The following is a 57,671-nucleotide window of genomic DNA, read 5'->3' on the forward strand; positions in this document are numbered from 1 at the left end:
GGATACATTTTCGCATTGGAATTTTTTTCTTTTTCATAAAGTAATCACTCCAATTATTTATTAAGCATCAAGATTATTGTCTTCATTTTCTTCATCAAGTTCATTAGATTCTGTAACTACTTCGTCTAATGAATTACTAGGATATACGCCAGCTTCACGTGCATCACTTTCTGATTTGATATCAATTTTCCAACCCGTTAGTTTGGCAGCTAAACGAGCGTTTTGTCCACGTTTACCAATAGCTAATGATAATTGATAATCAGGTACTACTACTATAGTAGATTGATTTTCTTCGTCAACAATAACTTCAAGCACTTGAGATGGGCTCAATGCGTTACGTACAAATACTTTTGGATCTTCATCCCATTGCACGATATCAATTTTTTCGCCACCAAGTTCATCTACGACAGCTTCAACACGAGCACCTTTTGAACCAACGCATGCGCCGACTGCATCGATGTCTGGATTATCAGAGTGTACACTAATTTTAGAACGATCGCCCGCTTCACGTGCAACTGATTTAACAATTACTGTACCATCAAAGATTTCTGGAACTTCTTGTTCGAATAAACGTTTTAATAGGCCTGGATGACTTCTTGAAACGTAAATTTGAGGTCCTTTAGTAGTTTGCTCTACTTTGTTTACAAATACTTTAATACGTTCGTTTGGAATGTATTTTTCATTTGGACTTCTTTCTGCTTCAGATAATACTGCTTCAGTGCGTCCTAAGTTTACATAAACATAACGATGGTCAACTCTGTCAATTAATCCTGTTACTATATCTTCTTCTTTATCGATAAACTCATCGTATAAAATTTCTCTTTCAGCATCTCTTAGACGTTGCATAACCGCTTGTTTTGCAGCTTGTGCGCCTACACGTCCAAAGTCACTTGGTGTCACATCTTCTTCGTAAATGTCACCTATTTCATATGCTGGATTTTTAACTAATGCTGTACTTAAATCGATTTCATCTCTGTCATCGAACACTTCTTCTACAACATTTTTTCTTGCTATAACTTTGAAGATGCCTTCATCCATATTTAATTCTACACGTACGTTGCGCGCACTATCGTAGTTTTTCTTGTAAGCAGTAATCAACGCTGCTTCGATAGCATCAATTAATACTTCTCTTGGTATTTTCTTTTCTTTTTCTAAATATTCAGTAGCTAATAATAGTTCATTACTTGACACTATTAACCCTCCTAATCAACTTAAAGCATTACAGAATGACGTGCTTTAGCTATTTTATTTCTTGGTATTTCAATTGTTTTAGTTTTAGCTTTTTCTTTAACTTCCATGACAATAGTATCTTCATTAACCGATTGTAATGTGCCTAACCATTCCTTATCACCCTCGATTGGCGCATAGAGAGAGACAAAGATAGGTTTTGTAATTGCATTTTGGAAATCTTGTTCTTTTTTTATCGGTCTTTCAGCACCAGGTGAAGCAACATCTAAATAATACATTTGTTCTATAGGATCGTTTTTGTCCATTACTTCACTTATTTTCTCGGATGCTAATGTACAGTCATTTAAGTCAACGCCACCCTCTTTATCGATAGAAATACGTAAAAAATGATCTTTACCTTCTTTAGTAAATTCGACATCTACTAATTCAAAATTCAAGTCATCCAAAACGGGTTTAATTAGCGCTTCAACTTCTTGGTCTATTTTACTCATGCTGGCCTCCTTTTTTGACAAATAGAAAAGAGCGGGTAATATGCCCACTCTTCCTGCTTGAGTTTAATCTTTTAACAATAATATTATACCATATGTTCATGATGCGCACAAACGGCATCATTTATTAACGTTTTGCAACAATATAATATACGTATAAATACATTGTTTGTATGCTTGTAAGCTCACTGCTACATATCAAATATAGATAATTGTGCTTTATCTGGTAAGTCTGGTAATGAGCCTAATTCATCTAAATAATCAATAACTTTTTGTGATAAACCAGCTTTTTTGTTTAAATCTTCTTTAGATAAAAATGGTCCTTCTTCCCTAGCATCGACAATACGTTTTGCAACATTTTCACCAAGACCAGGTACTGCTATAAACGGAGGTATTAATGTGTCACCTTCAATAACAAATTCAAACGACTTACTCTTTTCTAAACTTACTGGTTGCATACGATAGCCTCTGTGTGCCATTTCATTCATAATTTCTAGCACAGTCAAAGTATCTTTTTCTTTTTTACCTAAATCCATATATTTAGAATACATGTCTTTGACAGTATTACGTATGCTCTCTTTATCTTTAATCATTGAAATTAAATCAAAGTCTGATGCTCTTACTGTAAAATAACTCGCATAGTAATATAAAGGATGATGCACTTTAAAGTAAGCAATTCTTACTGCCATTAATACATAGGCAGCAGCATGGGCTTTAGGGAACATGTATTTAATTTTTCTACATGAATCTAAATACCAATCGGGTACTTCGTTTTCGACCATAGCTTCTACCATATCATCAGTTAAACCTTTACCTTTACGCACAAATTCCATCGTTTTAAAGGCAAGTGATGGTTCTAAACCGTTATACATTAAATACACCATTATATCGTCACGACAACAGATTACACTTGATAAGTCACAAGTACCTGAACGAATTAAGTCTTGCGCATTTCCTAACCACACATCAGTACCATGTGATAGTCCTGAAATTCTAACTAATTCTGAAAATGTTGTCGGCTTCGTGTCTTCTAACATTTGTCTTACGAAACCAGTACCGAACTCTGGCACGCCGAAAGTTCCTGTTTTACATAAAATTTCATCTTCTGTAACGCCTAACGATTGTGGCGAACTAAAGATGCCCATTGTATCTTTATCATCAACTGGTATGGTTTTTGGATCAATACCTGATAAATCTTGCAACATACGAATCATGGTTGGATCATCGTGTCCTAGTATATCAAGTTTTAACACATTATCATGGATAGAATGGAAGTCAAAGTGTGTTGTCATCCAAGACGCCGATTGGTCATCTGCTGGGAATTGCACAGGCGTGAAATCATAAATATCCATGTAATCTGGCACAACGATAATACCGCCTGGGTGCTGACCAGTTGTACGTTTAACGCCCGTACAGCCTTTAACAAGTCTATCTACCTCAGCACCACGTTTATGAATTCCTTGATCATTTAAAAAGCCTTTAACGAAACCAAATGCAGTTTTCTCGGCTACGGTACCAATCGTACCTGCACGGAATACCTTATCGTCACCGAACAATTCTTTAGTGTAATTATGTGCTTCTGGTTGATATTCACCACTGAAGTTTAAGTCAATATCGGGTACTTTATCCCCTTTGAAACCTAAGAACGTTTCGAAAGGTATGTCTTGTCCTTCTTTGATAAGTTCACTGCCACACGTGTCGCAATTTTTATCTGGTAAATCAAACCCTGACCCTACAGAACCATCATCAAAGAATTCACTCGTTTTACATTTTGGACAAATATAATGTGGTGGCAATGGATTAACCTCTGTAATTTCTGTCATCGTTGCTACGAAACTAGAACCTACGGAACCACGTGACCCTACTAGATAACCATCATCTAATGATTTCTTAACAAGTCGTTGAGAAATTAAATAAATTACTGAGAAACCATTACCTATAATACTTTCGAGTTCTTTTTCTAATCTATCAATAACGATTTGAGGTAAATCTTCACCATATAATGCTTTAGCGTTAGAATAACTCAATTCGCGAATTTCATCGTTTGCGCCTTCCATTCGTGGTGTATATAACTCATCTTTAATAGGAACGACACGTTCAATTTGGTCTGCTAATTTATTTGTATTTGTTATGACAATTTCTTTTGCTAAATCTTCACCCAAGAAATGGAATTCATCTAGCATTTCATCCGTTGTTCTAAAATGAGCTTCCGGCAATGTTGAACGATTCAAAGGATTTCCGGGTTGAGATGCAATTAAAATCTTACGCGCAATAGCGTCATGTTCAAATAAATAATGTGCATTACCTGTTGCAATTACAGGAATATCTGCAGCTTCTCCAGCTTTCATTAAACGATCATATATTTCATGAAGCGTTTCATTATCTCTAATTAATTCTCTATCAATTAAATCTTGATACAGTGCTGGTGGTTGCATTTCAATAAAGTCATAGTATTTAGCAATTTTTTCTACTTGTGTTTGATCTTTTTGCATGACTGCAGTGAATAATTCACCTTCGTCACAAGCAGTACCTACTAATAAACCTTCACGATGTTCGTCTAATAATGATCGTGGGATTCTAGGTGTACGATAATAATATTTTACTAGTGACGCACTCACAATTTTGAATAAGTTTTTTAAACCTTCTTGGTTTTGAACAATAAGGGTCACATGATTCGGTCTAGCACGTTTATATGCATCTTCATTTGTTAAAGATTTATTGATGTCTTGATGATTACTTACATTTAATTCTTCAAGTTGTTTTAACATTTTAATAAACATATATGCCGTTGCTTCGGTATCATAAATAGCTCTGTGATGTTGTGTAAGTTCAACGCCATATTTTTTAGCTAAGAAGTTTAAACCGTGCTTACCATATTCAGTGTTAATTGTTCTAGAGAGTTCTAGTGTATCGATAACACCGTTAGTCGATGGTCCAAAGCCAGCACGCTCATAACCTGTATCAATAAAGCCCATATCGAATGAAGCATTATGTGCAACGAAAATTGCATCGCCTACCCATTCTTTAAACTCTGTTAACACATCGTTAATTTCAGGGGCATCTACTAACATATCATCAGAAATATGCGTTAAATTTTTAATCGTTTCAGATAGTCGTTCATGAGGGTTACTAAAACGTTCAAATTTATCTATAATTTCCCCTTCTTTAACTTTCACGGCGGCTAATTCAATGATTTTGTCATACTGGTTAGATAAACCGGTAGTCTCAACGTCAAAAACGACATACGTAGCATCTTTTAAGTTTCTGTCCGTAGGTTTATAAGCTATCGGTACACCATCGTCTACTAGCATACCTTCCATGCCATAAATCATTTTAATATCATTTTTCTCAGCCGCAGCATGCGCATCTGGGAATGCTTGTACGACATTATGGTCAGTTACAGCAATGGCTTTATGTCCCCATTTGGCTGCTTGTTCAACATAAGCACTAATATTAGGAATACCATCCATTTGACTCATAGAAGTGTGTAAATGAAATTCAACTCTTTTTTCGTCGGCTTTATCTTGTTTTGAAACTTTCTTTATTTCTTCGATGTCCGACATCATCATTACTAAATCTCTGACGAACGTATCTTCCTCTATACGACCTTGGGCACGTACCCATTTACCTACACTTAATGCTTTGAAATGCGCTAAATCATCTTTATTTTTACGAGTGAACATTTTTAACACAAGAGAATCAGTATAGTCAGTTACTTTTAATTCTACGATATGTCTACCACTTTTTAATTCTTTAAGGTTAATATCAAAAATGACACCTTCGACTGCTACTTTAAATTCTTCTTCAATAATATTTTCGATTGGTCGCACGCTTTCAACTTGGATTGGTTTACCAATCTGACATTTACTTACGGCACTTTCGTTATTATCTTGTTGTTTTACTTTTTCAGCTTTCATTTTTTCTAATTTTTCAGTAGCTTCACGCGCACTCTTTTCATCTTCTTCTTGAATATGTGCTTCTAATGATGCTAAATCTTCATCTGAATTATCATTATTTGTTTCAAAAATCACTTTATTAATATTAAAGCCACATTGTTTAAATGCTTTAACTAAGCTACCGTTACACACTTTATCAAAATGATTGCCTTCAACATCATTTTGACAGACAACCTTAATTACTTCACCAGACATAATAAGTTTCTTTTGTTTTAGCTGGCCTTTTACTTTTGGTGATAAGTTAGTTTGGTCAATACAATAATTGAAATATTTTAATGCATGTTCATCTTGATTTGATGTATCTTCAATTTCAAATTGCCATTCTACATGCGCAATAGATTTAAATTCTTCAGTCACGGCGTTAGTAAAAAGTAAGTAATCTTCATATGATAAAAAGCGCGGTAATTTAATTTGAAGCATCCATGATCTATTTTTAGAGGAGACATCTATACGTGTTAATTCTCCCTGTTCTAATATATCTTGGTCTAACTGATTCGCAATTTTAATTTGATCAGCTAGTATTTTAAATTTTTCTTGATTTGTCATTGCCATGACGGTAACCACCTTACTTTATAATACACTGATTATAGACAGCGCTTATCGATTCAATTATGTAACTTTGCATGCTAATAATCTTAATCTCTATAATAAATGCACCATTGCGTATATACAATGATGCATTTGTCAGAAGCAGATAAAATACTAATACATTATAACAAAATATTAATAGCTCTGCTTGTCATGTTATTTAACTTTTTCATATAACGCTTTTGCGTAATCTACTAAATCATCGACGTGAACGTCTTCACTTTCACCTGTATCTCTTCTTTTCACTTCTACGATGCCTTCTGCTGCATTTTTACCGATAACGACTCTAACTGGTAACCCAATTAAATCTGCGTCATTAAATTTAACGCCAGCACGTTCTTTACGGTCATCGTATAAAACATCAAATGAATTTTTCAAGGAAGCGTATAGTTGATCTCCTAATTCACGTTGTTCATCTTTTTTAGGATTTAACGTAATTAAATGTAAATCGAATGGTGCTACTGATTTTGGCCAAATGATACCATTGTCGTCATTATTTTGTTCTACAATAGCACTTAATGTTCTAGAAACACCAATACCATAACAACCCATTAATAATGGTTTAGCTTTACCTTGATTATCTAAAATTGTGGCATTCATAGCTTCAGAATATTTTGTACCAAGTTTAAACACTTGTCCTACTTCAATTCCTTCGGCAAAATGTGCTTTTCCAGAACCATCTGCAAGTGGCTCACCTTCTAAAATAAATCTAAAGTCTCCATATGCATCAACGTTAAAGTCTCTACCAACATTAGCATTCACTAAATGATAGCCGTCTTCATTCGCACCAACTACAATATTATTTAAATCTTGTAATGCATTGTCTGCATAAATTTTAATATCTTTTTCAAATATTGGGCCTAATGAACCTGGATTCGCACCTAATAAATTAACGATTTCTGATTGCGTTGCAAGTTCAATGTTGTCAGTTTCAAAGTAAGACTTTAACTTCACATCGTTAATTTCATGATGGCCACGTACTAAAATCATAATAAATTCGCCATCGACTTTAAAAATCATAGATTTTGTAATTTCATCTAATGGTCTATCTAAGAAATCAGCTAATTCTTGCGCCGTATGTACATTTGGTGTTTCAATTTTAGCTAATGCTTCTACAGGTTGATGTTTTTCATTTGGTTCGTAAAGAACTTCAGCCTTTTCTATGTTTGCCGCGTAATCGCTATTTTCACTATAAACGATAGTGTCTTCACCAATATCACTTAAGGCCATAAATTCATGTGTATGATTACCGCCGATAGCACCAGAATCGGCTAACACTGGACGTGCGTTAATACCTGAACGTGAAAAAATTCTTTTGTATGCTTCATACATATCTTGATATGTTGCATCTAAAGATTCTTCATCGACATGGAATGAATAAGCATCTTTCATTATAAATTCTCTACCACGTAATAAACCAAAACGTGGACGTTTTTCATCACGATATTTTGATTGAATTTGGAATAAAGTCAGTGGCAATTGTTTATATGATTTTAATTCATCTCGAACGATAGATGTCACGACTTCTTCATGTGTAGGTCCAAGTGCAAATTCACGACCGTGACGGTCTGTTAAACGCATCAGTTCAGCACCATAAGAACCCCAACGACCTGATTCTTCCCATAATTCAGCTTGTTGTAACGCAGGCATTAAAATTTCAACTGCATCGATACTTTCCATTTCTTCACGTATGATAGCTTCAAGATTATTTAATACGCGAGTGGCTAGTGGTAAATAACTGTAAATCCCACTAGTACTTTGTTTAATAAGCCCTGCTTTTAATAATAGTCTGTGACTAAGTGCTTCTGCACCGGCAGGAACCTCTTTCATAGTTGGTATAAAGACCTTAGATTGTTTCATACACTTTTACTCCTCTCTCGTTATAAGAAATAGCGTTGAATATCATTCCATGTAACTAAGACCATGATGATAAGGACAAAAATAGCACCTACTGCAATAATTGCTGATTCAACTTTTTTATTTACCGGTTTTCTAAATATTGCTTCATATATAACAAATAATATACGTCCACCATCTAATGCTGGAATTGGTAATAAGTTCATTAGACCTAAGTTAACACTTAATAATGCAGTCCAACTAATTAAATTGATAATACCAGTTTTAACGACAGCATCAACGTTGTGATAAATACCAACTGGACCATTTAACATATCGAATGAAAATCCACCCGTGAATATGCTAGCAATCATTCCAACAATAGCAGTGAAAATAAATTTCCCCGCATGTATTGTTTGTTCGAAACCACTCACTAATGGTTTAAACGCGGAATGCTCAGTTTTGGATTTAAACCCTATAATATATGATGTTTGAGTTTTGGTTTTGCTTAACTTTTGTTCATATTTTTTAGGCGTAACTTCGACTGTTTTATCTTTGCCATCACGTTCTACTGTAATTTTAGTTTTATTACTTTTTATTTTATTTAATTCATCATTAATTTGTTGTTTATCAGTAATTTTTTGATCACCGATTTTTACAATTTTATCACCTGACTGAAGCCCTGCTTTTTGTGCAGGATAATTATCTGCTAACTGACCAATTGTCGTAGTTGGCGTCCCTTGATAATAAGCCAAGCCGATAAATAATACTAATGTAAGTAAAAAATTAAACAAAGGTCCAGCAAATAAAGTTAAAAACTTTTGGTAAGGTTTTTTGTAAGTAAATTGTCTGTTTTTTGGAGCAATTTGAATTAAACTACCATTTTCAACAAAGTATGCTTTATGCGCAATTGAATAGTGATGTCGTTCATCATCTGAACCAACACCTTCAATAAACAAACCTTCTTTAAAATCACATTGTTTTACTTCGATTGCTTCGATTTGTTGGAATTTATGTTGATCATCTAAAATAATGTGTGTAATTTCATCTTGCTCATTTAATTTAATTTTGACATGCATGCCGGGTTTTACTGGCGGTTCTTCTAAACCATCACCAGCCATACGTACATACCCACCAACAGGTAATAAGCGAATCGTATAGAGTGTTTCATTTTTTCTGAAACTGAAAATTTTAGGGCCCATTCCTATTGCAAATTCTGGACACATGATTCCTGCACGTTTGGCGAAAAACATATGACCGTATTCATGTACGGATACTAATACGCCAAAGACGATAATAAAAGCAAATATTGTTACTAAGAAGCTCAATTATATACACCTCGTGTTTGATTAATTTAGTCGCATAAAGTGTAAAAGTCAGCAGTTATTATTTATCTACAATAATTTAAAACTAGTTAGACGTAACTTTTACATTTATCTATGGTTGTATCATTTCATTAGTGTTATTAGGGTTAAGTTTTTATAGCTTGTGAAAAGGAGTTAAGAAATAAATAACTACTCAAATGATGTAGTTATTTTACCTCATTAACTCCTGCTCGACAACTTTATTCCATTATACAATCGTGACATTAATTTGTATGTATATTCTCGCTAGTAGTAATAAATTAGTCACATCATTACGCTTGAATAAGTAAAATATTAACTAATGGTAAGACAAACATAAAGCTATCAAAGCGGTCTAATATACCACCATGACCAGGTAATATTCTACCAGAGTCTTTCACTCCAAAATGACGTTTAAACCCTGATTCTACTAAATCACCAAGCTGTCCGAATGCACTTAGTACAACAGTCCAGATTAGTAATAACCAAACAGCGATATTAAAGTCAACAAAAATCAACATAATAATCGGTACTAATAAACTACAAATTAAACCACCAATAAAACCTTCAATCGTTTTATTTGGACTAATTACTGGCCATAATTTGTGTTTACCCATTAGACGACCGAATATATATGCTCCAGTATCTGTTAACCACACTACTAGAAAGGCATATAAAATATAATGTAATCCTTCAGAACGTGTTGCGTATAAATACATAAATCCAATACCTACATATGCAACAGCCATTAGACAGAAGGCTGCATCCATAAAACTAAATCTATTTTTAGACAATACAGTATAACTTAATAAGATAAAACTAATTGCTATAAGAGATTTAAGTTGGAAATTATCAACCCACGTACCAGCATCTTGAGGCAACATTATAATCAATATTCCAAGCGCACATATAAGTCCTGGAATAGACATAAATTTAATCATGTTCATATTTAATAATTCTTTTAAACCGATAAAAGCAAGTAAATATGAAAATAGCATTAGTATAAATCCGCCCTTTAGTAATATAGGAAGGAAGATAATCAGAGCTATTATTGCAGTTAAAGTTCTAACTTTCATACTATTCTCCTAACTTTATAGTCCACCAAAACGTCGTTGGCGCGACTGATAAATTTTTATACATTTTGTTAGTTCTTCTTTATCAAAATCAGGCCATAGTTTTTCATTAAAGATAAATTCACTATACGAAACTTGCCATATTAAGAAATTACTAATGCGTTGTTCACCAGAAGTTCTAATTAATAAATCCGGATCAGGATAATTATGTGTGAATAAATGATCTGATATTAATTTTTCGTCAATATGATCAGAACTAGCACCTTCGGCTATTAATTGTTCATACAGCGATCTCACACTATGTACAATCTCAGCACGCCCACCATAATTAATCGCAAATATTAATTTCATGCCTGTATTATTCTGAGTATCAGTCTTCGCCTTTTCTATAGCCTTAAGTGTAGACTTAGGTAAATTTTCTAAGATACCTATCGTTTCAACTTTAACATTATTTTCAATAAGTTCGGGTAAAAAAGTTTTTAAGAAGTTTACTGGTAAGCTCATAATATAATTCACTTCATTTTCAGGTCTAGACCAATTTTCTGTAGAAAATGCATAAAGTGTTAAATATTTTAATCCCATATCGCTCGCGGCTTTTGTGATTGATTTTACGGTTTGCATACCTTGATAATGACCTTTAATTCTCGGCAGTTTACGTTGTTTTGCCCAGCGACCATTGCCATCCATTATGATTGCAACATGTTGAGGTATGTTATGTATGTCCAAATCATTATTTTCATGATTTGAAGGTGTTTTATTCTTCTTTTTAAGGTTTTTAAACATGGTATTTCCTCCGAGCATGATCATCTCTGTATATTATAATAGGTTCTTTATACAATTATCTACCATTTTATCATACTAAAACTGTACATTACATAAACAAAGAAAAAACTGTACCAAAGTCTTATTTGATACAGTCCATTATCATCATAAAAACTAATTACTGTAATACAAACTTAAATCGCCCATATTATAATATGTTAGTTTTTTAAACGTCATGAATTGTACAAATCACTTTTGGCACAGTCTTACCATGATTATACTGATAAAATATCTTGTTCTTTTTCTTCAAGTAAATTATCGATTTCCTTAATAGAATCGTCAGTAAGTTTTTGTATATCATCTGTTTGTGATCTTAAGTCATCTTCAGTAATGTCACCGTCTTTTTCTTGTTTCTTCAATGAATCATTACTGTCACGACGAACATTTCTTACTGCTACTTTAGCATTTTCACCGAGTTTTTTAACTTCTTTAACTAATTCTTTACGACGTTCTTCAGTAAGTGCTGGTACAGAGATTCTTATAACTTCACCATCACTTGAAGGGTTTACCCCTAAGTTAGCCGCATTGATAGCTTTTTCAATATTTCCAACAGAGCTTTTATCATATGGAGATATAACAAGTAAACGTGCTTCAGGCACATTGATGCTTGCTAATTGTTGAACTGGTGTTGGTGCGCCATAGTAATCAACAGTTACGCCATTTAATAAATTTGAATTAGCACGTCCGGCACTAATGTTTGCTAATTCTCTTGATAAATTATCGATAGATTTTTTCATCTTACTTTTCGTGTCATTAATTATGTCACTCATATTTTACACCTCTGATTATTTAGTAATTAACGTACCTATTTTTTCGCCCATCACTGCACGTTTAATATTGCCTTCTTCCATGATTGAGAACACATTTAAAGGAATATTATTATCCATACAGAATGATGAAGCAGTAGAATCCATTACTTGTAGGCCTTCTTGTAACATTTGTATGTGAGTTAAATGTTCATATTTAATAGCATTTGCATCAACTTTAGGGTCAGCAGAATAAACACCATCTACATTATTTTTACCCATTAAGATAACATCTGCTTCAACTTCTGCAGCACGTAAAGCAGCAGTAGTATCAGTTGAGAAGTAAGGGTTACCGATACCAGCAGCAAAGATAACAACTCTCTTCTTCTCTAAATGTCTAATAGCACGACGTCTAATGTATGGTTCTGCCACTTGTTTCATTTCAATTGAAGTTAAGACACGTGTATCACAGTCTAGTTGCTCTAGGCTGTCTTGCAATGCTAACGCATTCATAACAGTTGCTAACATACCCATGTAGTCCGCAGTACCACGGTCCATACCTAAATCAGCACCTGTTTTACCTCTCCAAATATTGCCGCCGCCAACAATTACAGCAATTTCACAATCCATTTTTGCAACTTCAGCTACTTGTCTAGCGACACTTTTAATAATCATAGGGTTAATACCGCTACCTTTATCTCCTGCAAGTGCCTCACCACTTAATTTTAAAACAACACGTTTGAATTTTGAAGTATCAGCCATCGTCTTATCCTCTCTATTGAAAATATATGTAAATGATACAAGTAAAGAAGACACGTGAGTTGGACCTATACAAAAGTTTATCTTTTATACTGAGGCACAAAAGGTGTCTTCTTTCTTGTTCAACACTTATGAAAAATTATTTCATTTGTCCTTTAACTTCATCAGCGAAGTTTTCTTCACGTTTTTCCATACCTTCGCCTACTTCATAACGTACGAAGTCAACAAGTTTACCACCTTTAGATTTCAAGTAAGCTTCAACTGTTTGGTCAGGATCTTTAACAAAGTTTTGGTCTACTGCACAAATTTCTTGTAAATATTTACGTAAACGGCCTTCTACCATTTTTTCAACGATATTTTCTGGTTTACCTTCATTTAATGCTTGTTGTTTAAGCACTTCTTTTTCGTGTGCGATTTCTTCTTCGTTTACTTGGTCAGAAGAAACATATTTAGGGTTAATTGCTGCGATATGCATAGCAACATCTTTAGCAGCTTCTTGGTCTGTTGTTCCTTCAACAACGCTTAATACGCCAATACGTCCACCCATGTGTTTGTAAATACCGAAAGCGTCATTATCTGTTTTAGTTCTAACTGCAAAACGACGAATGCTTAATTTTTCACCAATTGTAGCAATTGATTCTTTCATACGTTCGTCAACTGTTTTACCGTCAGATAATTTAGTTTCAGATAATTCTTCTACAGTGTTCACTTTAGTTTCAAGAACTTGGATCGCAATTTCTTTAACTAATTCTTGGAAACCTTCATTACGAGCAACGAAGTCTGTTTCTGAGTTGATTTCTACGATTGCTGCGTCGTTTCCTTTTTGTTCTGCATGTACTAAACCTTCTGCCGCAATACGGTCAGCTTTTTTAGCTGCTTTTGAGATACCTTTTTCACGTAGGTAGTCGATTGCTTTATCGATGTCACCATCTGTTTCAGTTAGCGCTTTTTTACAGTCCATCATACCAGCGCCAGTTTTTTCACGTAATTCTTTAACAAGTTTAGCTGAAATTGCCATTTAATATTCCTCCATTATTTCATAAATTTATTATTTATTTTAAAAAAAGGTGATAAGCCTCATTATCTTATCACCCATTTTACATTATTCTTAGTTTGATTCAACAGAAGTGTTTTCTTCAGTTGATGCTGATTCAGTAGCTTCAGTTTCAGTTGATTCTTCAAGATTAATGTTTTGTTCTGCTGCTACTTCTTCATTAGATACACCTTGTTGACCTTCTAAGACTGCATCTGCCATTTTACCAGTTAATAATTTAACTGCGCGAATAGCGTCATCGTTTGCTGGGATAACGTAATCAATTTCATCAGGATCACAGTTTGTATCCACAATACCCACGATAGGGATGTTTAATTTACGTGCTTCAGCAATTGCGTTACGCTCTTTACGAGGGTCAACTACAAATAATGCTTGAGGCATTGATTTCATATCACGAATACCGCCTAAGAATTTGATTAAACGGTCGTATTCTTTTTTAAGTTCTACAACTTCTTTTTTAGGTAATACTTCGAATAAGCCATCTTCTTCCATTTTTTCAATTTCAGAGATGCGTTTGATACGTTTAGAGATTGTTTTGTAGTTAGTTAAGATTCCGCCTAACCATCTTTGGTTTACGTAAAATTGACCAGCACGTTCTGCTTCAGCTTTAACTGATTCTTGTGCTTGTTTTTTAGTACCTACAAATAAAACGCGTCCGCCATCTTCAGAAATTTGTTTAATGAAGTTATAAGCTTCTTCTACTTTTTTAACTGTTTTTTGTAAGTCGATGATATAGATACCATTTCTCTCAGTGAAAATGTATCTTTTCATTTTTGGGTTCCAACGGCGTGTTTGGTGACCGAAGTGAACACCTGCTTCTAGTAATTGTTTCATTGAAATTACTGCCATGATTAAATCCTCCTAATGGTTTTTTACCTCCACAAAAAGCTCATATAAACACGAAATATATTATTTCGCACCCTTTATACTTCTACTCTTCGTGTGTGTATTGGCTCAATAGCCGTTTACTAATATACCACAATTATAATAACTACGCAATAAATTAATTTCGTCGAATTTCACAATAAAAAAACGACACGCATTATATTTATTACTGTCGCTTTTTTATAAAAGTATATTATTTAATATTACTTAATTCATCAAGGAATTTTTCTTTTTTAACTTTAATAAAAGTACCTTTCATACCAAGTGAACGAGATTCAATAACACCCGCACTTTCTAATTTTCTTAACGCGTTAACTATAACAGATCTTGTTATACCAACTCTATCTGCAACTTTAGATGCGATAAGTAATCCTTCTTTGCCACCTAGTTCTTCAAAGATATGATCAATAGCTTCGCTTTCTGAATAAGAAAGTGAATTAATAGCCATATTTATTGCTGCTTTATCACGTGCTTCTTGTTCTACCTCGTTATGTTTTTCACGTAGAATTTCCATACCGATAACTGTAGCAGCATATTCACCTAACACTAAATCATTTTCAGAGAAATCGTCATGAACACGTCCTAATACTAGTGTACCTAAACGCTCTCCTCCACCTAATAATGGGAAGATTGTTGTTCTGCTATCTTTGAATAAATCTTCATTTTCAGGTGGGAATACTGTAAGTACATCATTGATAGTAATATTTGATTGTGTTTCTTTCACGTCCATTAATTTTTCAGTATATTCACTTGGAATATGACGATTTTCTAGCATTTGAATGATACGTTCATTTTTTAATAGTTCATTTAAACTTGATCCTAAGATTTTACCTTTTCTTGATACGATAAATACATTAGTTACGGTAACGCTACTGATTGTTTGTGCCATATCTTTAAAGTCTACAGCTATACCTTTATGCTTTTGTAATAGTGTATTTAATTCTCTTGTTTTTGATAATAAACTCATTTTTTCTCTCCTTTATCTTTGGTTTTATAGTATAAACGCGCTTAAATCTTTGTTCATTGAAATTGATTTTAGTTTGTCATCAACATACTGTGGTGTGATGTCTACAACTGCATTCGGCATATTAGGTGCTTCGTAAGATAAATCTTCTAACATTTTTTCTAATATAGTGTGTAAACGTCTTGCGCCAATATTATCAGTATCTTGGTTTACTTGATGTGCAATTTCGGCTAAACGTTTAACTGCATCATCAGTAAACTTAACTGTGACATCTTCAGTTAATAGTAGCGCCTCGTATTGTTTAATTAGTGATAATTTTGGTTCGGTTAATATGCTGACGAAATCTTCAACTGACAAGCTTTCTAGTTCTACACGAATTGGGAAACGACCTTGCAATTCTGGAATCAAGTCGCTTGGTTTAGATACATGGAATGCACCTGCACCAATAAATAGCATATGTTCAGTATTTACAGTACCATATTTTGTTTGTACCATGCCACCTTCAACAATAGGTAAAATATCTCTTTGTACACCTTGACGCGAAACATCTTGACCGGAATTTTGATTACTTGTAGCAACTTTATCTATTTCATCGATAAATATAATACCCATTTCTTCGGCAAGTTGAATTGCTTCTTGATTGGCTGTCTCTTGATCAATTAATTCATCTGCAAACTCATCCGTTAATATTTTACGTGCTGTTTTAACAGGTACTTCACGTTCAACTTTTTTCTTAGGCATTAATTGATTCATCATGTCTTGCATTTGTTGGTTTTGGTTGGTACCCAACATACCCATTGCGCTAGGATCTTGTTCAACTTTGATACGAACTTTTTCTTCTTCAAGTTTTCCAGCTAACAACTGTTGCTTAATTTCTGAACGTTTCGTTTTAATTTCTTCAGTTGGTGTTTCTTCTTCATCTTCTTGGTTTTGACCAAAGTTTGGCATATTGCCACCAAATAAAGATTCTAAAGGATTTGAAGATTGGCTCGCTTTTTTCTTCATGCTAGGTACTAGTAACTTAACTAATTTTTCGTTAGCTTTTTTCTCTGCATCATCTTTTACTAATGCTTTTTTCTCTTCTTTTACTAGTCTGACCGCAACATCTACTAAATCTCTTACCATACTTTCAACGTCACGACCAACGTAACCTACTTCGGTAAATTTAGTTGCTTCAACTTTAATAAAAGGTGCACCTACAATTTTCGCCATGCGTCTAGCGATTTCTGTTTTACCTACACCAGTAGGACCAATCATTAAAATGTTTTTAGGTGCGATTTCTTGTTTTTCTTCGTCAGAAAGTAAACTTCTTCTATATCTATTTCTTAACGCTATCGCAACTTTACGTTTGGCGTCTTCTTGACCTACGATATACTCGTTTAATTTTGAAACTATGTCTTTCGGCGTTAATTTTATGCCATTTTCAACCATAGTAATAATACCCTCCATCTCAAATACAATAAGCTATGATGCTTAATTTCGTGTGCGCTAATTATAAATTATTTTCTCTTTAACTAAAATTATGTGTTTTTAAAGTTCTTCTACAACTATTTGGTCATTCGTAAATACGCAAATATCAGCAGCAACTTTTAAACTTTCATAAGCCATTTCTTTTGCGCTAAGATTCGTTGCATGCTTTTTCAAGGCTCTTCCAGCACTCAATGCATAATTACCTCCAGAACCAATTGCTATCAAGTTATCGTCAGGTGCAATAACTTCACCTGTACCACTAACAACAAGGATAGATGATTGATCCATAACAATTAACATTGCTTCTAATTGGCGTAATTGTTTGTCACCACGCCATTCTTGTGCTAATTCAACTGCTGCGCGTTCTAAATTACCACCAAATTGTTGTAATTTAGTTTCAAATTTTTCAAACAAAGTAAAAGCATCAGCAACACTTCCTGCAAATCCTGCTAATACTTTTCCATCATACAATCTTCTTACTTTTCTCGCCGTTTGTTTCATAATTACTTGCTCACCTAAAGTAACCTGACCATCACCGGCCATTGCACAATGTCCATCATGTTGAACTGCAAATATTGTCGTTGCATGAATTGATGTACTCATTCTAATTCTCCTTTTTTGCACGAGGGTGTGCATTTAAATATACTTTTCTCAACTGTTCATTAGAGACGTGAGTATAGCGACCAGTAGTCGACAAATTAACATGTCCTAATAACGATTGTACTGTTCTTAAATCTGCACCTTCATTTAACATATGAGTAGCAAAAGTATGCCGTAGTTTATGAGGGTGTATATCGGTAACACCAGCCGTACGTTTAACTACATCATTCAATACAAAACGTACGCCCCTTTCAGTAATTGGGTCACCTTTCATATTAACTAATAAGAAATTATGATCACTATTTAATTTAGGTTTGAATTGCGATAGATAAGCTTCAATACTTTGCTTACAAAATTCACCAAAAGGTATAAATCTTTCTTTATTGCCTTTACCTAAAACTTTAACGCCTGGTGAACTCATGTCTAAGTCTTGTTCACGAATGTTTACTAACTCAGAAACACGTATACCAGTTGCATATAATAATTCTAATATAACTCTATCTCTTAAACCTTTTTTAGCATCTGACGACACTGTTTTAAATAAAGCTTCCATTTCTTCTTCATAAAAAAAGTGGGGTAAATACTGTTCTTTTTTCGGATGCACTAGTTGAACAAATGGGTTAACAACACTTTCATCTCGCGTCATCCAATATTCATAAAAACTTCTCAGCGTAGAAATTTTACGAGAAACAGTTGTTCTTTTCAAGTTTTTCGAATATAAAAAACTTAAAAAGTTACGCGCATCTTTATATTCAAATGAGTTTAAATCTAAATGTTCTTGTTGCAAAAAGTCATTGAATTGATGAATATCATCATAATAAGACTTTAATGTATGGTTAGAAAATTGTCTTTCAACCTTTAGCATATAAAGATAAGCTTCTTGAATTTGTTCCACTAGAAAACCCCTCCATCATTTTGCATTGTAGCATATTGTTAGAGGGGGCTGCTAAAAATAACTATTAAATTGTGTTCAATTATCAAAATTTTTCGAAGAATAGTCTCTTCATCTTTTAATTATAAAGTTTTTTTATAGTTATCTAAATATGATAATGCTCTATTAGCTAACGTTTCGTAACGTTCTTTTTTATCTTTAATGCGATGTTCTAACGCAGGCAATAATCCAAAATTAGCATTCATAGGTTGGAAGTTTTTTTCATTTTTAGCGTGAGAAATGTAGTAAGCCATACTACCCAACATTGTTTCTCTAGGGAAAATAACTTCTGCCTTATCTTGTAATTTATGGGCCACATTAATTCCAGCAATTAAACCACTAGCTGCACTTTCAACATAACCTTCTACCCCAGTCATTTGACCTGCAAAGTATAAATTGTCTCTGCCTTTAAGTGCATAAGTTTCGGATAATACATCTGGTGAATTAATAAATGTGTTTCTATGCATGACACCATAACGTACGATTTCAACGTTTTCTAAACCAGGAATTAGACGAATAACGTCTTTTTGTGCGCCCCATTTAAGATGCGTTTGGAACCCAACAATATTATATAATGTGCCGGCTGCATCATCTTGTCTTAATTGTACCACTGCAAATGGTCTTTTATCTGTTTTAGGGTCTTCAAGTCCTACTGGTTTCATCGGGCCGAATAATAATGTTTTTCTTCCACGTTCTGCCATTACTTCAAAAGGCATACACCCTTCAAAATATTTTTCTTTTTCAAATTCATTTGTGGGTGCTACTTCTGCCTCAAGTACCGCATCATAAAATCGGTTAAATTCTTCTTCAGTCATTGGACAATTTAAATACGCTGCTTCACCTTTATCGTATCTAGATTTCAAATAAACTTTATCCATATCTATCGTGTCTTTTTCAATAATAGGAGCAGCTGCATCGTAGAAATAAAGTTGATCTTTACCTGTAACGTCGACAATTTCTTGCGCTAACTTATCAGTTGTAAGTGGACCTGTGGCAATAATTGTATAGCCTTCAGGAATACTATTAACTTCTTCATTAAGTACCGTTACATTAGGATGATTTCTTAATGTTTCAGTAATATAACCGGCAAAATCATGTCTGTCTACAGCTAATGCACCACCAGCAGGCACTCTAGCACTATCTGCCGCTTTAATGATTAAAGAATCTAAACGTCTCATTTCTTCTTTTAATACACCTACCGCGTTTGTTAAAGCATTACCTCTTAATGAATTAGAACAAACTAACTCGGCAAATTTATCTGTATGATGTGCTGGCGTTTGCTTCACAGGTCGCATTTCAATTAAATTAACTTTTACGCCTCTTTGCGCAAGTTGATAAGCCGCTTCTGATCCAGCCAATCCAGCGCCAACAACGTTAACTGTTTGCATCATGTATTTCCTCCATTACATTAAAAATAGCAACTACGACAAATTCAATAGCACTATACTATATTTTTGCCGTTAGTTGCTTTAATTTATATCATTATCAATTACTTCGTTAGTAATATTAATATTTTAACATTAAAACGATAAGTTGTAACAATATATTTATTTTTGCTCTGCTTCTTTATAATCACAGTTTGAACAAACCACTTGGCTTGTTTTACCTTTTTTACGTTCTACGAGGTACTCATTACATTTAGGACAATCTCTTCCTACTGGTTTATCCCAACTGATAAAGTCACAATCAGGATATTTTGAGCAACCATAGAACAATCTATTTTTCTTAGATTTACGTTCTACTACTTCTCCTTCTTTACATTTCGGACAAGTAACGCCTATCGATTTAACAATTGCCTTTGTATTGCGACAGTCTGGGAAATTAGAGCATGCCATGAATTTACCGTAACGTCCCATTTTAATAACCATAGGTGCGCCACAAACTTCGCAATCTTCCCCAGCTGGTTCATCTTTAATTTCAATTTTTTCCATTTCTTCTTCTGCACGTTCTACATCTTGTTTGAAACTATTGAAGAAATCTCGAATAACCTTTTTCCATTCGATTTCACCTTCGGCAACTTTATCTAATAAAGTTTCCATATTAGCAGTAAAATCTACGTCGATAATTTCAGGGAAATATTCTTTAACTTGTTCATTTACGATTTCCCCAAGCTCTGTAGGTACAAAACGTTTGCTTTCATTTTTAACGTAGTTACGTTTTTGAATTGTATCGATTGTCGGTGCATAAGTTGACGGACGACCAATTTTCAATTCTTCTAATGTTTTAACTAAACGTGCCTCAGTATAACGTGGAGGTGGTTGCGTAAAATGTTGAGAAGGTTCAATATTTGTCGCTGTCACCATTTCTCCTTCGTTTATTTTAGGTAATTTGTTATCTTGTCCGTCGTCACTATCATCTTTAGCTTCAACATATAGTGTCATAAAACCTTTAAACTTAATTGTTTGTCCATTAGCACGGAATTTCAAGTCATTTTGCGTTAAATCCATGGCTACGGTATCTAATATAGCCGGTGCCATTTGACTAGCCACGAAGCGTTCCCATATTAATTTATAAAGACGGTATTGATCTCGCGTTAAATAATCCTTCATTTGGCTAGGCGTACGCAATGTACTTGTTGGTCTTACTGCTTCATGGGCATCTTGGTCACCTTGACCTTTAGCTTTACGGTTAGAAGTATACTCTTTACCATATGTTTCTTCGATATATTTTTTTGATTCGGCTTTTGCTTGGTCAGATATACGTGTTGAATCTGTACGCATATAAGTAATTAAACCAACAGTGCCTTGTTTTTTCAAATCTATACCTTCATATAGTTGTTGCGCTAACATCATCGTTTTACGTGCTTTAAAGTTTAATTTACGAGCAGCTTCTTGTTGTAATGTTGATGTCGTAAATGGATTTGATGGATAGCGTGTCTTTTCTTTCGTTGTAACTTTAGTTACTTCAAATTGATCGCCATCTAACTGAGTCGTTATTTTTTCAACATCATCTTTATTCGTTAATTTAAACGGTTTGTTTTTTAAATGAAGAAATTTGGCATTGAACTTAGATTTTTTATATCTAAATTCCCCTTCAATTTTCCAATATTCTTCCGGTTTGAAATTTCTAATTTCATTTTCACGGTCGATAACTAAACGTAAAGCAACAGATTGAACACGTCCTGCTGACAAACCTTTTTTTACTTTTTTCCATAATACTGGTGAGATGTTATAACCTACAAGTCTATCTAAAATACGTCTAGCCTGTTGCGCATCAACTAGCTCCATCTCAATTCCACGTGGATGTTTAAAGCTATCTTTTACTGCATCTTTAGTTATTTCGTTAAATACAACTCTATTTTCACTTGTGTCTTCTAAGTCTAATATGTTAGCCAAATGCCAAGCAATCGCTTCACCTTCACGGTCGGGGTCACTTGCTAAGTAAACATTTTTAGCTTTCTTAGCATGTTTTTTTAAGTCTTTGACTACTGGCCCTTTGCCGCGGATTGTTATATATTTCGGCTCATAATCGTTTTCCTCATCTACACCCATTTGACTTCTAGGTAAGTCTCTAACATGGCCCATTGAGGCGATAACTTTATATTTTTTACCTAAATATTTTTCAATAGTTTTAGCTTTTGCAGGCGATTCAACTATGACTAAATTTTCTGCCAAAGTAGTTCCCCCTTGCATATCTAATTTACAAAGATAAATAATAAACGGTCTAATTTGACTTTGTCAATGTTTTTAAATTACAACTCTATTTTTGCAACATATTATATTACACTAATTAAACTAAAAATAAGTAAGAAATGAATAAGAATTTTTATATGTAGTAAATAAATTACAATAACTTTGTTAAAACATCTTATATAGTCAATTTAAAATCATCTATTATATCTTCAGGCTTCATAACAATTTTAGCGCCTTGTTGTGCAGCTATCATGTTCCCCACACTCAGTTGATCATAAAATCTACCTGGTATGACATAAACTTCTCTATTTTGGTCTAATGCACATTCTAAGGTGATGTGTGTGCCAGAATGCATTTCAGATTCTGTAATTAATACCCCTTTAGAAATACCACTTATTAAACGATTACGTAGAGGAAAATTATATTTTTTAATAGGTGTTTGAGGTGGATACTCACTTATCACTAAACCATGTTGTTCAAGTTGATTTCTAGTCGTTCGTGTTATCGCAGGATAATGTCGACAATGACCAAATGCTAATACAGCTACTGCTGGCAAATCATATTGCAATGCTAGTTTAAGTGCACTGTGATCAGCGCCTTTTGCTAAGCCCGATACAATACCAATCTTTTGCTGTAAAAATGCTGGATATAAATAATGTAACGCTTGGTCTGTATAAGCCGTCGCATTTCTCGAACCGATAACGCTAAGAAAAGAAACATTATTAAGCAATTTTGCATTCCCTCTATAATATAAAATCACTGGTGGATTTGCAATTTCACGTAATAATCTAGGATAACAATTGTCATTAATAGAAATAAAATTCACTTTATCCAATGTTAACTTTTCTATTATCTTTTCAACATATAACTTATTAAATAGGGTGACTGCTATGCTGAGTGCTTTACTATGATGTTGTCGAACAAAATGACTTAAAATAGCAGATTGTTCTTCTTTAGAGGCCTCTAGAAAATGTGGTGCAAATGCTATGATTTTATATATTTGAAGTGTCGTAAAACCTGCGGCTAATAATTTTAAATAGGTATACTGGGCCATATAAATACCTCCTCTTATTGACATTATAAAACGTAAGATAAAGTAAACTTATTACATTTTCATATCTTAATTGTTAGCAAAATGTAAGGAGTAATATTTACTAGCCATTTTTTAAATATTAAAAGCATATATAAAAACGCACAAATTCTGGATGTGCCAGAATTTGTGCTAAACATAATATACTATTGTTTTACAGTTAATAATTGTTCATAAATGCCTGCTTCTTTAGCCGCTTCAATTAGAGTAGTTCCAATTTCTGAAGGAGTATCAGCAGTTTTTACGCCACAATCGTTAAGTGTTTTGATTTTTTCTTCAGCAGTACCTTTACCACCTGAAATAATCGCACCAGCGTGTCCCATACGTTTTCCTGGAGGAGCTGTTTGACCACCAACGAATCCGACAACTGGTTTGTTCATGTTGGCTTTAATCCATTCAGCAGCTTCTTCTTCTGCTGTACCACCGATTTCACCAATCATAACTACTGCGTGAGTTTCATCGTCTTCATTAAATGCTTTTAATACATCGATGAAGTTAGTTCCGTTTACTGGGTCCCCACCGATACCTACAGCAGTTGTTTGACCAATACCTTCTTCAGTTAATTGGTGAACTGCTTCGTAAGTTAATGTACCAGAACGTGATACTACACCTACGTGACCTTTTTTGTGAATGTAACCTGGCATAATACCAATTTTACATTCGTCAGCTGTAATAACACCTGGGCAGTTGGGTCCAACTACGCGAGTCTTTTTGCCTTCTGAATAACGTTTTACTTTAACCATATCTACAACTGGAATGTGTTCAGTGATACAGATAGCCATATCTAATTCTGCATCGATACATTCTAAAATAGCGTCTGCCGCGAATGGTGCTGGTACATATATTACTGATACGTTTGCACCTGTTTCTTCTTTAGCTTCATCTACTGTATTGAATACTGGTACACCTTCTACAACTTGTCCACCTTTACCTGGTGTAACACCTGCAACTATTTGTGTGCCATATTCTAACATTTGTTTAGTATGGAAAAGGGCAGTAGACCCTGTGATACCTTGTACAATTACTTTTGTATTTTTATCTATAAATACACTCATCTTAGTGCTCCCATCCTTTCCTTACGCTTCTTTAACAAGCTTTACAATTTTTTGTGCACCTTCAGCCATAGTAGCGGCTGGTTCGATAGCTAATCCAGATTCTTTAAGAATCTCTTTACCTTCTTTAACATTTGTACCTTCTAAACGTACAACTAATGGTAAAGTAAGGTCTACTTCTTTAACTGCAGCTACGATACCTTCAGCGATAACATCACATTTCATGATTCCACCGAAAATATTTACAAAGATACCTTTAACATTGTCATCACTTAAGATGATTTTAAATGCTTCAGTAACTTTTTCTTTAGTAGCGCCGCCCCCTACGTCTAGGAAGTTAGCTGGATTTCCGCCGAAATGGTTAATTGTATCCATTGTAGCCATTGCTAAGCCTGCACCGTTTACCATACAACCGATGTCGCCATCTAAAGCGATGTATGATAAATCATATTTAGAAGCTTCAATTTCTTTTGGATCTTCTTCTTCTAAATCGCGTAATTCTTGGATATCTTTATGTCTAAACATTGCATTGTCGTCGAAATTAACTTTAGCATCTAATGCTAAAACTTCACCGTCACCAGTAGTTACTAGTGGGTTAATTTCAACGATTGAACAATCTTTTTCTACAAAGACGTTATATAAAGAAATTAAAAATTTCGCAGCTTTATTAATTGATTCTTTAGGAATATTAATATTGAAAGCGATTCTTCTTGCTTGATAAGGTGCTAAACCAGTTACAGGATCAATTGTTTCTTTAAAGATCTTTTCTGGTGTCTTAGCAGCTACCTCTTCAATTTCAGTTCCGCCTTCTTCAGAAGCCATTAACGTAATACGGTCTGTTGCTCTATCGATTACAAATCCTACATAATATTCTTTTTGAATATCGCAGCCTTCTTCAATGTAAAGGCGTTTTACTTCTTTACCTTCTGGTCCAGTTTGATGAGTTACTAATTGTTTACCTAATAACTCATTTGCGTAACTTTCTACTTCAGATAGTGATTTAGCAATTTTAACACCGCCAGCTTTACCTCTACCGCCAGCGTGGATTTGTGCTTTCACCACATATACATCTGAGTTTAATTCTTTAGCTTTCTCTACTGCTTCATCTGCAGTAAATGCTACGCGTCCTTCTGGGACAGCTACGCCCATGGAACGAAAGATTTTTTTGCCTTGATACTCGTGGATATTCATTCTCCATCCTCCTCTTAGGTTAAGTGCATTTCAATTATAAAAAATGTAAGCGCTATTGTAAACTGTTTGACGCTAGTTATTTATAATTTATTTTATTTAATAAGAATTATTAACTATAGATTTAATTGGTTCAAATGTTTTTCGATGTTCTTTTATAACGCCAAATTGTTCTATGCCCTTAAGATGTTCTTTCGTGCCATAACCGACATTATTACTAAATCCGTATCCTGGATAAGTGGCGTCAAGTTGGCGCATATAGTTATCTCTATGTTCTTTTGCGAGTACACTAGCAGCGGCAATCGATACGCTTCGTGCATCACCTTTAATGAGTGATTGTTGAGGTATATCTATATCCAATTCCATTGCATCTACAAGTAAATGTGTTGGTTTGTTAGATAAATTTTCTATTGCACGTGTCATTGCTAATTTAGTTGCTTGGTAAATATTTAACTGATCTATTTCTTCCACAGAAGCAACACCAAAAGCATAATCTAACACTTCGTTTTTTAGTCTATACTCTAATTCTTTTCGCTTACTTGCAGATAATTTTTTGGAATCATTTAACCCTAAAAAGCGGTGTTCTTTATTTAAAATAACGGCACAAGTAACGACAGGACCGGCTAAAGGACCTCTGCCTACTTCATCAATACCACATATCAATGCTTGTGGTGCTGATGCCAAAATATTATTTTCAAACTCTGACATGACCGCGTATTGCTCAATCAATGCTTGTTCTTTTTGTAATTGTTTCTTCCTAGAAACGATGGCATTTTGTACACCTTTACGTTCATCTTGTGCAAATTCGCTTTGATCGATTTCTGCTTCTGTCAATAATTGACGTAACGCTGTTTTGACTTCTGCGATACTCAGTTTAGCCAAGATAATCACGCTCAATTTCGCTAAATATATCAAAGGTATACGTGCCTATTTTTGCATTTCTGATTTCATTAATAATTAACTCAATGACCGCTTCATAATCTACTTCATTGCCTCTTTGTAACATGCCGCGTCTTCGACCTATCGCTTCAAACCATGCTAAATTATCATCATCTTGTGCCACATCCACATTGTAATGCTTCACTAAATTATCATAATCATGTTCTTTTAAAAATTCTAAACCATAGATAGCCACTTCATCTAAATGGACAATACTGTCTTTAATGGCACCCGTAATACTTAATTTTTTACCTACTAATTGATCTTCAAATTTTGGCCATAGTATTCCTGGAGTATCTAACAATTGTAATGATTTACCTATTTTTATCCATTGTTGTTGCTTTGTTACACCCGGTGTATTACCAGTTTTAGCAATCGCTCTATTGGCTAATTTATTTATCAACGTAGATTTACCAACATTGGGTATGCCAACTATCATCGCTCTAATTGCACGCGGTTTTAGACCTTTATTACGTTCTCTTTCAAATTTTTCTTCGGTCGCTTTGATTGCAGCTTGTTCAACTTGTTTGAGATTTTTACCATGCTTGGCATCTACAGCAACTGGATAAAATCCTTGTTCTTTAAAATAAGTTTCCCATTTTTCAAGTTCTGCTAAATTTGCCATATCTTTTTTATTTAAAATAACCACTCTTGGTTTTTGTTGTATTACTTCATCAATCATTGGGTTTCTTGAACTATAAGGAATACGTGCGTCTACAAGTTCAAAAACGACATCGACCTTTTTCAATTGTTCAGTCACTTGTCTTTTGGCTTTGGCCATATGACCTGGATACCATTGAATAACCATAACTTTCACCTTTTCTTAGTTTATATTTTCATTTGCACTATATTAATAAGTGTGAGATGTATCTATTTTATTTTAATATGTAACGCTATAATATGATACCATTTCTATAAGTATTTTAAGTTTAGTAACATCGTTAAAGAATGCGCGTAAATTTTTATCAACTTAATTAGTAAATTTGCTATAAAGCAATCTTTATATATAAAATTTTGTCGGGAGAAACAATTATGAAACGAAAAGTACTGTATTTGATTGTCTTTATTGCCATCGCAATGATTGGCCATAGTTATATTATTTATAGATACATACATGATGGCATACTTTTTACAGGGCCAAATGATGGTTTAGAACAGATGATTCCTATACAAATGTTTTTATACGATCATTGGAGTCACGGGTCATGGTTCTATGCATCTGATTTTGGATTAGGTGGCGATTTTTTCACAGACTTAAGTTACTACTTCTCCACTAATATCTTATTTATTTTCAACGTGATTGGTGTCTTTATTTTACAACATGTCATTCATGTCGACACAAATGATGTAGCTTTTTGGACGGCTAACGCACTAGTTATGTCAATATTCAAATCATTTTTAGCATTAATTGCTACATTTGCTTTTGCCAAATATATCATGCTAAATCGAAAAATTGCGCTATTAGCAGCTTCTTTATTCGTTATTTCGCCATTATATTTTAGATTCACTGTATATTGGCCATTCTTTAGTGATATTTTTATTTTATTACCACTACTATTACTCTCGATTGAAAGATATATTCAACAGAGAAAAATTGGTTTGCTACTAATAGTTATAGTGCTATCGCTAATAAATAATTTTTATTTTGCATATTACCAATTACTAGTGGGTATTATTTATTTAGCAATACGACTTATTTTCAAACATCAGCAAGATATTAAATTGCGCTATCGCGATTATATAACACTATGTATTGTTGCGCTTTTAGGTTTAGGTAGCAGTATGTTTTTCTTTTTCCACGGCATTCAGAGTTACTTAGGTAATAGACGAATTCCATTTAACGGGAACGTTGATTTATTTGAGAAGTTGGATAGTAACACCAATATTTTTTACGATAATTATTTAATTGTCATTCTCTATATAACAATACAAGCACTGTTATCTTTCAAATTATATAAACATTTTTATTTTAGATTGTTTGCTATTTTGACAATTATTACGATTATTGCTAGTTTCCTTCCATTTGTAGATCAACTTTTTAATGGGATGTCTGCACCACAAAAGCGTTGGCATTTCTTGTTAGCTTTCAATGCAGCTATACTAGTAGGCTTGTATGTTAAATACTTCAAAACCATGTCGATTAAAGGTTATTGCATTACTTCACTACCCGCCGTGGCCGTTATTTTTTATAGTGCTTGGTCATATCATAATACTGTTGCTTGGGTTTATTTTGTCCCTGTAGTAAGTTTAGTTGGCTTATTAATACTTTTTGTAAAAGAAAGTTATTTTAGAACAAAACTAACAGTAATTTTTATCATTACACTATTTATCTTAAGTTTATTAGTATCTATTGTATTTATTTATAATCAAATATATTTCCCTGACCATCAACAACGGGCAAATAAAAATTATATAAATGAAAGCATGTATAGCTCACCAATGCAAAGAAACTTAGTGGCTTACATGAACAACCATAAACGCGAAGATGAACGTATTGATTGGCGTGTGAACGAACAAGATAATACGCCGATGTATCAACATTTTAAAGGTATTAGTCTGTACTCAAGCATTTTTAATCACAACATTTTAGACTATTATTATGACGACTTAAAAATCAATATGCGTGAAGAATCAGTCAGTCGTTATCAGTCGACAAATGGCCGTCAAAACATTGCTAGTCTATGGTCTGTGCGTTATTTAATGGTTAAAGATTACCAAGATAATGTACCTCGTTATTTCAAAAAAATTAAGCAAGATGGTCAATATGTTATTTACGAAAATAACTATGTCTTACCAGCAGTTAATATTACTAATCATATTTATGACGCATCAAAATTAACTAATCCGATAGATAGAGAGCATGCCATGATTAAAGGTGTCGTTATGAATAATGCAGGTAAAACATGGCAACATCCTGCTCAAAATTTAATCTCACAAAGTAAAATCAAGACAAAGCATATGAAATTATTACCTAAATATCATATTCAAGTTAAAGATAATTCAGGTGAATATGTAATTCATGTCCCTAAGAAAATAACAAAGCGCTATAAAGATTTTTATTTAACACTTAAAGTAAAAAGAGGATTACCTGATAGTAACTATACGGTGAACGTAAATGGTTATATTAACAATCGTTTGTTTAATAACTCAACGTATAAAACAGGCGTCGATACACAATTATATAAAACACAACCAGACAACAATGGCGATATTCATGTCAATGTAATGCCACGTGGTAACTATAAATTAGCAATCAAAAGTTTATATGGAGAAGATTATAAAGATTTAAAATCTGCTGCAAGACGCGACAGTCATATAAACACATATAAAGATATCAATGATGGAATTAAAGTAAACCTCAACCAACATAAAAGCGGCATAGCAAGTATTAATATACCTTATCGCAAAGGAATGCATGCCTATGTAGATCATAAATCAGTCACGCCTAAAAAAATAAACTATATGATGACAGGTGTGCCAGTTCATAAAAATGATAAAACCATTATTATTAAATATCGTCCACCTTATTGGTATACGATGTGTATCTTATCATTTATATTTATAATTTTTAGTTATTGCTTTTGGAAAGTTTATCATAACAAGCATTCTTAATATTTAAATAAAAAGGAGCCTTTGAAATGAGGAATTGTACATGTTAAACCGTCTTTGGTCTAATAAGATAACACGATTTATCTGTATTTTAGTGATGGGGATAATTGTGACTATGCTTATTTTCACCCCATATATTGTCAGATATTTTAAAGATGGCATAATTTTCAGTGGTTTCGGTGATGGTGTCAGACAGATGATGCCATTCCAAATGTATCTTTATCATCATTTTATTCATTTCGATAGCTTTTATGACCATTCCTTTGGTCTAGGTGGCGATTATATAAAAGATCTTTCTTATTATTACACTACGTCACCTCTCACTTATATTAATTTTATTTGTATATGGATATGTAGCCAAATATTTAACCTACATCCTAATAACATTATGTTCTGGCCTGGAAATCAACTTATCGTGGCTATTGCAAAAACTGTAGTTACATTTATGTTAGCTTTTTACTATTTTAATTATTTACAATTTAAAAAAGCTTCTACTTTTATTGCAGCATTATTATACAGTGGCTCAACAATAGTGATTTATTTTAATTTCACTTGGTCATTCTACGGTGATTTATTAATATTTTTACCCTTATCGTTATACGGTATGGAACGTTATTTTAAAGAAAAAAAGTTAGGCTTATTTATTTTTGCAGTCGCATTAACTCTATTCTCTAATTTTTACTTTAGCTATTTCGAAGCGCTAGTGTTATTTGGTTATTTTGTATATAGAGTAATCTGGAAACATCAACAAGATATTGTAACTAGAAAACAAAAAGTAGTGACACTAATAGTTGCTGCCTTATTAAGTTTAATGTCAGCTAGTTGGGGATTTTATACAAGTGTTTCATCATTCTTTGCAAACAACCGTAAACAAAATCCTGATTTCCATATTCCAGCATTTACTGATTTTGAACGCCAAACCCATTTTTTCTCTAATGGCTTTTATATAACAGTTACAATTTTTGCATTAGTAGCATTATTATCGTTTCAATTGTATCGACATTACTACTATCGTTTATTCGCCATATTCACTTGGATTATGCTAATTGGTTCTTTAACACCTTATTTTGATAGTTTATTTAATGGCTTCGCTACGCCAGAGAGACGTTGGATATACGTTTTCGCATTAACTACTGGCGCTTTAATTGGTCTATTTATCCATTATCTTAGAGAGATAACTTTACGTGCTTATCTTTTAGCATGTACGCCAGTCATAATAGCAATCATTATCGCTCATATTTTAATTCACCATGAAAAATTAACTTGGATGTACGTATGTCTACTAATTATGTTATCTCTAGGACTAATTATTGCTCGTAAGAACTTATTAGATAAGCGCTGGCCACTTGCTATAGTAATTGTGTTATTTATGGCTCAACAAGCGATTTTAGTCAACAATCATCGCTTTAATAATTTAAGGAAATATGAGACAACATTTTCAGCATTAAAAAGTCCACAATACCATAATGCTACACTTGCTAAATCAATCCATAAAATAAATGAGTCACATCGACAAGATCCATTCAATCGAATTGATTTTATGACGACTTTTTCACTGAATACACCACTCATCTATCGCTTTAATGGCATTTTATTATATTCAAGTATTATCGATGGAAAAATATTGGATTACTACGATAAAACAATGCAAATTAATATGCCGACAGATACTAATAGCACATATCGCTTGTTATCCAATCGTGCCAATTTAATGGCTTTATGGAATGTTCAAGATCGTATTAAAAAAACGAATGATCCAAACTTACCTTACGGCTTTAAATATACTAAAAAGATTAAGCCGAACAAGCACACGCAATTCTTGCATAGTAAAAATACGATTGATTATCCGAGTGCGCATATTACAAATAAGGTCTATAATACGCGTGACTTAAAGTCACCATTAGATAGAGAGCAAGCAATGTTACAAGGTGTAACTCTAACGAATAATCACAAAGCAAACACTAACTTTAAGCCGAATAAAAATTTATTATCTTCGGCGCATGTATCTTATATCAATGCACATAAAACGAGCAATGATACATTGATAGTTACTAAAAATAATGGTGGTATTCAATATAAGCTACCTGCACATCTAGCTCACAAATATAAAGACATGTATATTTCAATGGACTTAGTATTACAAGCGCCTGATAAACGACATAAGATAGCTTTAAATGAATATTCTCAACAACGCAAAGAACTCACATATAAATATCGACGAGTAGTAAAACCAATTACAATCAGAGTAAAAGCGAATGAAAACTCAAACATTAAACTGCCTAAAGGTAAATATAACTATAAAATACACGGTATTTATGGTGAAGATTATAAAACATTACGAACAAGCGCAAAATCACTTACTAAAATTAAAGTTTCACAACAACGAAATGGCTATACATTGACTAACAATCAGCACCGTAAAGGTTATATTGTACTTCCAATTCCTTTCAGAGATGGTATGAAGGCAAGTGCAGATGGGAAATCTATTCCTGTTACGAAAGGCAATGGTATAATGACTGTGATACATGCCAAACATGGCGAACAGCAAATTAAACTGACTTATCAACCACCACTGCTATGGCCTTTAATATGTATTAGCATTATTGGTATAGTAGCTAGCGTTTTATTTGTAAGATCAGTGAAAAGACATTAATTAAAAGCACTGTTGCTATAAAGATAGCAACAGTGCTTTTATTTATTATTTTAAACTTTATGCTTCGTAAAATTCATTAAAGACTTCGTCTAAATTTGTTTTGGCTTTGTTTATAACATCATCTTCACTCATTATTGAAGTCCCCTCAGCTCGAGCTATATAAAATGCATCGAAGCCCATTATTTCTTCGAACATTTCTTTTAAATAGTAATAAGAGAATTCAAGTGGTGTATAACGATCATTGTTTGTATATACTGTACCACTTGCTTGTAGTAATAAAGCTTTATAATTATCAGTCATTAAACCTACAGAACCATCTTCAGTATATTTAAATGTTTCTCTTGCTAACATAATATTATCCATATAATCTTTCATTCTTGAAGTGATATTAAAGTTATGAAGCGGAGAAACAATTACAATGCGCTGGCATCTTTTAAATTGAGTAAGTAAATTTGACGAAGTATCGGCTATTATTTGTTCTTCTTCTGTTAAAGGTTGATTAGCATTTTGTTTACCCCATATTTTTAATAATTGTGTTTCTTCAATTCTAGGAAGTTCCATATCATATAAATTTAAAACTTCAGGCGCTTCATTAGGAAATGCCGTTGTGAATTTTTCCATAAATAGATCTTTTAATTTAGCCGAAAAAGTATTGTTATTTTTAAAATCAGGATGTGCGTTAATAATTAGTGTGTGCATTAAGATATTCTCCTTTTAATATGATATTATTATCATAAATCTTAAAGGTGTCATTTTACGGCACCATTGAAAGGAAAATTTATGAATAAAGCTGAGCGCTTAAACCGAGAACTCATTTATCTAAGTAATAAACATACTTTTCATTTAAAAGATATAATGGAAGAATTTAATATTTCAAAAAGAACGGCACTTAGAGACATAGCAGAACTTGAAAGTATGGGCGTCGGCCTTTATGTTGAAAGCGGTAGATACGGTGGCTATAAGATTATTAATCAGAATTTGTTAACACCCATTTATTTTAATAAAAATGAAATTTTAGCAATTTTCTTTGCATTAGATGCATTAAAATTACTTTCAAGTACACCCTTCAAAAAATCATATAAGCAAATTCGTGATAAATTGTACTCTACGATTCCTAATAATTTAAAAAGTGACGTCCAAAACACGTTAAATGTGATTCAATATTACAATGCATACCTATTAACCAATCAGATATCTTAGCAGATATTTTAAGTTCAATACTTAATCAAAATACGATAACTATAACTTACACTCAATTTACTTATAAAGAGCTAGAAGTACAAGCTTATGAATTATTATATAGAAATGGAATTTGGTTCTTCGAAGCTTACAATATTACTGAACAAAAATGGGGTATATTTAGATGTGATTACATACAACAAATGGTAATCAATAATGAACAAGAAGTATCACTTTCTAGAGAAAAGTTGGAAGAATTAAAATTTATGGACGAGCAAGCTTATCAAAATATATTTTTTAAATGTGAATTAAATTATGCTGGTGTGGAAACGTTTATGAAAAATCACTATCCTAATATGGAGTTAAAATATGAAAACGATACGCCATTTATCATAGGTAAATATAGTGATGATGAATTAAACTATATGACTCATTATTTATTAACTTTAGGTGAAAATGTAAAAATCATCTATCCCCAACAATTAAAAGAAAATTATTTAAATCAGTTACATGCGATGATTGAACGCTACAATTAATTTCCTATAAAAAGATATAAAAAAAGAGCCTTAAAATTAAGGCTCTTTTGCTTGTAGAAAAGCTGATTAGCGAATTTCTGGAATTCTAGCAGCTTTACCACGTAAATTACGTAAGTAGTATAATTTAGCACGACGTACTTTACCGCGACGTTTAACTTCGATTTTTTCGATTTTAGGAGTGTGTAATGGGAAAGTTCTTTCCACACCAACACCTGAAGAAATTTTACGTACAGTGAAAGTTTCTGAAATGCCTCCACCACGACGTTTAATTACTACACCTTCGAATACTTGGATACGTTCGCGAGTACCTTCAATAATACGTACGTGTACTCTTAAAGAGTCACCTGCACGGAAAGAAGGTAAATCAGTGCGTAGTTGTGATTTAGTTACTGCTTCAATCAATTTGTGATTAGTCATTTTCTATTCTCTCCTTCAACCTATGTTCTTGCCTAGACAAATATATAGCAGCGGATCATAGTGATTTTTCGTGTATCGCACACTTGAATTATGTTAGCACATTGTTCGTAGTTTTTCAATTAGTTTTTAAATTTCTAGACAAAACAATGTAAATCAGTTTTGAAAACCCAAATAGTAATTAAAACTATTCATCCGATGATTTTCTAAAACCATAAAATGGTCTAAATTTATGTTTTTCATAATATGTAGTCGAACTTTTCGTAGCCAATAGTTCAATTCTAGTTGTGGGATATTGTCGACGTGCTTCATTTATTAAAGCTTGCCCCACCCCGTTACTTCTATACGACATTTTAACAAGTAATTCACATATAAATAAAGTAATAAATTGATCTGTAATTGTTCTAATATAGCCTAGCACATTACTTTCATTATCTACAGCAACATAAGCATTTGACTGATTTAAAGCATTTTTAAACGTTGCTTTATGTTCAACAAGATTACGCCAACCTTCTTCACTGTTCAATTTATTAATTTCATCAAAATATTTATCGTCGTAAGGTACTATATTGAAGTCTATTACCATTGTCGTTTCACCCTAAATATTTGATATTACTTAGATGACTGCTTGTTATGATTTTCTATAACCTTTTTATCTGCTTGAGTAAGCTCATAATGTTCTAATAAGTCAGGACGCTTGTCGTATGTTCTAATAATCTTTTGTTCATGTCTCCAACGTTCAATATTGGCATGGTTACCAGATAATAGAACGTCTGGCACTTTATAGTTTTTAAACTCTCTTGGTCTAGTATACTGTGGGAATTCTAATAATCCATCTTGGAATGAATCATCCTCATGTGATTGTTGGTTCCCTAACACACCTGGTATAAGTCTGACGATTGCATCTGTCATGGTCATAGCAGGCAGTTCACCGCCAGTTAATACGTAATCTCCCATAGATATCTCATCAGTAACGAGATGCTCCCTAATACGTTCATCATAGCCCTCATAATGACCACATATAAAGACGAGATGTTCTGACTCACTTAACTCTTCCGCAATTTGCTGACTAAATGGTCTCCCTTGCGGACACATTAATATAACGCGTGTATTTTCATTATGGTCAATCGATTCCATTGCATTAAAGACAGGTTCAGGTTTTAACACCATACCCTGTCCGCCACCGAATGGATAATCATCAACTTGTTGATGTTTGTTTTGTGCGAAGTCTCTAAAATTAATCGTATTAACAGATAGTACATTTTTATCTTGTGCTCTTTTTAAAATCGAATGATTTAACACACCATCAAACATTTCTGGAAATAATGTTAAGTAATCTATGCGCATTAATCTAACAGTCCTTCCATTGGAGTAATTACGATTTTTCTACCTTCAACATCTACGGATTTAACAACATCAGCAATATAAGGTATTAAATATTCTTTATCACCTTTAACCACCCAAACATCATTTGCGCCAGTTTCAAATATTTCTATCACTCGACCTATAGGTGTATCTTGTTCATCGAAAACTGTACAGCCTATAATATCGGAATAATAATACTCATTTTCGGCTAATTCAATATCTTCATGTTCACGTTCTTGAAGTAACACTTCATTTTTTAAATATTCAATGTCATTAATATTATTAATCCCTTCAAATTTCAACATGTGAAAACCTTTATGAACTCGATAAGAGGCAATAGTTAATTCCATAACTTCACCGTTACGTTCAATTGTCAGTACTTCTCCTGGTTGAAAACGGGTTTCAGTAAAATCAGAATTTGATTTTACTTTGACCTCTCCTTTAATTCCATGTGTATTTACTATAGTGCCAACTTCAACTTTCATATTTTTTCCTCCGTAAATAAAACGCTATATATTCAAGTACATTTTAATAAAATAATCATATAAATTATACCATTATGTTAAAACTTTGAATATGTACTATATATAAAATAAATGGAGCGAGAAAAATCTTTTAAAAAATGATTTTGTATCCTCGCCCATGCATAAATGACTAGAGTTTAAAAAAATTGATTCAATCACATTTCCAATTCAATCATCTACTGACAATATAAAAATAGAGTCTGAAGACAATATAATGTCCCAGACTCCTATTTAGTACTAGTTGAAATCAACTTATTTTTGTTCGTCGAATTTTTTCAAGATGCCTTCTCTTGATAAAATGTTACGTACTGTGTCAGTTGGTTTCGCACCATTTTTTAACCATTTAAGAGCTAACTCTTCGTCGATTTTAACTTCAGGTGCATTTACATTGTTAGGGTTATAAGTACCAACTTGTTCGATGTTACGACCATCACGTGGCGCGCGAGCATCAGCTGCTACAATACGGTAAAATGGGTTTCTTTTAGAACCTAAACGTGTTAAACGTAATTTAACTGCCATAATTATTTCTCTCCTTTAAATCTTTAATGTTTTATTTTTCCACAAGCAATAATATAACAGTTTCCAATTACTTTGTAAAGAGTTTTCTCTTTACCATTTATCAAAATGATGAATTTTTCATAATTCCAAGCTAACGATTACTATGTTTTAAAAATATAGTTTTAATAAAAATTACTCTATAATACGTTTGTCTATCAAAGAATTTTTCTTTAAATTTTTATACTCATTCTATTTTTAAAATATTTTACATAAAACTTTTGAGTGTTCCTTTTTGTCTAGTAATTTAAATATATTAACCCTCTAACTCCATCAATGCACCGAAATATTGTTGGCATGTTGTAAAAGTTATAAATGCTAGTAGTTCACTTATTTCTTCTTCTGTTAAATTTGATTTTAGTTCTTCTATTATATAATTAGGAATATTAATTCCAACTTTTAAATATACTTCTATGAAACCAATACAAATCATCGCCTTATCGTCTATCAAATGTCTTCTCGGTTTGCCTTTTGCTTTACAGTATTTACAGCCATTCTCTTGTGCTAACATTCTTCTCATTTCTTCTTTAAGATCTTGACTTAAATAACCATCTTTTTCTAAAACTTCACTTAATTTTGTCCATTGACTCATTATTTCATTATTATATCCTAATAACTTTTGAAATGGCGTTTCTCCATTTTTTGAATAATTGATTATAGTCATCTAAATACCCCTTTTTAGTTAATATTAATATATTAATATAGGTATTTGAATGTTATATTTAAGATAATTTAACTAACTTATTTATTTTTATAAGGAGAAAATAGTCATGGACCTAACAGATGAAAAAATAATAGAGATTTTAGAAAAAGATAGTAAAGTTTCACTTAATCATATAAGTAAACTGGTAAATTTGTCTACGCCATCAGTTCGCGAAAGAATTAATAAAATGAAAGATTCAGGAATAATTAATAACTATACAATTGATATTAATTATGCAGCTATTGGTTATGAGATTAATATTATTATTGAAGTCATAATAAAAAACAATCTATATAGTGACTTTAAAAAATTTATTAATAAGCAACCTAATGTAGAATTTTGCTATAGAATTTCAGGTGATAGTTGCTTTATTTTCAAAGCACATTTCAAGGACATGCAAACAGTCGAACAATTTATTGATACTCTACAATATTATGGTCACAGTAAAACTCATTTTATATTTTCCCAAACCGTTTAAACTTAAAATCTCTTATAAAAAGGCAATTTCTATTTTTAAATTCAATAGAAATTGCCTTTTAACATTATTTATATTTAATCTGAAATCCACTAAATTAAAATGGTAAGTTCATGCCTTTTAACATATTTTCCATTTGTTGGCGTTTGCCTTTTTTACCTTTGCCGCCACCAGAAAATTGTTTCATCATTTTTTTCATTTCGTTGAATTGTTTCATCAAACGGTTAACTTCTTGCAAACTACGACCTGATCCGGTTGCAATACGTTTTTTGCGTGAAACGTTTAGCGTGTTTGGATCATTTCTTTCGCTTGGCGTCATCGATTGAATAATCGCTTTAATATGATCGATTTGTTTTTCGCTCATATTTAAGTTATCTAGGCCTTTCATTTTATTCATACCCGGTATCATTTTCATAATATCGTCTAAAGGCCCTAGGTTTTTAACTTGATCTAATTGTTCTAAAAAGTCATCTAAAGTAAATGAAGATGAACGCATTTTTTGTTCTAAGTCTTTAGCTTTATCTTGGTCTACGTCTTGTTGTGCTTTTTCAATTAAACTTAAGACGTCACCCATGCCTAGAATTCTTGAAGCCATACGTTCCGGATGGAATGGTTCTAGTCCGTCTAACTTCTCACTCATACCAACGTATTTAATTGGTTTTTGTGTCACAGAACGGATAGATAAAGCAGCACCACCGCGTGTATCACCATCTAATTTAGTTAAAGTAACACCTGACAATTCAAGTTGCTCATCAAATGATTGTGCAACATTAACGGCATCTTGACCTGTCATCGCATCGACAACAAGCATAATTTCGTTAGGTTTTGTAATCTCTTTAACGTCTCGCAACTCATTCATAAGTGCTTCGTCAACATGCAATCTACCTGCCGTATCAATAATGACAAAGTCTAAATGTTCTTCTTTTGCATGTTTTATCGCATTGTCAACGATTTGTTGTGGTTTTACTTGGTCACCTTCACTATATACTGGCACATCAATTTGTTTACCTACAGTTTGAAGTTGATCGATTGCTGCTGGACGATAAATATCGGCAGCAACTAACATTGGTTTTTTGTTATATTTTTTACGCATTAATAATGCTAATTTACCCGCAGTTGTTGTTTTACCGGCACCTTGTAAACCAACCATCATCACAACTGTTGGTGGTTTATTCGCCATTGTAATCGTACTATTCTCTCCACCCATAAGTTGAGTTAATTCATCTTGTACAATTTTAATGACTTGTTGTCCAGGTGTTAATGATTTCATAACATCTGAACCTAATGCTCGATCTGACACTGTTTTGACAAAGTCTTTTACAACTTTAAAGTTAACGTCGGCTTCTAATAAGGCTAATCTTACTTCACGCATCATCGTTTTGATGTCAGCTTCAGTTACTTTACCTTTGCCTCGGATTTTTTGCATCGTCCCTTGTAAACGTTCGGACAATCCTTCAAACGCCATATCGATTCCCCTCCTTTTTAATCTATTTGTTCTAGTGTTTTTATTGCTTCTAACACTTTTTCAGAATCATTTATATGTTGTTTTATTTCTTCATACAATGCTTTTCTTTGCTCAAAGTTTTTATAAAGTCCTAGCTTAGTTTCATAATCTTCTACTAAGTCGCCAGTTCTTCTTATATTATCATAAACTGCTTGTCGACTCACTTCAAAAGTATCAGCAATTTCACTTAATGAATAATCTTCTAAGTAAAATAATTGTAAATAGTTACGTTGCTTTTCAGTTAATAATGCTTGATAAAAATCAAACAAATAATTCATTCGTAACGTCTTAACGAGATCATTTTGAGCCATCTGTTGAGCCCTCTTCATCTAATGTTGAACTTTCATCTGTATCTTCAGGAAGTTCATCCACATTTTCTTCAATCATGTCGGCAAATAAGCCATAAACATAACTTTCTGGGTTGAATGGCTGTAAATCATCTAGCTTCTCGCCTAGTCCAACATATTTAACCGGAATATGCAATTCATTACGTATCGCTAAGACGATACCACCTTTTGCTGTACCATCTAATTTAGTTAAAACGATACCTGTAACATTTGTTACGTCTTTAAATGAGCTAGCTTGTGATAAAGCATTTTGACCCGTCGTTGCATCTAAACACAATAATACTTCGTGCGGTGCATCAGGTATTGAACGTCCGATTACACGTTTTACTTTTTCTAATTCATTCATTAAATTAGATTTATTTTGTAATCTTCCTGCAGTATCACAAATTAAAATATCTACACCTTTATTTTTAGCTGCGTTTATAGCGTCATACATTACTGCTGCTGGGTCAGAACCTTCAGCTTGGCTGACGACCTCAACACCAACACGTTCGCCCCAAACTTTAAGTTGTTCGATAGCGCCGGCTCTAAATGTATCACCTGCTGCTAACATCACTTTTTTGCCTTCAGCTTGATAGCGGTGTGCTAACTTACCAATTGTTGTTGTTTTACCAACACCGTTAACACCAACCATTAAAATGACATTTAATCTATCGTCTTCTAAATTCATCACTTCAGAGTGTTCACTATCTTGGTGATAGATTTCTACTATTTTTTCAACGATAACTTCACGTAAATCTGCCGTTTCTTGAATATTTCTACGACGTGCTTCATCACGTAATTCATCTACTAATTGCATTACGGTATTAAAGCCTACATCAGCTGTAATTAACATTTCTTCCAATGCCTCGAAGAAATCTTCATCAACTTTACGGTATTTAGCAATTAAATTATTTAACTGTTCTTGGAAGTTTTGACGTGATTTTTCTAACCCGGCTTTGAATTTCGCACCTAATTGTTGTGCTTCAATTTCTTCAAAGTCTTCAATGGATATCATGCCGTCTTCGTCAAAATCTGCTTCTTTTAATTTTTTAGGTTTCTTTTTGGGTTTTTCCTCTGTCGACTCAACTTCACTGTCATCTGTCAATGAGGTGTCGAGTTGATTTTGTTCTTGTTCTTCTTGTTGGTCTGCACCTGAAAATTTATTTTTTAAGCGTTTGAAAAAACTCATGCTTGTTCCTCCTTCATTACTTCGTCAATCGTATTTAAGTTCACACTCACAAGTTTAGAAACTCCTGATTCTTGCATTGTAACACCATATAGTCTATCGGAATATTCCATTGTACCTTTTCTATGCGTGATAACTATAAACTGCGTTTGATCAGATAAATTATTTAAATAATTCGCATATCTAATAACGTTTGCTTCATCGAGCGCCGCTTCTACTTCGTCGAGTATAACAAATGGTGCAGAACGCACTTTTAATATTGCAAATAACAATGCAATCGCGCTTAGCGCTCTTTCGCCACCACTTAATAATGACAAGTGTTGTAGTTTTTTACCTGGAGGTTGTACTATAATATCAACCCCTGCAGATAAATAATCATCATCAGTTAAACGTAGCTCTGCCTGTCCGCCACCAAATAAAGTTTTAAATACTTCTGTAAAATGACCTTGTACAGCATGGAACGTTTCTTTAAAACGATCTTTCACTTCTTGGTCCATTTCGTCAATAATTTGTTCTAACGTAACTTTAGCTTCTCTTAAATCTGTACGCTGTTCATTTAAGAATGTATAACGTTCGTTGATTTCTTCAAATTGTTCAATTGCATTTAAATTAACTGGGCCAAGTTCTTCAATAGACATTTTTGTTAATTTAACTTTTTTACGTAATGTATCGATATCTTCGTCTAATTCATATAATTCTTTCGCACGTTCAAAAGTTAAATGATACGTTTCACTTAAATGATCGATTGCATGATTAATTAATACATCAAGTCTAGATTGTTCTGATTTAATATCTTGATAGCTATTTTCGATAGATAAGATATCTCTATGTGCTTCTTGTAATAAAGCATCAGTTTCTTCTACCGTCTCATTTAACTGACTTCTTTGTTCTTTTATTTCTGCCAGTTTGGCAGTTAACGTTTCTTTCTCTGCCTTACTATCATCGATATTTTGTTGCACGTTATCAAACGCCTTTTGGCCTGTCATATCTTCAGAATTAAAGAAATTAATTTGTTCTTCAATCTTTTGTTGTTGCTCTGTTGCTGAAGTAAGCTGTTTATTTAAGCGCTCTTCTTCTTGACGTTGACTCTTCAATCTTTCTTTAACTACTGCTAAATCAGATTGCTTTTGATGTAATTGCTGTTGCGTTTGCGTAGTATTTTCTTTACCCTCTTTTGATAATTTAGTATAAACATCAATATCTTTCTCTAATTGTTGTAAAGAGGTTTGAATTTCTTCTAATTTTTGCTTTTTATCTGCTAAAGTTTGACGACTCGTTTCACTTTGGTAACCATCATTTTTTTCAAACTCAAATTCTTCATGTTCATTTTTAAGATGGCTTTCACTTTTCCGTAATTTATCTAACTCTAGCTCATATTCGTGAACGACTTGCTTCACCTTATTATACTGCTGACTCAAATCAAAATAAGATTCGCTTAAACCATCTGATTTTTCTTTTAACGATTTATACTCTTGTTCAAAATTAACTGTCTGTCTTTGATAGTCTTCCAGTTGGTTACGCATAGAATTAAGTTCATCTTTTTGAGCTAAAATACTTTTCGTTTTTCTATCGCCACCGCCTGTCATAGATCCGCCAGGGTTAACAATATCTCCATCTAAAGTAACAATTCTTGTACGGTAACGAATGGCTCTTGCTAATTCATTGGCGTGTTTCAAATCATCAACGATTATGGTGTTGCCTAATAAGTTTTGGATGACCTTTTGATATTTATCATTTGTTTCCACGCCTTCAGCTGCTATCGTTACAAATCCTTCAGATTGTTGTGCAGATTGACGAATATCCATAGCTAATTGTCGTGATTGTACAACATTTAATGGTAAAAACGTTGCACGCCCTAAACCATTTTGCTTTAAGTATTGTATCGCCGCGCGTCCATCTTTTTCAGTATCAACAATGACGTGTTGTAATGAGGCACCTAATGCAGTTTCAATCGCCTTTGTTAAATTTGAAGGTACTTGGATAATTTCAGCCACTGCACCATGAATACCTGATAGTTTTTGTTCTTTAGCTTTCAAAATATGCTTTACACCATTGAAGAAATAACTATAGTCTTCTTGTTGTGTTGCAATGCTATCAATTCGAGATTTTAACTTTTCATTATATCTATAAGCTTGATGTAATTTATCTTCATATTCAGTTTGTTGTTGTTTCGTTGCAGTTAATTGTTTTTCACACGATTTTAGTTCTTTATCTAGCTTATTTAATTCACGTTGCTTTTCATCATACTGTTGTTGCTTATCGTTAATTTCGCTTTGCAATTCTTTTAGTTGGTTATAAGCTTCAAGTAATCGTGAGTCTAATCTAGATTGCTTGCTTTCATTTTCTTGAATCGTATGTTCTAAAAAGCGAATATCGTTATTTACATCAGATTGTTCTGATATCAATGTATAATATTCGTCTCTTATTGCTTCTAATTTTTCATCATGTTGCTCATCAGAAACATAAAGTTGTGATTCAATTTGTTCGATTTCTTTAGTTAATTGTTGTTGCTGCTTACTTAATGAGCTACGCTGCTCTTTTGCTTTTGCAAGTTCTTGTTGTAACTGTTCTATTTGTACAGCTACACTTTCTTGTTCTTCTTCAAAACGTGCATTGGTTTCGGATTGGTTTTTCTTACGTTCTTCTAAAACGTTGAGTTGACCAGTGTATTTTTCAACTTCTTCAGTAGCTTTTACTAACTTATAGTTTAACGATTCAATTGTGTCATCTAATTGCTGACGTTCAGCCTTATACTTAGTAATCGCATTTGAATGTTGAACTTTTTGTGCTTCTTTTGTTTCTTGCTGGCTTTTAAGGTTATTTAAATTATTGTCTAATTTATTAATGTTGTCATTATATTGCTCGATATCATGCACAGTAACTAGTACATCGCTTTTTTCCATTTCTTTAGACAAATGTTTATATTCTTTTGCAATTGCTGCTTCTTCTCTAAGTGGTTCTACACGTCCTTCTAAGTCGTATAAAATGTCTTCAACTCTAGTTAGATTGTCTTCCGTTTGATCTAACTTTTGTACTGAAGCAGTTTTACGTTTTTTATATTTTAACACGCCTGCAGATTCTTCTAGTATCTGTCTTCTATCAATCGGTTTCGCATTCAGAATTTCATCTACTCTACCTTGAGATATAATACTAAAAGCTTCCTTACCTAAACCTGAATCTAAAAATAGATCTACTATATCCTTTAAACGTGCTTTATCATTATTTAAAAAATATTCACTATCGCCACTTCTATAGAGTCGACGTGTCACAACAACTTCTTGCTCATCAATTTGTAGTTTGCCAGATTTATTATCTAATTTTAATTTAACTTCGGCATAATTTTGAGCATTACGATGTTCTGCACCTGAAAATATAATGTCTTCCATTTTAGCGCCACGTAAAGATTTGGCAGATTGTTCACCTAATACCCATTTGATGGCATCAGTTATATTACTTTTTCCACTACCGTTTGGACCTACAATCGCCGTTACACCTTTGTCAAAATGTACGGTCGTATGTTCAGCGAATGACTTAAAACCAAACGTATCTATCGATTTTAAATATACCATGCTATTCTCCTTAATACATTACCAACTCTACGTAAGAGTCTTCACCTATTTGTGCTAAGTAATCGTATCTATTTAAATGCCTTAAACTTTAGTTACCATCGTTTTGTAGGCACTTTCTGCAGCCTTTTGTTCAGATTCTTTTTTGGTCTTACCTTTACCTTCTGCTATAGCTGTGTTTTCTAAGATTACTTCTGAAGTAAATAAACGATGATGTGCTGGGCCTTCTTCTTTGATAAGTCTATAAGTTACATCACCTTTATTTTGTTGGTGTACAAATTCCTGAAATTGAGTTTTAAAATCGATAACACCATCAAGTTCATCATCTTCAGCAAAAGGAAAAATAACGTGCTGAGCAAAATACCATACAGATTCTAAACCTTGATCTAAATATAATGCACCTACAAAGGCTTCGAAAGCATCTGAAACTAATGAAGGTCTCGTACGTCCCCCTGTTTTCTCTTCGCCTTTACCTAGTAAAATTAATTCATTCAACTGTATTTTATTGGCAAATATTACAAGTGAAGGTTCACAAACTATTGTGGCACGCATTTTTGTCAAGTTACCTTCTGGTAAGTCTGGATATTTATCAAATAAGTAGCGTGAAACCGTCAATTCTAATACCGCATCTCCTAAAAATTCTAATCGTTCATTATGGTCTAAACGATTCATATTAAAATCATTAATAAAACTTGAATGAGAAAACGCTTGTTGGTATAACTCAACATTGTTATAAGTTAAGTTTAATTGTTTCATCTTTTGTGCAAACCTATCTTTGAAGTCATTAATTATTTCTGTCTTTTTGTTGTTGCTCAATCTCTTTCCTCCTAAACTTATTAAACATAGTCATACATATATGATTTTACGTTAAAACAAGTTAAAACTAAAGGGAAAACCTATAGTATTTCTTTATCATATTAAGTTGTTTCATATCAAAAATCGAAGTCAATAAAAAATCTGAACCGCAAGGAAACGGTCCAGATTTTGATTTATTATTTTTCAAGACTGTTAATGAAGTTAACAGCATCACCAACTGTGTTGATTTTTTCAGCTTCTTCATCAGGAATTTCAGTACCAAATTCATCTTCTAATTCCATTACTAATTCAGCGATATCAAGTGAGTCAGCACCTAAATCGTCTTTAAATGATGCATCAGCAGTTACTTTATCAGCATCAACACCTAATCGATCAACGATGATATCTTTTACTTTATCGAAGTTTTCCACGTCGATTCACCTCCTTTAAAAAGAATATACATAGACTTTATCATTTTCCCATTTTATGCAACGAAATACAAGCGTTATTTCACCCTGTTAGTCGTTAAATTTCAGAAAACGATGTGGCTAAGTCGTATTATAAAGGTAACTATTATTTTTAACAATAATAGTTCTACTTACTTACATGTACATACCACCGTTTACGTGTATTGTTTGGCCAGTGATATATTTAGCTTTATCTGATGCCAAGAATGCTACAGTATTAGCAATATCAGTATCGTCACCAAATCTTGAAAGTGGAATTTGCTCTAACATTTGTGATTTCAATTCTTCGCTTAAAGCATCTGTCATATCTGAAACGATAAATCCAGGCGCTACAGCATTAACAGTAATGTTTCTAGATGCTAATTCACGTGCGCTTGATTTAGTTAAACCGATTACACCTGCTTTTGTCGCTACATAGTTAGCTTGACCTGGGTTACCTACAGCGCCTACAACACTTGATAAATTAATGATTGAACCACTTTTTTGACGAAGCATTTGAGGCGTTACTTTTTGAATACAATTAAAGACACCTTTTAAGTTTGTATCGATAACATCGTCCCATTCTGATTCTTTCATACGCATTAATAAATTATCACGTGTGATACCCGCATTATTTACTAAAACATCAACTGAACCAAATTGATTTACGACTTCTTTAATCATTGCTTTAACTTCATTACCGTCTGCAACGTTTGCTTGAATTGCAAAACTTTCTACATTTTTAGCTTTAATTTCTTCTACAACTGCTTCTGCTTTTTCTTTACTTCCTGCGTAGTTAACTGCTACATTATAGCCTTCTTCAGCTAATTGTAGGGCTATACTACGTCCAATACCTCTTGAAGCTCCAGTTACTAATGCACTTTTAGTCATTTTCATTCCATCCTTTTAAATCTTCAATAGTTTGAATTGAAGTTAATTTTACGTCTCTATTGATTTTCTTAATCAATCCAGATAAAACTTTACCTGGTCCAACTTCGATAAAATGGTCAACACCTTGGTCAATTAACCATTCTGTAGATTGAATAAATTGCACAGGTGAATATAGTTGCTTAATCATGTTTTGTTTTATTACAGAGCTATCAGTCTCAGGTTGAGCATCAACATTTTGCACGACTGGGAACTGTGCATCATGCCATTCAAATTGCTCAATATATTCTGCAAATTGTTCTTCTATTACTTGCATCATTGATGAATGGAAAGGTCCTGATACAGATAATGGCATAACACGTTTAGCACCTAATGATTTACCTTCTTCTGCAAGTTTGTCTATTAACGTTTTGTGTCCAGATACAACGATTTGTCCTGGAGCATTAATATTTGCAGGTTCGATAATTTCATCATCAGTCGACAATTTTTTACAAATAGCATCCACTTCGTCGTAATTTAAACCAAGTACAGCTGCCATGCTACCGACACCATTTGGGAATGCTTCAGCCATAAGTTGACCACGTTTTCTTACAATTTTTACTGCATCTTCAAATTTTAATACGCCACTTGCTACTAAACTTGAATATTCTCCAAGACTATGACCCATAGTATAATCTGCATTCAGATTATTTAACGCCTCATATAAAGCGACACTATGCGTTAGTAAAGCTGGTTGTGTATTTTCAGTTTGTCCTAATTTATCTTCACTATCAGTAAACATTGTCTCTAAAATATCAAAATCTAATTGTTCTGCAGCTTGATCCAATACTGCTGTAGCATTGCTATCAACGTTATATAAATCATGCGCCATGCCTACTTTTTGTGACCCTTGTCCTGGGAAAATTACAGCTGTTTTACCCATATTATTCACCAACCGTTTCTCTCATAGTTTTAACAATCTCTTGTTCTCCGGCAATTTTAGCCTGTCTAATTGCAGAGTAAAATGCTTTAGCACTTGAACTACCATGTGCTTTTACAACGATGCCGTCTAAGCCAAGTAATACTGAACCACCGTATTCTGCATAGTCCATTTTACGTGTTAAACCTTGTAAATCTTTACGTAAAACTAAAGCTGCCATTTTGTTTTTGAAACTACTTAATAATGTTTCTTTAAACATTTTGCCAAAAGCTTTGGCTACGCCTTCAAGATTTTTTAATATCATATTACCAGTGTATCCATCTGTAACGATAACATCGGCAGCATCTTCCATTAAACCTTTCGCTTCGACATTACCATTAAATTTAAAGTCATTTTGTTCTTCCATTAAGTTAAATGCTTTTTTAGTTAAGGCATTGCCTTTGGCTGCCTCTGTACCAATATTTAATAAACCAACAGATGGTTGTTCAATGCCACGAATCTTTTGAGCATAAATATTTCCTAATTGTGCATATTGTAATAAATGCTCCGCTTTCGCATCAGCGTTAGCACCAACGTCCATAAAGACGAATCCTCTACCTGAAGTTGTCGGTAACGTAACAACTAAAGCGGGTCTCGACACCCCACTAATACGGCCAACAATAAATAATCCAGCTGACATTAAGGCACCTGTATTACCGGCTGATACACAACCGTCTGCTTCGCCTGATTTAACAGCTTCAGCCATGCGAACCATAGAACTATCTTTCTTTCTCTTTATTGCTCTTACTGGTTCATCTTCCATTGTAATTTCTTCGGTACAATGTCTAACTTCAACACGTCCGTGGTTTAAATTACATTGATCTTTATCACCAAATAATATAATTTCTAAATCTTTAAAATCATTAACTGCTTTTTCTACAGCTTCTAGTACAATTTGAGGTGCATCGTCCCCACCCATCATATCAATTGCAATTTTAACCATTTATTTCATCCTCACTTGTATAATACATTTTGAAAGTGCCACCAAAAACTTGTTGCTCTTTAACGTACGATTTCACTTCAATAATATAATATTTTTCTTTATATTCTACTACTTGTGCTTCTGCAGTCACAATATCATTTAATTTAACTGTTTTTATAAATTTAATATTACTTTCTTTTGTTAAAACGACTGGTTTATGTATTAAAGCGACACATAATGAATTGGCTTGAGCAAATAGAACATGTCCTCTAGCAATTAAATTACGAGAAAAAACTGAATCTTCTCCTATATTAATAATAGATACTGCATGTTTATCTGGCTCTACGTTTATAACGTCACCTATGATTTCGCTCCCATCGATCGACCGAATTCTATCATGATTTTCTTTAGCAACATTTTTAATTCGTTTGCGTAATTCCGGTATATTCAAGTTGGTACGATCTAAGCGTATTGTTTGAATACTTACGTCAAACTTTTCACTTAAATCCAAATCTGTAATGAAGGGATTTCGTTCTATTTCTTTTTTAATTGAGTCACGTCTTGCTTGCTTTTTTAATTTCACAAAAACCCTCCTTAATCATTTTTTAGTACCAAGTCTTAAACATTCCTAACATATCATAACACTTTCTATTTTAATTGCTCAACAATTATGTGATTTATTTGTTTGTCTAGCATATCTAATCCTTTATATATTTCAAAATTATCAATATTTATTAAAATTATTACTAATATTTTTTAACTTTCCTTCATATAACCAACTTATTATTGTATAAATTCTTTTGAAAATGTATAATTTAATTAATTTAACGGCAGCTATTGTATATTGCAAAACACAATCAATTAAACTTAGAAACTATTTCAGGGGGACAATATGAAGAAATTTTGGACATGTACAATAGCTACTTGTACGTTACTCGCTTTTTCAACTAACTTTGCAAACGCTGCTGAACAATCACAAACGAACAGCGTCACAGCTGAATCTTTAACTTCAATAAAAAAACAACCAGTAAACAGCGATACATCTGCAGAACACTTATTACAAAACAATGCTACAAAAATTTTAGAAAAATCAACACCAAATGCTCAACAACCCAAATTACCAGAAGCCTTCAATCAATATACTGTGATTAACAGAAAAGAAGATAACACGGGTGGTACACATTATGAATTACAACCTAAAATACATAATATAGTAGCAAGTGATAGCGTTATTAAGGTTCATGTTGATAAGAACGATAAAACAACACTTGTAAATGGAACTTTAAATAAACCATATCTAAATGTTAATAATAAAATTTCCCTTACTAAACAACAAGCTGAGAAAAAAGCATTTGAAGCAATTGGATTAGCGAGAAATCAAGTAAAAAATATAGATGGCTACAAAGTTATAAATAATAATAAATTAGACATTAATAGTGATAAGCAACGTTATGTTTATAATGTAGAAATAAATTATTCTAGTCCCTATGTTGCACATTGGAAAATTCAAGTAGACGCTACGAACGGTGCCATTTTAAAAAAAGATGACATTATTGAAGAAGCGTCTGTAAAAGGTAAAGGCACAGGCGTTAATGGGGATATTAAAAAGCCATTAAACTTAACTTCTGCGAAAGTTAAAGGTAAAACACAATACACTTTAAACGATACATCACAGAAGGCAAAAATGAATACAAAAACAGCAAATAATACAACTACATGGGCTGTGCCTATTACCAATACGACAAGTAATTTTAACAAATCATCACAAAAAGCTGGCGTTGATGCTCACTATTATGCCAATGAAATATATCACTATTATCTTAAAAAATTCAACCGTAATAGTTATGATAATAAAGGTGGCCGCATTGATTCATTTGTACATTACGGTAAAAATTTCAATAATGCCGCTTGGACGGGACAATATATGATTTATGGTGATGGCGATGGCAAACAATTTAAGGCGTTGTCCGCTTCAAAAGATATTATTGCCCATGAATTAACACACGCTGTAACTGCACGTACAGCTAAATTAGTTTATAAAAATCAAACTGGCGCCCTTAACGAATCTATTTCCGATGTCTTTGCATATTTTGTTGACCCGAATGATTGGTTAATTGGCGAAGACGCTTATACGCCTAAAATTAAAGGCGATGGCATACGTAGTATTTCTAATCCTGAAAAATATAAACAACCAGCTCATATGAAAAATTATTACAATGGACCAAATGATAGTGGTGGTGTTCATATTAATAGCGGTATTCCTAACAAAGCTGCATATCTAACGATCAAGGCAATTGGTAAAGATAAGGCAGAACGCGTCTATTACTTAACTTTAACTCGTTATTTAACACCTAACGCAAAGTTCCACGATGCTAAAGTTGCACTTAAAAAAGCTGCAGCACAATTATATGGTACGAAAAGTAAAGAAGTTAAAGCTATAGATAAAGCATGGAATGATGTAGGCGTACTTAAATAAAAACATCTCAGTAACATAAAATACTCGTTCAAAACACATTGTCTTGAGCGAGTATTTTTTATATTTATAATTAATCAAAACTTGTATAAAGTAAATTACGTTCTATAAAATGTCTCAAACGTTCATATTCACTCGAGAAAAAGGCGCCAGATTGAATCAATTCTGCTGCTTCATCTCTTGCCACTTCTAACATTTTATAATCTTCTACTACGTTCGCAACTAAGAAATCAGGTAAACCACTTTGCTTCACGCCAAAGAAATCACCAGGTCCTCTCATTTCAAGGTCTCGTTCACTTAATTCAAAACCATCTGTCGTTTGAGTCATAATATTCATACGCTCAATACCGACTTCTGTTTTTGGTGAAGCAATTAAAACACAATAACTTTGTTGATCGCTTCGTCCTACACGACCTCTTAATTGATGAAGTGTAGATAAACCGAATCGGTCTGCATCATAAATCATCATGAATGTCGCATTTGGTACGTTAACACCTACTTCTACAACTGTCGTTGACACAAGTATATCTATTTCATGATCACTAAAGCGTTGCATCACAGCATCTTTCTCATCGCTAGATAACTTGCCATGTAGTATCCCTACGCGTTGTTCACCATAATAATCTTTCAAAGATTCAAATAAAGCGACGACATTTTGTACGTCTTCTAAATGCTCAGAACTTTCAATTAGGGGACAAATAACATAAGCTTGTCTCCCTTTTTTAAGTTCATTGGTCATTTGATTTAACACGTCTTCATACGCTTCATGTTTCGACCAACTCGTAATAATTGGCTTACGCCCACGAGGTAACTGTTTAATTGAAGAGACATCCATTTCACCAAATACCGAAATCGCCAAAGTTCTTGGAATTGGTGTGGCCGTCATAAATAATACGTTCGTCATCGCACCTTTTTCTCTTAACAATTGTCGTTGATTCACACCAAAGCGATGTTGTTCATCAGTAATAACTAACCCAACGTTATTAAATACAACATCTTCTTGTATCAGCGCATGCGTGCCTATCAAACAATCTATAGACCCTTCTGCCAATTGTTGTAATAACACTTTACGTTTTTTTCCTTTAACTGAACCTGTTAGTAGGGCCACGTTCATCGTGTCACCAAATAAATCGACCAAGCTTTCTGCGTGTTGTTCGGCTAAAATTTCCGTAGGTACCATTAAGGCTGATTGGTAGCCCGAAGTTTTCAATGCATACATACATATTGCAGCTACTACCGTTTTACCGGAACCCACATCACCTTGCAATAATCGATGCATTCTAATCGGTGCTTTTAAATCTCTAAATATTTCGTTAACACTCGACTTTTGGGCATCGGTTAATTCGAACGGCAGATTATTAATAAATTGTTTTACTTTTTCAATATCATAGTCGATTTCAACTGCTTCATCTGAAGTCTTTTCTAATCTATTTAACCATTGCATTCTAAGTTCAAATAAAAACAATTCGGTAAAAGCGTATGTACGTCTTGCTTTTAATAACGATTGTTTATCGGTCGCAAAATGTAAAGCTTTCAATGTCTGTTCTAAAGTTTCAAGCTTGTATTTATCTCTTAAATCTTGAGATAACCATTCATGTATTGTAACTTCATCCAGCACTTGTCGAATCATATCACGTAACGGCTTTTGCTTAATGCCTTCTTTAATTCTATAAACTGGCTCAAACTGTTCATCTTCATTTATGTTCTCTTCATTAAAAAACATTCTATTGCCATTAATTTCTTGCTTGTTACGCAACCATTTCCCTTTTACAATTACTTTACCGTGTAACTCTATTTTCTTTTTCAAATACGGTTGATTAAAAAACACACATTTAACTGCTATATTGTTCACCATTAAATGAACTGTCAATTTGGATTTATTACGACCAAAAAAAGCGACAGTTGGAGATGAGTAAACTTCACCTACAACTGTCACTATAGATTGATCTTCAGCCTCAGTTAAGTCAATTATAGTATTATCTTCATAACGTGTTGGTAGGTATAAGATTAAATCCTCAACTGTATTAATATTAAGTTCATTTAACACTGCCAACCGTTTAGGACCCAAACCCTTAATGTTAGATAATGGGAATGGACTTTCTATTAAATTGACTTTTGACATGATTAATCACCAAATATTTCTTGTTTTAAACGTTGCCCTGTTGGAGTACCTGCAAGTCCTCCGCGTCCTGTTTCTCTTAAAGCAGAAGGCATTGTTTGTCCTATTTTATACATTGCTTCAATTACTTCATCCGTTGGAATTCTAGAAGTTACGCCTGCTAACGCCATATCAGCAGAAACAATCGCATTAGATGCGCCCGCTGCATTTCTCTTAACACAAGGTACTTCAACTAAACCAGCAACTGGATCACATACTAAACCTAGCATATTCTTTAAACAAATTGCAAAAGCTTCAGCTGATTGTTGTGCTGTGCCACCAGCTAATTCAACAGTTGCACCTGCCGCCATCGCCGCTGCAGAACCTACTTCTGCTTGGCAACCACCAGCCGCGCCTGAAATTGAGGCATTGTTAGCCACTACAAAGCCAAATGCGCCAGATGTTAATAAGAAATTTAACATATCTCTTCTTGAAGGATTTAATCTTGGTTTTAGTCCAAATAATACGCCTGGTACTACGCCCGCAGAACCGGCAGTTGGTGTGGCACATATTTTACCCATTGCTGCATTAACTTCGTTTGTTGCAACCGCCTTACTCACTGCGTCTAACAACGTATTACCTGCTAATGATTTTCCTGTAGCTAAATAATTTTTAATTAGTACTGCATCTCCACCCGTTAGTCCTGTAGTTGATGTTACGCCTTCAAGTCCTTCATCTAAGGCATTTTCCATAGTTTGTAAATTTTTATCCATATTAGCATAAACTTCTTCTTCTGATAGTCCAGTTACTTCCATTTCTTGCTCGAGCATTACTTCATGAATCATTTTATTTTCGGATTCACAAATTGCAATTAATTCTTTCACACTTTTAAACATGCTATTCCTCCATTAGGCGTCGCCCATGAGTGAAACAGTCACTACACCATCGACGTTTTTTATTCTCTCTATAATTTCATCATTAATAGCGTCATCTAATTCGCAAGTCATTAATGCTTGATCGCCTTTTTCTTTACGTGCAACTTGCATACTTCCAACGTTAATACTTGAGTCTCCCAAAATATTTGCCACTCGTCCAATCGTACCAAACGTATCTTTATGAAAGACAAGTAACGCCGGATAATTACCGCTAATAGCGATATTAAAGCCGTTAATTGCTATAATTTCTATCTTACCGCCACCTATTGATACACCTTCGACAGAAATCTCTTTGTCGCCATCTCTCATATTAATTATGGCAGTGTTTGGATGTGAACGCTCTTCAGACATTTCGATAAAATTCACTTTCATGCCCTTTTCTTCAGCTGTTTCTAAGCTTTTTGTTAGACGATCATCATCTGTATCGTAACCGAGTAAACCACCTACTAAAGCTACGTCAGTGCCATGACCTCTGTATGTTTCCATAAATGAACCATACAAATATATATCTGCTTGTTGTGGTGTTTGACCAAACAAGTCTCTTGCAACTAAACCAATTCTGACTGCACCAGCTGTGTGAGATGATGATGGACCTACCATTGTTGGTCCTATAATGTCAAAAACGCTTTTATATTTCATAACTATACCCCACAATAATTTTTAATAATTCTAAAGTGTTGCGCTTACATCTTTACGTCCATATTATTATAACAAGCTATATCTCATTTATAAACTATTATCGGTTGAACAACACATAAATAAATAATATACCAGTTCAGCCCTGCAAAATTTATAAGAATGACGCACAATACAACACAAAAATATACGTAATTAAGCTGTAGCCTAATTACGTATTATTTCAATAGCTGTTTTATTCTACTGCAAATAAATATGGATAAACGGGTTGTTGACCGTCATGTTGATCTATTTCAATTTCAGGATATTTCGCTTCTAACCAATCGATTGTTTGTTCAGTATTATCACTCGTAGCTTCTGCGCCTGCAATAATAGTAATAATTTCACTATCTTCTTCAATCATGTTAGCTAACAATGCTTTGATAGCTTCAACTTGATTAGCATGTGTAGCTACAATTTTATCCTCTTGCAAACCAATAAAGTCATTTTCTTTAACGTCCACGCCATCAATTTTTGTATCTCTTACCGCGTAAGTTATAGCACCCGACTTAACAGTTTCAAGTGATTGAATCATACGTTCTTTATTATCCTCTAAGCTATCATTACTGTCTAAATTGAACAGTGCTGCTATACCTTGTGGAATTGATTTTGTAGGTATAACGACTGCTTCAGCATCAACTAAATCTGCTGCTTGTTCACTCGCCATTAATATATTTTTATTATTAGGTAAAATTATCGCACGTTTGCATTGTGTTTGTTCAATAACTTTGACGATATCTTGAGTAGAAGGGTTCATCGTTTGACCACCACTAATAACATTAGTAGCACCCATCGATTTAAATAATTCAGAAATACCTTCGCCCATTGAAATCGTAATTATTGCTGTATCAACCGTTTCAGACTTAGGTTGATTATGTTGTTCTTTTCTTAACACTTCTCTATGTTGTTCTCTCATGTTTTCAACTTTAAGTTTAATTAATTCACCGTATTGTTGTCCATAATTAAATACTTCACCTGGTTTTTCAGTATGAACATGTACTTTGACAATTTCATCGTCATTAATTACGAGTAATGAATCACCAAATTTACTCATATCTTCTCTAAATTCATTTTCATCAAATTCTTTTAGCTGACTATCAAATCGTACCATCATTTCAGTACAATATCCGTACTTTATATCATCCGTACTAATGACACCATGAAAGTCGTGTGCTTCATGAACAATTGGATCTGTTCCAACTTTGGCTTTATTGCTAGCAATTGTTTCACCTTTAAGCGCACTTAAAAATCCTTCATAAATAAGTACTAAACCTTTGCCACCACTATCTACGACACCCACTTCTTTTAACACTGGCAATAAATTCGGTGTATTTTCTAATGATTTATTAGCTGCCTCAACTACATAAGTTAATAATTCAATGCAATCTTCGGTATGTTCCATTTTTTCTAACGCTGCAGCTCCTGCATCCTTAGCAACAGTTAAAATAGTACCTTCTACTGGTTTCATAATGGCATTGTATGCTGTTTTTACCCCAGATTGAATACTTTCAGCAAATTGTTTTGCGTCGATTGTTTCAAATTGTTCTAAATTTTGACAAAATCCTCTAAATATTTGTGATAGTATGACACCTGAGTTACCTCTTGCGCCCATTAACAATCCTTTAGCAAAAGTTTTACCTTGTTCGCCAATATGCGTAGATAGATTTTGCTCAATCGCTTCTTTCCCTGAAGTCATTGTTAAATTCATGTTTGTTCCAGTATCACCATCTGGCACTGGATAAACATTTAGTGAATCTACCAATTCTGCATTATTTGATAAATTTTGCGCTCCTTGAAAAATCATATCCGCAAATAATTTACCATCTATTATACGTACCATTATGTAATGTCCTCCTAATTGTCCTTACCATTATTAATTCTTAAACCTTGTACATGTATATTTATAGCATTAATTTTTACTTTTAAAGATTGTTCTAACGTATATTTTACCGTCGCTTGTACATTACTAGCTACTTCTGAAATTTTCACGCCATAGCTTACAATAACATACATATCAACGTTGATACTGTCATTTGTGCTATGAATAACTATACCTTTAGCATAATTTTCACGGCCTAATATTTCAGCTATGCCATCTCTAACTTGTTGTTTGGATGCCATTCCAACAATGCCATAACACTCAACAACTTTGCTACCAACTACAGTAGCGATAACATCATTAGAAATATCTATGTTCCCGTAATCATTGTTTATTTCCAATGTCATTGTCGTTACCCTCCAATTTGTGTAGTAATTGTTTCGTTTCATTTTTGCTTTGC

The 57,671-nt window shown here is 33.4% G+C and carries 51 protein-coding genes and 1 pseudogene (1 of these 52 running past the window's edge); 7 read left to right on the plus strand and 45 right to left on the minus strand.

Annotation, left to right across the window (positions count from 1 at the left end):
* From rnpM to ylqF, 23 genes are all read right to left on the minus strand, one after another.
* Positions 1-37: the 5' end (the start) of an RNase P modulator RnpM gene (rnpM, locus tag C7J89_RS09470; protein ID WP_048794056.1), read on the minus strand. The gene continues 248 nt to the left of window position 1, outside the view; 37 of the gene's 285 nt are visible here — the first part of the coding sequence; it begins with the start codon at positions 35-37; its stop codon lies beyond the left edge, outside the window.
* A gap of 23 nt (positions 38-60) precedes the next feature.
* On the minus strand, positions 61-1,191 hold the full coding sequence (gene nusA / locus C7J89_RS09475; RefSeq protein WP_103296070.1) for a transcription termination factor NusA: 1,131 nt from the start codon (positions 1,189-1,191) through the stop codon (positions 61-63).
* A 20-nt stretch (positions 1,192-1,211) separates the two neighbouring features.
* Entirely contained in the window at positions 1,212-1,679 is a 468-nt protein-coding gene (rimP, locus tag C7J89_RS09480; RefSeq protein ID WP_048794058.1) for a ribosome maturation factor RimP, read from the minus strand.
* Between the two features lie 188 nt (positions 1,680-1,867).
* Positions 1,868-6,184 (minus strand): PolC-type DNA polymerase III, encoded by a 4,317-nt coding sequence (locus tag C7J89_RS09485; RefSeq protein ID WP_103296069.1) that lies wholly within the window; start codon positions 6,182-6,184, stop codon positions 1,868-1,870.
* A 192-nt stretch (positions 6,185-6,376) separates the two neighbouring features.
* On the minus strand, positions 6,377-8,080 hold the full coding sequence (locus C7J89_RS09490; protein ID WP_061854829.1) for a proline--tRNA ligase: 1,704 nt from the start codon (positions 8,078-8,080) through the stop codon (positions 6,377-6,379).
* 20 nt (positions 8,081-8,100) lie between these two features.
* Positions 8,101-9,384, minus strand: a complete 1,284-nt coding sequence (rseP, locus tag C7J89_RS09495; protein ID WP_103296068.1) for an RIP metalloprotease RseP — start codon at positions 9,382-9,384, stop codon at positions 8,101-8,103.
* Between the two features lie 308 nt (positions 9,385-9,692).
* Positions 9,693-10,475, minus strand: a complete 783-nt coding sequence (locus C7J89_RS09500) for a phosphatidate cytidylyltransferase (protein WP_103296067.1) — start codon at positions 10,473-10,475, stop codon at positions 9,693-9,695.
* Between the two features lie 15 nt (positions 10,476-10,490).
* Positions 10,491-11,255, minus strand: coding sequence for an undecaprenyl pyrophosphate synthase (locus C7J89_RS09505; RefSeq protein ID WP_061854832.1), 765 nt, complete (start codon positions 11,253-11,255; stop codon positions 10,491-10,493).
* A 254-nt stretch (positions 11,256-11,509) separates the two neighbouring features.
* Positions 11,510-12,064, minus strand: coding sequence for a ribosome recycling factor (gene frr / locus C7J89_RS09510; RefSeq protein WP_061854833.1), 555 nt, complete (start codon positions 12,062-12,064; stop codon positions 11,510-11,512).
* 15 nt (positions 12,065-12,079) lie between these two features.
* Positions 12,080-12,802 carry a UMP kinase gene (gene pyrH, locus C7J89_RS09515; RefSeq protein ID WP_061854834.1) on the minus strand — a complete coding sequence of 241 codons (723 nt, stop codon included), beginning with the start codon at positions 12,800-12,802 and terminating at the stop codon, positions 12,080-12,082.
* Positions 12,803-12,938: 136 nt separating this feature from the next.
* Positions 12,939-13,817, minus strand: a complete 879-nt coding sequence (tsf, locus tag C7J89_RS09520; RefSeq protein ID WP_061854835.1) for a translation elongation factor Ts — start codon at positions 13,815-13,817, stop codon at positions 12,939-12,941.
* Between the two features lie 90 nt (positions 13,818-13,907).
* Positions 13,908-14,702: a 30S ribosomal protein S2 gene (gene rpsB, locus C7J89_RS09525; protein ID WP_061854836.1), complete on the minus strand. Its 795-nt coding sequence runs from the start codon at positions 14,700-14,702 to the stop codon at positions 13,908-13,910.
* A 229-nt stretch (positions 14,703-14,931) separates the two neighbouring features.
* A complete protein-coding gene (gene codY, locus C7J89_RS09530; RefSeq protein WP_061854837.1) occupies positions 14,932-15,705 on the minus strand; it encodes a GTP-sensing pleiotropic transcriptional regulator CodY in 774 nt (257 codons plus the stop codon).
* A gap of 24 nt (positions 15,706-15,729) precedes the next feature.
* Positions 15,730-17,133: an ATP-dependent protease ATPase subunit HslU gene (hslU, locus tag C7J89_RS09535; RefSeq protein WP_103296066.1), complete on the minus strand. Its 1,404-nt coding sequence runs from the start codon at positions 17,131-17,133 to the stop codon at positions 15,730-15,732.
* A 99-nt stretch (positions 17,134-17,232) separates the two neighbouring features.
* The gene (gene hslV, locus C7J89_RS09540; protein ID WP_061854839.1) at positions 17,233-17,775 is read right to left on the minus strand and encodes an ATP-dependent protease subunit HslV; all 543 of its coding nucleotides are present in this window, start codon (positions 17,773-17,775) and stop codon (positions 17,233-17,235) included.
* Between the two features lies 1 nt (position 17,776).
* Positions 17,777-18,667, minus strand: coding sequence for a tyrosine recombinase XerC (gene xerC, locus C7J89_RS09545; protein WP_103296065.1), 891 nt, complete (start codon positions 18,665-18,667; stop codon positions 17,777-17,779).
* A gap of 119 nt (positions 18,668-18,786) precedes the next feature.
* Positions 18,787-20,094: an FADH(2)-oxidizing methylenetetrahydrofolate--tRNA-(uracil(54)-C(5))-methyltransferase TrmFO gene (gene trmFO, locus C7J89_RS09550; RefSeq protein WP_048794072.1), complete on the minus strand. Its 1,308-nt coding sequence runs from the start codon at positions 20,092-20,094 to the stop codon at positions 18,787-18,789.
* Positions 20,095-20,250: 156 nt separating this feature from the next.
* Positions 20,251-22,335 (minus strand): type I DNA topoisomerase, encoded by a 2,085-nt coding sequence (gene topA / locus C7J89_RS09555; RefSeq protein ID WP_172459008.1) that lies wholly within the window; start codon positions 22,333-22,335, stop codon positions 20,251-20,253.
* A 175-nt stretch (positions 22,336-22,510) separates the two neighbouring features.
* Entirely contained in the window at positions 22,511-23,389 is an 879-nt protein-coding gene (locus C7J89_RS09560) for a DNA-processing protein DprA (RefSeq protein ID WP_158260864.1), read from the minus strand.
* A gap of 182 nt (positions 23,390-23,571) precedes the next feature.
* Positions 23,572-24,480 carry a succinate--CoA ligase subunit alpha gene (gene sucD / locus C7J89_RS09565; RefSeq protein ID WP_103296063.1) on the minus strand — a complete coding sequence of 303 codons (909 nt, stop codon included), beginning with the start codon at positions 24,478-24,480 and terminating at the stop codon, positions 23,572-23,574.
* Positions 24,481-24,501: 21 nt separating this feature from the next.
* Positions 24,502-25,668 (minus strand): ADP-forming succinate--CoA ligase subunit beta, encoded by a 1,167-nt coding sequence (gene sucC, locus C7J89_RS09570; RefSeq protein WP_103296062.1) that lies wholly within the window; start codon positions 25,666-25,668, stop codon positions 24,502-24,504.
* A gap of 96 nt (positions 25,669-25,764) precedes the next feature.
* Complete coding sequence (locus C7J89_RS09575; protein ID WP_103296061.1) at positions 25,765-26,547, minus strand: ribonuclease HII; 783 nt, start codon at positions 26,545-26,547, stop codon at positions 25,765-25,767.
* A complete protein-coding gene (gene ylqF, locus C7J89_RS09580; protein ID WP_061854847.1) occupies positions 26,540-27,412 on the minus strand; it encodes a ribosome biogenesis GTPase YlqF in 873 nt (290 codons plus the stop codon). Before ylqF ends, C7J89_RS09575 begins: the two co-directional genes overlap by 8 nt.
* 224 nt (positions 27,413-27,636) lie before the next feature.
* Between ylqF and C7J89_RS09585 the strand changes: the two genes are divergently transcribed.
* Together C7J89_RS09585 and C7J89_RS09590 are read left to right on the plus strand one after the other, a co-directional pair.
* The gene (locus C7J89_RS09585) at positions 27,637-30,216 is read left to right on the plus strand and encodes a YfhO family protein (protein WP_103294953.1); all 2,580 of its coding nucleotides are present in this window, start codon (positions 27,637-27,639) and stop codon (positions 30,214-30,216) included.
* Between the two features lie 40 nt (positions 30,217-30,256).
* Entirely contained in the window at positions 30,257-32,866 is a 2,610-nt protein-coding gene (locus C7J89_RS09590; protein ID WP_103294954.1) for a YfhO family protein, read from the plus strand.
* Positions 32,867-32,923: 57 nt separating this feature from the next.
* Here the strand turns inward: C7J89_RS09590 and C7J89_RS09595 are convergent, their stop codons facing one another.
* Complete coding sequence (locus C7J89_RS09595; protein ID WP_103294955.1) at positions 32,924-33,565, minus strand: FMN-dependent NADH-azoreductase; 642 nt, start codon at positions 33,563-33,565, stop codon at positions 32,924-32,926.
* Between the two features lie 81 nt (positions 33,566-33,646).
* On the opposite strand from C7J89_RS09595, the gene C7J89_RS13415 reads away from it, so the two are divergent.
* The 3 genes and pseudogenes from C7J89_RS13415 (at position 33,647) to C7J89_RS13420 (ending at position 34,581) form a co-directional block, all read left to right on the plus strand.
* Positions 33,647-34,066, plus strand: a complete 420-nt coding sequence (locus tag C7J89_RS13415; RefSeq protein ID WP_233432430.1) for a helix-turn-helix transcriptional regulator — start codon at positions 33,647-33,649, stop codon at positions 34,064-34,066.
* Positions 34,067-34,107: 41 nt separating this feature from the next.
* Positions 34,108-34,191 (plus strand): annotated as a pseudogene (locus C7J89_RS13610) (hypothetical protein); the annotation flags it as partial.
* Between the two features lie 57 nt (positions 34,192-34,248).
* Positions 34,249-34,581, plus strand: coding sequence for a WYL domain-containing protein (locus C7J89_RS13420; protein WP_443094490.1), 333 nt, complete (start codon positions 34,249-34,251; stop codon positions 34,579-34,581).
* 66 nt (positions 34,582-34,647) lie between these two features.
* Here the strand turns inward: C7J89_RS13420 and rplS are convergent, their stop codons facing one another.
* The 6 genes from rplS to C7J89_RS09630 form a co-directional block, all read right to left on the minus strand.
* Entirely contained in the window at positions 34,648-34,998 is a 351-nt protein-coding gene (rplS, locus tag C7J89_RS09605; RefSeq protein ID WP_048794080.1) for a 50S ribosomal protein L19, read from the minus strand.
* 184 nt (positions 34,999-35,182) lie between these two features.
* Positions 35,183-35,581, minus strand: a complete 399-nt coding sequence (locus C7J89_RS09610) for a GNAT family N-acetyltransferase (RefSeq protein WP_103294956.1) — start codon at positions 35,579-35,581, stop codon at positions 35,183-35,185.
* Positions 35,582-35,607: 26 nt separating this feature from the next.
* On the minus strand, positions 35,608-36,342 hold the full coding sequence (trmD, locus tag C7J89_RS09615) for a tRNA (guanosine(37)-N1)-methyltransferase TrmD (RefSeq protein ID WP_061854852.1): 735 nt from the start codon (positions 36,340-36,342) through the stop codon (positions 35,608-35,610).
* Positions 36,342-36,845: a ribosome maturation factor RimM gene (rimM, locus tag C7J89_RS09620; RefSeq protein ID WP_103294957.1), complete on the minus strand. Its 504-nt coding sequence runs from the start codon at positions 36,843-36,845 to the stop codon at positions 36,342-36,344. Before rimM ends, trmD begins: the two co-directional genes overlap by 1 nt.
* A 291-nt stretch (positions 36,846-37,136) precedes the next feature.
* Positions 37,137-37,403, minus strand: a complete 267-nt coding sequence (gene rpsP / locus C7J89_RS09625; RefSeq protein ID WP_048794083.1) for a 30S ribosomal protein S16 — start codon at positions 37,401-37,403, stop codon at positions 37,137-37,139.
* Between the two features lie 292 nt (positions 37,404-37,695).
* A complete protein-coding gene (locus C7J89_RS09630; RefSeq protein WP_103294958.1) occupies positions 37,696-38,103 on the minus strand; it encodes an alkylhydroperoxidase in 408 nt (135 codons plus the stop codon).
* Positions 38,104-38,209: 106 nt separating this feature from the next.
* Here C7J89_RS09630 and C7J89_RS09635 point away from each other — a divergent pair, with 106 nt between their 5' ends.
* Positions 38,210-38,620 carry an Lrp/AsnC family transcriptional regulator gene (locus tag C7J89_RS09635; protein WP_103294959.1) on the plus strand — a complete coding sequence of 137 codons (411 nt, stop codon included), beginning with the start codon at positions 38,210-38,212 and terminating at the stop codon, positions 38,618-38,620.
* Between the two features lie 94 nt (positions 38,621-38,714).
* Here the strand turns inward: C7J89_RS09635 and ffh are convergent, their stop codons facing one another.
* The 10 genes from ffh to fapR form a co-directional block, all read right to left on the minus strand.
* Positions 38,715-40,082, minus strand: a complete 1,368-nt coding sequence (gene ffh / locus C7J89_RS09640) for a signal recognition particle protein (protein WP_103294960.1) — start codon at positions 40,080-40,082, stop codon at positions 38,715-38,717.
* A gap of 17 nt (positions 40,083-40,099) precedes the next feature.
* Positions 40,100-40,432, minus strand: a complete 333-nt coding sequence (locus C7J89_RS09645) for a putative DNA-binding protein (RefSeq protein WP_061854855.1) — start codon at positions 40,430-40,432, stop codon at positions 40,100-40,102.
* Positions 40,419-41,639: a signal recognition particle-docking protein FtsY gene (ftsY, locus tag C7J89_RS09650; RefSeq protein ID WP_061854856.1), complete on the minus strand. Its 1,221-nt coding sequence runs from the start codon at positions 41,637-41,639 to the stop codon at positions 40,419-40,421. The genes C7J89_RS09645 and ftsY overlap by 14 nt, the downstream gene beginning before the upstream one ends.
* Positions 41,636-45,205, minus strand: coding sequence for a chromosome segregation protein SMC (gene smc, locus C7J89_RS09655; RefSeq protein WP_103294961.1), 3,570 nt, complete (start codon positions 45,203-45,205; stop codon positions 41,636-41,638). Before smc ends, ftsY begins: the two co-directional genes overlap by 4 nt.
* Before the next feature lie 81 nt (positions 45,206-45,286).
* Positions 45,287-46,018: a ribonuclease III gene (rnc, locus tag C7J89_RS09660; RefSeq protein ID WP_061854858.1), complete on the minus strand. Its 732-nt coding sequence runs from the start codon at positions 46,016-46,018 to the stop codon at positions 45,287-45,289.
* A gap of 176 nt (positions 46,019-46,194) precedes the next feature.
* On the minus strand, positions 46,195-46,428 hold the full coding sequence (locus C7J89_RS09665; protein WP_002462381.1) for an acyl carrier protein: 234 nt from the start codon (positions 46,426-46,428) through the stop codon (positions 46,195-46,197).
* A gap of 171 nt (positions 46,429-46,599) precedes the next feature.
* Positions 46,600-47,334: a 3-oxoacyl-[acyl-carrier-protein] reductase gene (gene fabG, locus C7J89_RS09670; protein WP_061854859.1), complete on the minus strand. Its 735-nt coding sequence runs from the start codon at positions 47,332-47,334 to the stop codon at positions 46,600-46,602.
* On the minus strand, positions 47,327-48,253 hold the full coding sequence (fabD, locus tag C7J89_RS09675; RefSeq protein ID WP_061854860.1) for an ACP S-malonyltransferase: 927 nt from the start codon (positions 48,251-48,253) through the stop codon (positions 47,327-47,329). Before fabD ends, fabG begins: the two co-directional genes overlap by 8 nt.
* Before the next feature lies 1 nt (position 48,254).
* Positions 48,255-49,232 (minus strand): phosphate acyltransferase PlsX, encoded by a 978-nt coding sequence (plsX, locus tag C7J89_RS09680; RefSeq protein ID WP_061854861.1) that lies wholly within the window; start codon positions 49,230-49,232, stop codon positions 48,255-48,257.
* Positions 49,225-49,794, minus strand: a complete 570-nt coding sequence (gene fapR / locus C7J89_RS09685; RefSeq protein ID WP_061854862.1) for a transcription factor FapR — start codon at positions 49,792-49,794, stop codon at positions 49,225-49,227. Before fapR ends, plsX begins: the two co-directional genes overlap by 8 nt.
* 309 nt (positions 49,795-50,103) lie before the next feature.
* Between fapR and C7J89_RS09690 the strand changes: the two genes are divergently transcribed.
* On the plus strand, positions 50,104-51,687 hold the full coding sequence (locus C7J89_RS09690) for a M4 family metallopeptidase (protein WP_103294962.1): 1,584 nt from the start codon (positions 50,104-50,106) through the stop codon (positions 51,685-51,687).
* Positions 51,688-51,757: 70 nt separating this feature from the next.
* Here C7J89_RS09690 and recG read toward each other — a convergent pair whose 3' ends face one another.
* The 5 genes from recG to C7J89_RS09715 all read right to left on the minus strand — a co-directional run bounded on the left by recG (position 51,758) and on the right by C7J89_RS09715 (position 57,618).
* Complete coding sequence (gene recG / locus C7J89_RS09695; RefSeq protein WP_103294963.1) at positions 51,758-53,806, minus strand: ATP-dependent DNA helicase RecG; 2,049 nt, start codon at positions 53,804-53,806, stop codon at positions 51,758-51,760.
* A gap of 2 nt (positions 53,807-53,808) precedes the next feature.
* Positions 53,809-54,678: an L-serine ammonia-lyase, iron-sulfur-dependent, subunit alpha gene (gene sdaAA / locus C7J89_RS09700; protein ID WP_061854865.1), complete on the minus strand. Its 870-nt coding sequence runs from the start codon at positions 54,676-54,678 to the stop codon at positions 53,809-53,811.
* Positions 54,679-54,690: 12 nt separating this feature from the next.
* A complete protein-coding gene (gene sdaAB, locus C7J89_RS09705) occupies positions 54,691-55,356 on the minus strand; it encodes an L-serine ammonia-lyase, iron-sulfur-dependent subunit beta (RefSeq protein ID WP_061854866.1) in 666 nt (221 codons plus the stop codon).
* A gap of 232 nt (positions 55,357-55,588) precedes the next feature.
* Positions 55,589-57,232: a fatty acid kinase catalytic subunit FakA gene (gene fakA / locus C7J89_RS09710; protein WP_103294964.1), complete on the minus strand. Its 1,644-nt coding sequence runs from the start codon at positions 57,230-57,232 to the stop codon at positions 55,589-55,591.
* Positions 57,233-57,246: 14 nt separating this feature from the next.
* On the minus strand, positions 57,247-57,618 hold the full coding sequence (locus tag C7J89_RS09715) for an Asp23/Gls24 family envelope stress response protein (RefSeq protein ID WP_061854868.1): 372 nt from the start codon (positions 57,616-57,618) through the stop codon (positions 57,247-57,249).
* Positions 57,619-57,671: the final 53 nt, after the last annotated feature.

This window comes from Staphylococcus kloosii, from assembly GCF_003019255.1.
Taxonomy (GTDB): domain Bacteria; phylum Bacillota; class Bacilli; order Staphylococcales; family Staphylococcaceae; genus Staphylococcus; species Staphylococcus kloosii.

What these genes read in the sequence shown, in the direction of transcription:
- rimP (WP_048794058.1), bottom strand. Translation starts at nt 1,679, where the DNA reads ATGAGTAAAATAGACCAAGAAGTTGAAGCGCTAATTAAACCCGTTTTG.
- C7J89_RS09485 (WP_103296069.1), bottom strand. Translation starts at nt 6,184, where the DNA reads ATGGCAATGACAAATCAAGAAAAATTTAAAATACTAGCTGATCAAATT.
- C7J89_RS09490 (WP_061854829.1), bottom strand. Translation starts at nt 8,080, where the DNA reads ATGAAACAATCTAAGGTCTTTATACCAACTATGAAAGAGGTTCCTGCC.
- C7J89_RS09500 (WP_103296067.1), bottom strand. Translation starts at nt 10,475, where the DNA reads ATGAAAGTTAGAACTTTAACTGCAATAATAGCTCTGATTATCTTCCTT.
- C7J89_RS09505 (WP_061854832.1), bottom strand. Translation starts at nt 11,255, where the DNA reads ATGTTTAAAAACCTTAAAAAGAAGAATAAAACACCTTCAAATCATGAA.
- frr (WP_061854833.1), bottom strand. Translation starts at nt 12,064, where the DNA reads ATGAGTGACATAATTAATGACACGAAAAGTAAGATGAAAAAATCTATC.
- pyrH (WP_061854834.1), bottom strand. Translation starts at nt 12,802, where the DNA reads ATGGCTGATACTTCAAAATTCAAACGTGTTGTTTTAAAATTAAGTGGT.
- tsf (WP_061854835.1), bottom strand. Translation starts at nt 13,817, where the DNA reads ATGGCAATTTCAGCTAAACTTGTTAAAGAATTACGTGAAAAAACTGGC.
- rpsB (WP_061854836.1), bottom strand. Translation starts at nt 14,702, where the DNA reads ATGGCAGTAATTTCAATGAAACAATTACTAGAAGCAGGTGTTCACTTC.
- codY (WP_061854837.1), bottom strand. Translation starts at nt 15,705, where the DNA reads ATGAGTTTATTATCAAAAACAAGAGAATTAAATACACTATTACAAAAG.
- hslU (WP_103296066.1), bottom strand. Translation starts at nt 17,133, where the DNA reads ATGGTTGAAAATGGCATAAAATTAACGCCGAAAGACATAGTTTCAAAA.
- hslV (WP_061854839.1), bottom strand. Translation starts at nt 17,775, where the DNA reads ATGAGTACATCAATTCATGCAACGACAATATTTGCAGTTCAACATGAT.
- trmFO (WP_048794072.1), bottom strand. Translation starts at nt 20,094, where the DNA reads ATGATGCAAACAGTTAACGTTGTTGGCGCTGGATTGGCTGGATCAGAA.
- topA (WP_172459008.1), bottom strand. Translation starts at nt 22,335, where the DNA reads ATGCAAGGGGGAACTACTTTGGCAGAAAATTTAGTCATAGTTGAATCG.
- C7J89_RS09560 (WP_158260864.1), bottom strand. Translation starts at nt 23,389, where the DNA reads ATGGCCCAGTATACCTATTTAAAATTATTAGCCGCAGGTTTTACGACA.
- sucD (WP_103296063.1), bottom strand. Translation starts at nt 24,480, where the DNA reads ATGAGTGTATTTATAGATAAAAATACAAAAGTAATTGTACAAGGTATC.
- sucC (WP_103296062.1), bottom strand. Translation starts at nt 25,668, where the DNA reads ATGAATATCCACGAGTATCAAGGCAAAAAAATCTTTCGTTCCATGGGC.
- ylqF (WP_061854847.1), bottom strand. Translation starts at nt 27,412, where the DNA reads ATGGTTATTCAATGGTATCCAGGTCATATGGCCAAAGCCAAAAGACAA.
- C7J89_RS09585 (WP_103294953.1), top strand. Translation starts at nt 27,637, where the DNA reads ATGAAACGAAAAGTACTGTATTTGATTGTCTTTATTGCCATCGCAATG.
- C7J89_RS09590 (WP_103294954.1), top strand. Translation starts at nt 30,257, where the DNA reads ATGTTAAACCGTCTTTGGTCTAATAAGATAACACGATTTATCTGTATT.
- C7J89_RS09595 (WP_103294955.1), bottom strand. Translation starts at nt 33,565, where the DNA reads ATGCACACACTAATTATTAACGCACATCCTGATTTTAAAAATAACAAT.
- C7J89_RS13415 (WP_233432430.1), top strand. Translation starts at nt 33,647, where the DNA reads ATGAATAAAGCTGAGCGCTTAAACCGAGAACTCATTTATCTAAGTAAT.
- C7J89_RS13420 (WP_443094490.1), top strand. Translation starts at nt 34,249, where the DNA reads ATGGTAATCAATAATGAACAAGAAGTATCACTTTCTAGAGAAAAGTTG.
- rplS (WP_048794080.1), bottom strand. Translation starts at nt 34,998, where the DNA reads ATGACTAATCACAAATTGATTGAAGCAGTAACTAAATCACAACTACGC.
- C7J89_RS09610 (WP_103294956.1), bottom strand. Translation starts at nt 35,581, where the DNA reads ATGGTAATAGACTTCAATATAGTACCTTACGACGATAAATATTTTGAT.
- trmD (WP_061854852.1), bottom strand. Translation starts at nt 36,342, where the DNA reads ATGCGCATAGATTACTTAACATTATTTCCAGAAATGTTTGATGGTGTG.
- rimM (WP_103294957.1), bottom strand. Translation starts at nt 36,845, where the DNA reads ATGAAAGTTGAAGTTGGCACTATAGTAAATACACATGGAATTAAAGGA.
- rpsP (WP_048794083.1), bottom strand. Translation starts at nt 37,403, where the DNA reads ATGGCAGTTAAATTACGTTTAACACGTTTAGGTTCTAAAAGAAACCCA.
- C7J89_RS09630 (WP_103294958.1), bottom strand. Translation starts at nt 38,103, where the DNA reads ATGACTATAATCAATTATTCAAAAAATGGAGAAACGCCATTTCAAAAG.
- C7J89_RS09635 (WP_103294959.1), top strand. Translation starts at nt 38,210, where the DNA reads ATGGACCTAACAGATGAAAAAATAATAGAGATTTTAGAAAAAGATAGT.
- ffh (WP_103294960.1), bottom strand. Translation starts at nt 40,082, where the DNA reads ATGGCGTTTGAAGGATTGTCCGAACGTTTACAAGGGACGATGCAAAAA.
- C7J89_RS09645 (WP_061854855.1), bottom strand. Translation starts at nt 40,432, where the DNA reads ATGGCTCAAAATGATCTCGTTAAGACGTTACGAATGAATTATTTGTTT.
- ftsY (WP_061854856.1), bottom strand. Translation starts at nt 41,639, where the DNA reads ATGAGTTTTTTCAAACGCTTAAAAAATAAATTTTCAGGTGCAGACCAA.
- smc (WP_103294961.1), bottom strand. Translation starts at nt 45,205, where the DNA reads ATGGTATATTTAAAATCGATAGATACGTTTGGTTTTAAGTCATTCGCT.
- fabG (WP_061854859.1), bottom strand. Translation starts at nt 47,334, where the DNA reads ATGACTAAAAGTGCATTAGTAACTGGAGCTTCAAGAGGTATTGGACGT.
- fabD (WP_061854860.1), bottom strand. Translation starts at nt 48,253, where the DNA reads ATGGGTAAAACAGCTGTAATTTTCCCAGGACAAGGGTCACAAAAAGTA.
- plsX (WP_061854861.1), bottom strand. Translation starts at nt 49,232, where the DNA reads ATGGTTAAAATTGCAATTGATATGATGGGTGGGGACGATGCACCTCAA.
- C7J89_RS09690 (WP_103294962.1), top strand. Translation starts at nt 50,104, where the DNA reads ATGAAGAAATTTTGGACATGTACAATAGCTACTTGTACGTTACTCGCT.
- recG (WP_103294963.1), bottom strand. Translation starts at nt 53,806, where the DNA reads ATGTCAAAAGTCAATTTAATAGAAAGTCCATTCCCATTATCTAACATT.
- sdaAA (WP_061854865.1), bottom strand. Translation starts at nt 54,678, where the DNA reads ATGTTTAAAAGTGTGAAAGAATTAATTGCAATTTGTGAATCCGAAAAT.
- sdaAB (WP_061854866.1), bottom strand. Translation starts at nt 55,356, where the DNA reads ATGAAATATAAAAGCGTTTTTGACATTATAGGACCAACAATGGTAGGT.
- fakA (WP_103294964.1), bottom strand. Translation starts at nt 57,232, where the DNA reads ATGGTACGTATAATAGATGGTAAATTATTTGCGGATATGATTTTTCAA.
- C7J89_RS09715 (WP_061854868.1), bottom strand. Translation starts at nt 57,618, where the DNA reads ATGACATTGGAAATAAACAATGATTACGGGAACATAGATATTTCTAAT.